The organism is Streptomyces sp. XY431, assembly GCF_001279805.1.
Lineage (GTDB): Bacteria > Actinomycetota > Actinomycetes > Streptomycetales > Streptomycetaceae > Kitasatospora > Kitasatospora purpeofusca.
The window spans coordinates 1-57671 of the sequence record NZ_LGDO01000151.1 but is presented as its reverse complement, the minus strand read 5'-3'; the positions used below and the strand labels follow the sequence as shown (position 1 = coordinate 57671).

General features: G+C 74.6%; 41 protein-coding genes, 4 pseudogenes and 3 riboswitches (1 of these 48 running past the window's edge). Of the genes and pseudogenes, 22 read left to right on the top strand and 23 right to left on the bottom strand.

Annotated elements, in window-relative coordinates; translation table 11 throughout:
* On the bottom strand, nt 1–2056 hold the 5' portion of the coding sequence (locus tag ADK60_RS17870) for a prolyl oligopeptidase family serine peptidase (protein ID WP_053647189.1). The gene continues 110 nt to the left of window position 1, outside the view; only the first 2056 of its 2166 coding nucleotides appear in the window; its start codon is at nt 2054–2056; its stop codon lies off the left edge, out of view.
* Nucleotides 2057–2467: 411 nt separating this feature from the next.
* Here ADK60_RS17870 and ADK60_RS17865 point away from each other — a divergent pair, with 411 nt between their 5' ends.
* Entirely contained in the window at nt 2468–3163 is a 696-nt protein-coding gene (locus ADK60_RS17865; protein ID WP_053647187.1) for a VC0807 family protein, read from the top strand.
* Between the two features lie 93 nt (nt 3164–3256).
* Here the strand turns inward: ADK60_RS17865 and ADK60_RS17860 are convergent, their stop codons facing one another.
* Together ADK60_RS17860 and ADK60_RS17855 are read right to left on the bottom strand one after the other, a co-directional pair.
* On the bottom strand, nt 3257–4108 hold the full coding sequence (locus ADK60_RS17860; protein ID WP_053647214.1) for a CbtA family protein: 852 nt from the start codon (nt 4106–4108) through the stop codon (nt 3257–3259).
* Nucleotides 4109–4145: 37 nt separating this feature from the next.
* Nucleotides 4146–4370, bottom strand: a complete 225-nt coding sequence (locus ADK60_RS17855; protein ID WP_030394041.1) for a CbtB domain-containing protein — start codon at nt 4368–4370, stop codon at nt 4146–4148.
* Nucleotides 4371–4694: 324 nt separating this feature from the next.
* Between ADK60_RS17855 and ADK60_RS17850 the strand changes: the two genes are divergently transcribed.
* The gene (locus tag ADK60_RS17850) at nt 4695–5309 is read left to right on the top strand and encodes a histidine phosphatase family protein (RefSeq protein ID WP_053647185.1); all 615 of its coding nucleotides are present in this window, start codon (nt 4695–4697) and stop codon (nt 5307–5309) included.
* A gap of 47 nt (nt 5310–5356) precedes the next feature.
* On the opposite strand, the gene ADK60_RS17845 is transcribed toward ADK60_RS17850, so the two are convergent.
* Together ADK60_RS17845 and ADK60_RS17840 are read right to left on the bottom strand one after the other, a co-directional pair.
* Entirely contained in the window at nt 5357–5893 is a 537-nt protein-coding gene (locus ADK60_RS17845; RefSeq protein WP_053647183.1) for a GNAT family N-acetyltransferase, read from the bottom strand.
* 60 nt (nt 5894–5953) lie between these two features.
* The gene (locus ADK60_RS17840) at nt 5954–7192 is read right to left on the bottom strand and encodes a cytochrome P450 family protein (protein WP_053647182.1); all 1239 of its coding nucleotides are present in this window, start codon (nt 7190–7192) and stop codon (nt 5954–5956) included.
* 407 nt (nt 7193–7599) lie between these two features.
* Between ADK60_RS17840 and ADK60_RS17835 the strand changes: the two genes are divergently transcribed.
* From ADK60_RS17835 to ADK60_RS48130, 12 genes and pseudogenes are all read left to right on the top strand, one after another.
* A complete protein-coding gene (locus tag ADK60_RS17835) occupies nt 7600–9036 on the top strand; it encodes an APC family permease (protein ID WP_234326327.1) in 1437 nt (478 codons plus the stop codon).
* 194 nt (nt 9037–9230) lie between these two features.
* Nucleotides 9231–10868, top strand: a complete 1638-nt coding sequence (locus ADK60_RS17830; RefSeq protein WP_053647180.1) for an amidohydrolase — start codon at nt 9231–9233, stop codon at nt 10866–10868.
* A gap of 106 nt (nt 10869–10974) precedes the next feature.
* A riboswitch (cobalamin riboswitch) is annotated at nt 10975–11165 on the top strand.
* Between the two features lie 204 nt (nt 11166–11369).
* Nucleotides 11370–12914 (top strand): CoA-acylating methylmalonate-semialdehyde dehydrogenase, encoded by a 1545-nt coding sequence (locus ADK60_RS17825; RefSeq protein ID WP_053647178.1) that lies wholly within the window; start codon nt 11370–11372, stop codon nt 12912–12914.
* Nucleotides 12911–14059 carry an acyl-CoA dehydrogenase family protein gene (locus ADK60_RS17820; protein ID WP_053647176.1) on the top strand — a complete coding sequence of 383 codons (1149 nt, stop codon included), beginning with the start codon at nt 12911–12913 and terminating at the stop codon, nt 14057–14059. The genes ADK60_RS17825 and ADK60_RS17820 overlap by 4 nt, the downstream gene beginning before the upstream one ends.
* Complete coding sequence (locus ADK60_RS17815; protein WP_079008465.1) at nt 14059–15168, top strand: enoyl-CoA hydratase/isomerase family protein; 1110 nt, start codon at nt 14059–14061, stop codon at nt 15166–15168. The genes ADK60_RS17820 and ADK60_RS17815 overlap by 1 nt, the downstream gene beginning before the upstream one ends.
* Complete coding sequence (gene mmsB, locus ADK60_RS17810; RefSeq protein ID WP_053647175.1) at nt 15165–16049, top strand: 3-hydroxyisobutyrate dehydrogenase; 885 nt, start codon at nt 15165–15167, stop codon at nt 16047–16049. Before ADK60_RS17815 ends, mmsB begins: the two co-directional genes overlap by 4 nt.
* Nucleotides 16046–16819: an enoyl-CoA hydratase gene (locus ADK60_RS17805; RefSeq protein WP_053647173.1), complete on the top strand. Its 774-nt coding sequence runs from the start codon at nt 16046–16048 to the stop codon at nt 16817–16819. The genes mmsB and ADK60_RS17805 overlap by 4 nt, the downstream gene beginning before the upstream one ends.
* A 152-nt stretch (nt 16820–16971) precedes the next feature.
* Nucleotides 16972–17090, top strand: a riboswitch (cobalamin riboswitch).
* Between the two features lie 183 nt (nt 17091–17273).
* Nucleotides 17274–19010, top strand: coding sequence for a prenyltransferase/squalene oxidase repeat-containing protein (locus ADK60_RS48425; RefSeq protein WP_502687429.1), 1737 nt, complete (start codon nt 17274–17276; stop codon nt 19008–19010).
* A gap of 17 nt (nt 19011–19027) precedes the next feature.
* A pseudogene (locus ADK60_RS17795) lies at nt 19028–19579 on the top strand (hypothetical protein); the annotation flags it as partial.
* 718 nt (nt 19580–20297) lie between these two features.
* The gene (locus ADK60_RS17790; RefSeq protein ID WP_199839691.1) at nt 20298–21608 is read left to right on the top strand and encodes an energy-coupling factor transporter transmembrane component T; all 1311 of its coding nucleotides are present in this window, start codon (nt 20298–20300) and stop codon (nt 21606–21608) included.
* Nucleotides 21605–23260, top strand: coding sequence for an ABC transporter ATP-binding protein (locus tag ADK60_RS17785; protein ID WP_053647168.1), 1656 nt, complete (start codon nt 21605–21607; stop codon nt 23258–23260). The genes ADK60_RS17790 and ADK60_RS17785 overlap by 4 nt, the downstream gene beginning before the upstream one ends.
* Nucleotides 23239–24045 (top strand): annotated as a pseudogene (locus tag ADK60_RS48130) (ECF transporter S component); the annotation flags it as partial. The gene ADK60_RS17785 and the pseudogene ADK60_RS48130, both read left to right, overlap by 22 nt.
* Before the next feature lie 33 nt (nt 24046–24078).
* Here ADK60_RS48130 and ADK60_RS17775 read toward each other — a convergent pair.
* The gene (locus tag ADK60_RS17775) at nt 24079–24759 is read right to left on the bottom strand and encodes a TetR/AcrR family transcriptional regulator (RefSeq protein ID WP_199839690.1); all 681 of its coding nucleotides are present in this window, start codon (nt 24757–24759) and stop codon (nt 24079–24081) included.
* 93 nt (nt 24760–24852) lie between these two features.
* Between ADK60_RS17775 and ADK60_RS17770 the strand changes: the two genes are divergently transcribed.
* Together ADK60_RS17770 and metE are read left to right on the top strand one after the other, a co-directional pair.
* Nucleotides 24853–25962, top strand: a complete 1110-nt coding sequence (locus ADK60_RS17770; protein WP_053647164.1) for an FAD-dependent oxidoreductase — start codon at nt 24853–24855, stop codon at nt 25960–25962.
* 130 nt (nt 25963–26092) lie between these two features.
* Nucleotides 26093–26330: riboswitch (cobalamin riboswitch) on the top strand.
* Between the two features lie 165 nt (nt 26331–26495).
* On the top strand, nt 26496–28811 hold the full coding sequence (gene metE / locus ADK60_RS17765) for a 5-methyltetrahydropteroyltriglutamate--homocysteine S-methyltransferase (RefSeq protein ID WP_053647162.1): 2316 nt from the start codon (nt 26496–26498) through the stop codon (nt 28809–28811).
* A 59-nt stretch (nt 28812–28870) separates the two neighbouring features.
* On the opposite strand, the gene cobF is transcribed toward metE, so the two are convergent.
* Nucleotides 28871–29632, bottom strand: coding sequence for a precorrin-6A synthase (deacetylating) (cobF, locus tag ADK60_RS17760; RefSeq protein WP_045943199.1), 762 nt, complete (start codon nt 29630–29632; stop codon nt 28871–28873).
* Here cobF and ADK60_RS44865 point away from each other — a divergent pair.
* On the top strand, nt 29631–29774 hold the full coding sequence (locus ADK60_RS44865) for a hypothetical protein (RefSeq protein WP_159400477.1): 144 nt from the start codon (nt 29631–29633) through the stop codon (nt 29772–29774). The genes cobF and ADK60_RS44865 overlap by 2 nt on opposite strands.
* Nucleotides 29775–29843: 69 nt before the next feature.
* Nucleotides 29844–30101, top strand: a complete 258-nt coding sequence (locus ADK60_RS17755) for a hypothetical protein (RefSeq protein WP_053647160.1) — start codon at nt 29844–29846, stop codon at nt 30099–30101.
* Nucleotides 30102–30305: 204 nt separating this feature from the next.
* Here the strand turns inward: ADK60_RS17755 and ADK60_RS17750 are convergent, their stop codons facing one another.
* The 3 genes from ADK60_RS17750 to aceA form a co-directional block, all read right to left on the bottom strand.
* A complete protein-coding gene (locus ADK60_RS17750) occupies nt 30306–31172 on the bottom strand; it encodes a 3-hydroxybutyryl-CoA dehydrogenase (RefSeq protein WP_053647158.1) in 867 nt (288 codons plus the stop codon).
* Nucleotides 31173–31195: 23 nt separating this feature from the next.
* Nucleotides 31196–32821: a malate synthase A gene (aceB, locus tag ADK60_RS17745; protein ID WP_053647157.1), complete on the bottom strand. Its 1626-nt coding sequence runs from the start codon at nt 32819–32821 to the stop codon at nt 31196–31198.
* 108 nt (nt 32822–32929) lie between these two features.
* Complete coding sequence (aceA, locus tag ADK60_RS17740) at nt 32930–34225, bottom strand: isocitrate lyase (RefSeq protein WP_053647155.1); 1296 nt, start codon at nt 34223–34225, stop codon at nt 32930–32932.
* Between the two features lie 374 nt (nt 34226–34599).
* On the opposite strand from aceA, the gene ADK60_RS17735 reads away from it, so the two are divergent.
* A complete protein-coding gene (locus ADK60_RS17735) occupies nt 34600–36024 on the top strand; it encodes a short-chain fatty acyl-CoA regulator family protein (protein ID WP_053647153.1) in 1425 nt (474 codons plus the stop codon).
* 100 nt (nt 36025–36124) lie between these two features.
* Nucleotides 36125–36679 (top strand): hypothetical protein, encoded by a 555-nt coding sequence (locus tag ADK60_RS17730; protein WP_234371130.1) that lies wholly within the window; start codon nt 36125–36127, stop codon nt 36677–36679.
* Nucleotides 36680–36685: 6 nt separating this feature from the next.
* On the opposite strand, the gene ADK60_RS17725 is transcribed toward ADK60_RS17730, so the two are convergent.
* From ADK60_RS17725 to ADK60_RS17685, 10 genes and pseudogenes are all read right to left on the bottom strand, one after another.
* Nucleotides 36686–38314 carry an amidohydrolase gene (locus tag ADK60_RS17725; protein WP_053647149.1) on the bottom strand — a complete coding sequence of 543 codons (1629 nt, stop codon included), beginning with the start codon at nt 38312–38314 and terminating at the stop codon, nt 36686–36688.
* Nucleotide 38315: 1 nt separating this feature from the next.
* Nucleotides 38316–39224 carry a PaaX family transcriptional regulator gene (locus ADK60_RS17720; protein ID WP_053647147.1) on the bottom strand — a complete coding sequence of 303 codons (909 nt, stop codon included), beginning with the start codon at nt 39222–39224 and terminating at the stop codon, nt 38316–38318.
* A gap of 106 nt (nt 39225–39330) precedes the next feature.
* A complete protein-coding gene (locus ADK60_RS17715; RefSeq protein WP_053647145.1) occupies nt 39331–40092 on the bottom strand; it encodes a maleate cis-trans isomerase family protein in 762 nt (253 codons plus the stop codon).
* A gap of 34 nt (nt 40093–40126) precedes the next feature.
* The gene (locus tag ADK60_RS17710) at nt 40127–41032 is read right to left on the bottom strand and encodes a fumarylacetoacetate hydrolase family protein (protein ID WP_053647143.1); all 906 of its coding nucleotides are present in this window, start codon (nt 41030–41032) and stop codon (nt 40127–40129) included.
* Between the two features lie 16 nt (nt 41033–41048).
* The gene (locus ADK60_RS17705; RefSeq protein WP_045943208.1) at nt 41049–42164 is read right to left on the bottom strand and encodes a cupin domain-containing protein; all 1116 of its coding nucleotides are present in this window, start codon (nt 42162–42164) and stop codon (nt 41049–41051) included.
* Nucleotides 42161–43165: a carbon-nitrogen hydrolase family protein gene (locus ADK60_RS17700; RefSeq protein WP_053647141.1), complete on the bottom strand. Its 1005-nt coding sequence runs from the start codon at nt 43163–43165 to the stop codon at nt 42161–42163. The genes ADK60_RS17705 and ADK60_RS17700 overlap by 4 nt, the downstream gene beginning before the upstream one ends.
* Nucleotides 43162–45600, bottom strand: a complete 2439-nt coding sequence (locus ADK60_RS17695) for an oxidoreductase (RefSeq protein WP_053647139.1) — start codon at nt 45598–45600, stop codon at nt 43162–43164. The genes ADK60_RS17700 and ADK60_RS17695 overlap by 4 nt, the downstream gene beginning before the upstream one ends.
* 26 nt (nt 45601–45626) lie before the next feature.
* Nucleotides 45627–45971, bottom strand: a pseudogene (locus tag ADK60_RS46645) (acyl-CoA thioesterase); the annotation flags it as partial.
* Between the two features lie 93 nt (nt 45972–46064).
* A pseudogene (locus ADK60_RS17690) lies at nt 46065–47687 on the bottom strand (AMP-binding protein); the annotation flags it as partial.
* Between the two features lie 178 nt (nt 47688–47865).
* Complete coding sequence (locus tag ADK60_RS17685) at nt 47866–48534, bottom strand: MBL fold metallo-hydrolase (RefSeq protein WP_079008462.1); 669 nt, start codon at nt 48532–48534, stop codon at nt 47866–47868.
* 104 nt (nt 48535–48638) lie between these two features.
* Here ADK60_RS17685 and ADK60_RS17680 point away from each other — a divergent pair, with 104 nt between their 5' ends.
* The gene (locus ADK60_RS17680; RefSeq protein WP_053647137.1) at nt 48639–49619 is read left to right on the top strand and encodes a GlxA family transcriptional regulator; all 981 of its coding nucleotides are present in this window, start codon (nt 48639–48641) and stop codon (nt 49617–49619) included.
* Between the two features lie 55 nt (nt 49620–49674).
* On the opposite strand, the gene ADK60_RS17675 is transcribed toward ADK60_RS17680, so the two are convergent.
* Together ADK60_RS17675 and ADK60_RS17670 are read right to left on the bottom strand one after the other, a co-directional pair.
* Nucleotides 49675–51126, bottom strand: a complete 1452-nt coding sequence (locus tag ADK60_RS17675; RefSeq protein WP_053647135.1) for a phytoene desaturase family protein — start codon at nt 51124–51126, stop codon at nt 49675–49677.
* Between the two features lie 27 nt (nt 51127–51153).
* Complete coding sequence (locus ADK60_RS17670) at nt 51154–51921, bottom strand: DsbA family oxidoreductase (protein ID WP_053647134.1); 768 nt, start codon at nt 51919–51921, stop codon at nt 51154–51156.
* 353 nt (nt 51922–52274) lie between these two features.
* Here ADK60_RS17670 and ADK60_RS17665 point away from each other — a divergent pair, with 353 nt between their 5' ends.
* Complete coding sequence (locus tag ADK60_RS17665; RefSeq protein ID WP_053647132.1) at nt 52275–52988, top strand: TNT domain-containing protein; 714 nt, start codon at nt 52275–52277, stop codon at nt 52986–52988.
* 55 nt (nt 52989–53043) lie between these two features.
* Here the strand turns inward: ADK60_RS17665 and ADK60_RS17660 are convergent, their stop codons facing one another.
* On the bottom strand, nt 53044–57537 hold the full coding sequence (locus ADK60_RS17660) for an ATP-binding protein (protein WP_053647130.1): 4494 nt from the start codon (nt 57535–57537) through the stop codon (nt 53044–53046).
* Nucleotides 57538–57671 lie beyond the last annotated feature (134 nt).

The window sequence follows — 57671 nt, the reverse complement described above, 5'->3', positions numbered from 1 at the left end:
TGCGGGCGCGGGCCCCGTGCCCGACGCCGGCCTCCTGACGGAGCAGCACCGGGCGGCCCGAGGAGGTGGCCCGCTGCAGCGCGGCGCACATCTTCCGGGCGTGCAGCGGGTCGACCCTGGCGTCGTCCTCGAACGCGGTCAGCAGTACGGCCGGGTAGGCGGTGCCGGCCTTCACGTGGTGGTACGGCGAGTAGCCGAGCAGCCAGCCGAGCTCCTCCGGGTCCTCCCGGGTGCCGAACTCGTCGGTCCAGTAGGGGCCGTAGCCGGTCAGCTCGTAGCGGGCCATGTCGAGCGGGGCGGCGGTGGCCGCCACCGCGGCGAACAGCTCGGGGCACTGGGTCGTCGCCGCGCCGACCAGGAGGCCGCCGGCGCTCTGGCCGAACGCGCCGAGCCCGCCGGGCGGACACAGCCCCCGGTCGTGCAGCGCACGGGCGGCGGCCAGGAAGTCGTCGATGCCGTTCTGCTTGTGCTCGCGCATCCCGGCGCGGTGCCAGCCCTCGCCGTGCTCGCCGCCGCCGCGCACCCGGGCCACCGCGAACTGGCCGCCCAGACCGGCCCAGGCGAGCGCCGCCGCGTAGTAGTCGGCGACCTGGGGTTCGCCGAAGGCGCCGTAGCCCTGGAGAACGGTCGGCAGCGGGCCGGTCGGGCGGTCGGCGGGCCGGGTGAGCAGCACCGTCACCTCGGTGCCGTCCGCGGCGGCGCAGCGCAGTTCGGAGACCAGCACGGCGGGGACGTCCGGGGTGCCCGGTGCCCGCCACACCCCGGTCGTGCCGCGACGGGCGTCGTAGTGGTGGACGGTCTCCGGGGTGGTGGGGTCGGAGTAGCTGAACCAGGCCTCGTGGCCGCCCTGACGGAAGGTGAGATCGGTGACGACGCCGGTGCCGGGCAGTGGGAGCGTGCCGAGCGGTTCGCCGGTGCGCAGGTCGTGCCGGGTGATCCGGCCGTGCCCGCCGGCCGAGCGGAGCACCAGCAGCAGCGGGACCGGCAGCGCGGGGTCGTCGAGTACGGCGAAGGACTCCAGCACCTCGTGCTCGTGCTGCGGGACGAGGGTGCGCGGCCGCTCCGGCGCCGCCGGGTCCAGGACCAGGATCCGGCCCCGGTCCGCGTCGAGGTCGGTGAGCACGTACAGCAGGCCGTCGGCGGCGGGCCAGGGGGAGCTCCAGCCGCCGTGCAGGGCGGTCAGCGGGCGCCAGTCGGGCTTCTCCGGGGTGCCGAGGGCCAGGTCGGCGATCCGGATGCGGTTGCCGCTGGAGAGCCCGTCGGCGGTGGCGGTCACCAGCAGCCGGCCGTCCGCGCCGAGCAGGACGTCCAGCTCGGGGGCGGCTCCGTCGCCGTCGCCGTCGCCGTCGCCGTCGTCGGTGTCGTGGTCGGGTTCGTCGGCGGGCGCTGCGGCGCCGGGGACTTCGGTGTCGTCCGCCGGGTGCTCGCCGATCCGGTGCAGGTACAGCCGGGCGCCACCGCTGCCGGCCACGCCGCCGCGTACGTGGTAGAAGGCGTCCGGCCCGCCCGACCAGGCGACGTTGCCGTACGGGCAGCCGGTGATCGGCCCGTCCACCGTGCGGCCGGTGGACACCTCCAGCACCCGCAGGGTGTACTCCTCGGCGCCGCCCTCGGCGGTCTGCACGGCGACCAGCGCGCCGGTCGGGTCGGGTGTCCAACCGCCCAGCACGGTACGGCCGGTGGGGTCGTGGCGCTGCGGGTCGAACAGGATCCTGCGGGCGCCGGAGGAGTCGGTGACCGCCAGCGCGGGGTGCTCGTCCGCGGGCCCGCGGACCGTGAAGAAGGCCAGGCTGCCCGCGAGTTGGGGCGAGGTCAGATGCTCGAAGGCGGTCAGCCGGGTCATCGCGGACCGGAACGCGTCCACCGCCGGCCAATCGTCGCGCAGCCGGTCGAACAGCCGCCGCTGGCCGGCCGACCACTCCCGGGTCACGGGGGCGTCGGCGTCCTCCAGGGCTCGGTACGGGTCCGGGACGTCGCGCCCGCCCAGCCGGTCGACGGTGTCGCCGGGTGCGACGTGCGGGTATTCCGGCCGCCCGGCCGGGTCGATCGGCAGCATGGCCCCCTCCAACCGGCGTGCGGACGGAACGGAGATCGCCACTCGGGGGCGGTCCGCGGGCCGGCCGCCGTCGAGAGCGCCGACATCCTAGCGACGGTTTCCGCGTACTCGTCAATGGCCTTGTCGTGAACGGTGTTCCGGCCGAACGGCAGGCCGGGACGGGCCCCGTCGAGCGGTGCACACGCACCAACGGTGCGGGCCTGGGAGTTCGGCCGGCGGGCGGTGGCGGAGCCCGGGCCGTCGGGAGCCGGACGAGAATTCGCGACGAACGCGTGTCCGTGTTCCCGCCGCCGGCGGGGGCCGGTGACAGGTCGTCGACGACCTGTCGGGCGGGGCGTCCGCGCCGTAGCGGGCCTGACGGGGGATCCGCTAGAGTCCCCCCGCCCATCATCAAGATCATCGGGGGATACCTTGCCGTCCGAGGCAACGAAGGGGCGCGGCGGTGCGAACGCACTCGGCTGGGCGCTCACCATCGGCCTGAACGTCGTCGCGCCGATCATCACCTACAACCAGCTCACCGGCCACGGCTACGGCGAGTTCACCGCGCTGGTGATCTCGGCCGTCTGGCCCGCCGTCGATCTGGGGATCCACCTGGCGTGGAAGCGGCAGGTGGACGAGTTCGCGGCGGTGTCCCTGCTGTTCCTCGGGCTGACCGTCGTGGTCACCCTGGCCGGGCCCGCCGACGCGCACTTCCTGCTGGTCAAGGACTCGGTGATCACGGGCCTGTTCGGAGTGATCTGCCTGGCCAGTCTGGCCGCGCCCCGGCCGCTGATGTTCTACTTCGGCCGCAAGTTCGCCACCGACGGCTCGGCCGGGTCGCTGGAGCGCTGGGAGGGGCTCTGGGCGCTGCCCGGGTTCCGCCGGGTCCAGCGCAACCTGACCATCGGCTGGGGAGTGGCCTACGTGCTGGAGGCCGGGCTGCGGGTCGGGCTCTCGTACGTGCTCGACACCGACGCGATGCAGGCGCTGAACACGGTGCTGTCGCTGGGGGTGACCGCGCTGCTGATCACCTGGACGATCGCCTACGCCAAGCGGGCCCGGGCCCGGGGCGCGGCCGCCGGGGCGGAGCGGGAAGCGGCGGAGCGGGCCGAGGGGGCGACCGTCTGACCCGGCGGCCGGACGACGCCGTCGCAGCACCACTCGACCCCGCCGGCGCGCCTTCGGCGGGGTCGAGTCGTGGTGCGGTGCGGTGCGGGCGGGTCAGACCGCCGGGGCGGCGACCGGCGCGCGCTCGGCGGCCGGTGCCGCCGGGGCGAGGGCCCGGTCGGCCAGGGTGCCGAAGAGCAGGGCGAACCCCGTCCACAGCACCACCTGGAGGCCGATCGAGGCGAGCCGGAAGTCCCACAGCAGGGCGGCCGGGAAGCCGTCCGGAATCGCGTCGTCGTTGGGCGGCAGGACGAAGGCCAGTACGGCCATCACCACGGCGTAGCCGAGGCCGGCCGCGACGGTGGCGTTCCAGGTGCCCAGGCGCGGGGCCAGGCGCTTGCCGAGGATCACCGCGGCGACGCCGATCAGCACGCTGAGCGCGATCATCAGGAAGAACAGCGCGGTGCGCTTCCCGATGGTGTCCGGATTGCCGACCGCCGGCGGGTTCGCCGGGTACTTGAGGAACGGCACGAAGTAGACGGTGACGAAGGCCGCGCCCGCGACCAGCGCGGCGGTGGCCCGGGGGCCGAACCGGCCGACCCGGCCGAGGGCGAAGCAGAACGCCAGCGCGGCGATCCCGCCGACCGCGACGCCGTACACCAGCACACCGGTGGCGAGACCGGCGGTGGACTGGACGTCCCGGCTGACCAGTTCCTCCTCCTCGCCCCCGGCGTCGGCGGTCCCGTGCTCGTGCGCGGTCGCGTCCTCGGTGCCCCCGGCCGCGGCCGCGGAGCCGCCGCCGTGGTCGTGGTGCCCGGCCGGGGCGGAGTGGGCCTGCTCCTGGGCGATGGAGTCCGAGACGGGGCCCTCGCCGACGGTGTAGGCGAAGACGAAGGCCACCAGCCCGGCTATCAGGCCGGCCAGCAGGCCGCGCAGCAGGAGTCTGCCCACGGTGCCGGACGGCATGGTTGCGGAGTTGCTCATCGGTGCGTGTTCTCCGGGATCAGTGGCAGGGGAAGCCGAGCAGGTGCCGACCGTCGTGCACCCATTCGTGCACCGTCGCACCGGAGAAGACCGAGGTGGCGCCCTGCTCGGCGCCGACGAAGTAGAGCAGGACCAGCATCAGGGTGCCGAGGAACAGCGCCCACGGCAGGATCGCGCGGATCGGCAGCGATGCGGGGGCGGAGCCGGCCGAGGGCAGGCTGGGGGACAAGACGGACTGGGCCATGGCAGGACCTCCTGGGGGAAACACGCGTCCCGTTCGGTGGAGCTCGGACGACGGCCATCGGGTCTGACTTGCCGGGCCCCGCCGTTGCGTGAGGTGGCCTGGTCCGGCATACAGTGGCGCGACCGTGCCGGATTCACACCGGACTTCCGTCTCGCCGTCGTCTTCTGTTGTCGGGGGAGACCGTAGCGCCCGGTGCCGACGGCGCCAAGGGCGCGCACGGAATCGTTGTCGTGGCGCGACCTGCGGATTCGCGCGCCGGGAGGGCACGGAGCACGGTGCTCCGAGGGCCCCCAAGGGTGACAGGTGTACGAAGGGGGAAAACACGTGACGGTACGGGTGATCTTCGTCTCCCCGGCGATCGGACCCGAGCTGCGGCAGGCACGGTTCGCCGACGAAGCCTCCGCGTACGGGGGTGACGCGGCGGGCGGCCTCGACGTCGCGGACGGCGGGGACGCGCTGGACGAGGCCGGGGTGCGTGCGGCCCGCGCCCTCCGGGCGGACCTCCCGGTGGCGTCCCACCGCTTCCGCTCGCCCTCGGCCCGCTGCCGCCGCACGGCCGAGGAGCTCGGGCTCGCGGACGCGGTCGCCGAGCCCGCGCTGCGCGGCTGCGCGACCGGGCGCTGGCGCGGGCGGACCCTCGACGCGGTGGCCGCCGAGGAGCCGGAGGCGGTGATGGCCTGGCTCGCCGACCCGGCCGCCGCCCCGCACGGGGGCGAGTCGGTGCGGCAGCTGTGCGCCCGGGCCGCCGGGTGGCTGGACGGCACGGCGGCCGGGCTCACCGGCCGGGTCCTGGTGGTCGCCGAGCCGGACGCCGTCCGGGCCGCGGCCGTGCACGCGCTCGGCGTCCCCGACCTGGCCTTCCGGCGCCTGGACGTGCCCCCGCTGGCGGTGGTCGAACTGACCGGCCGGGCGGGCCGCTGGAACCTCCGGCTCGGTTAGGGGTTGTCTGACGATTCGCGCGCGCGGCGGGAATTGTCAGACAACCCCTACGGCTTGCCCAGGTCGAGCCGCCAGTCGTTGCAGCGGATCGGGTGGCCCGGCGGGTACTCGAAGTCCTGCGGCCCCAGGAGTTCGAAGCCCGCCCCCCGGCAGACCGCGTTCGACGCCGGATGGTCCACCGAGGGGAAGGCGTGCAGGTGGCGGTGCAGGCCCTCGGCCCGGGCCTGCTCCGCCACCGCGCGGGCCGCGGCCGTGGCCACACCCCGGCCCTGGAAGGCCGGCAGCACGGCCCAGCCCGTCTCGTACACCTGCTCGCCGGCCCACTCGCGGTCCCAGAAGCCGATGGCCCCGGCCGTCGCCTCCGCCGCCCCCGTCTGCGGCAGCACGATCCGGAACATCCTCCCCGCGCGGGTGCGGTCGGCGGTCAGGTCGACGTACCGGCGGTGGCGGCGGGCGAGGGCCTCCTCGGATTCCGGGCCGCCGAGATGGGTCATCAGCTCCGGCGCATTGAGGGCGCGCAGCAGCTCGGCGTCGCCCTCGGACCAGGGCTCCAGGCGTACGGCGGGGGTGCGGTCGTCGTCCATGGCCGTACGGTAGCGGCCGCCTCTGACAAACGGCCCCCGGTACCGGTGGTGGCCGCCCGGTCAGGAGGCGGGGGAGAGGCGTACCGGGAGGGCGCGCAGGGCGTTCACGATGAAGGACTCCTGGTGCCGCAGCTCCTCCGCCGCCACCGCCAGCTCGACCTCGGGGTAGGCCCCGAACAGCGCGGTCAGGGCCTCCTCCGCCTCCAGCACGCCGAGCGCGGCGCCCAGGCAGTAGTGGCGTCCGTACCCGAAGGCCAGGCTGGCCTTGTCGGGCCGGGTGAGGTCGAAGACGTCCGGCCGGTCGGGGTGCAGCTCCGGGTCCCGACCGCTCGCCCCGTAGGCGATCAGGACCGGTTCGCCGGTGCGGATCAGCACGCCCTCGCCGAGGTCGATGTCCTCGGCGGCGAAGTGCAGCGGCAGGTGCATCACCGGCGCTTCGAGGCGCAGCGCCTCCTCGATGGCGTCCCGCCAGGTCGCCGAGCCGTCCCGGACCAGCGCGAGCTGCTCGGGGTGGGTGAGCAGCAGGGCCGCGGTGTGGTCGATCAGGTTGACGGTGGTCTCGGAGCCGGCGCCGATCATCAGGATCAGGGTGGACACCAGCTCCTGCTCGCTCAGCCGGGTGCCGGCGGCGTCCCGGGTCGCGATCAGCTCGCTGGTCATGTCGTCGCCGGGCGTCTCCCGCTTGGTGGCCACCAGGCGCGCCATCGCGGCGAACAGGTCGTCGAGCACGGCCTTGGCCCGTTCGGGGGAGGCGCCGGTCTCCAGGACGCCGTCGACCACCCGCCGCACCTCGGGGCGCTGCTCCTCGGGGACGCCGAAGAGGTCGCAGATCAGGGTGGTCGGCAGCGGGTAGGAGAGCCGGGCGTGCAGGTCGACCGGCTCGCCGGGCGCGGTGGCGCGCAGCCCGTCGAGCAGCGCGGCGACGATCGCGCGCACCCGGGGCCGCAGGGCCTCCACCCGGCGGGGGCCGAAGGCGGGGGCGGTCAGGGTGCGCAGCCGGTGGTGGTCCTCGCCGTCGCTGGTGAACATGCTCTCCACCGCGACCCAGCTGGCCAGCGGCCAGTCCGGGCCGACCCGGCCGTCGATCCACTCGGGCCAGTGGCGGCGGGCGTTCTTGACGATGCGGCTGTCGGAGAGGAGCTGCCGGGCGACCTCGGCGCGGGTCACCGACCAGGCGAGGACCTTGCCGGGGAGTTCGACCCGGACGGCCGGGCCGTGGGTGCGCAGGTGGGCGGCTTCGGCGTGCAGGTCGGCGGCGTGGGGGTCGAGGACGTGGGTGAACGGGCAGCGGGGTTCCACGGGCCCTCCTTGGTCGGGGAGCGGCGGGCCGGACGATCGGCCGGTTGTGACCGTACGGCGGGTGCGGTGGCGGGGAAAGGGCGCCCGGCGGCGTTCCGGGTGCCCCGGCGGCGCGCCCGCGCACGGTGCGGAGCGCGCGGAGCGGCGCACGGCGGCGGACCCGCGGGCGTCACCGGGGCCGGGGCCGCGGGCGTCACCGGGGCCGGGCCCGCGGGCGTCACCGGGGCCGGGCCCGCGGGCATCCTTATGACAACAGCATTGACGTGTCTCGAAGCCGCCGGTTTCATGGCTCGCACTTCACCCCCACCCCCACACCCCCCCACCAGCAAGGCGGTGATCCCTTGGCATCGACGGCGAAGGTCATGGGCAGCGGTCCGAGAGCGGACAGCAGCGGCCCCCAGGACTCCATGCCCCGCTCCCTCGGCCTTCTCGACGGGGCGGCGATCGCCGCCTCCAGTACCGCCGCGACCAGCAGTATCGGCATCGGCCTCGGCCTGATGGCCGGCGTCGTCGGGCTCCACCTCCCCGCGATCATGCTGCTGGCGTTCCTCCCCGTGCTGGCCATCGCCGGCGGCTACGGGCGGCTGAACCGCTCGGAGCCGGACGCCGGCAGCAGTTACAGCTGGGTGGGCCGCACGCTCAACCCCTGGCTCGGCTTCCTCACCGGCTGGGTGAACACCGTCGGCACCGTGGTGTTCATGGCCTACACCACGACCGTGACCGGCTCCTCGATCGTCCAGCTGCTCGACGAGGCGCACGTGCGCAGCGTCGCCGGGCTGCGGCTGGACGCCGACTCGACCGTGCAGTGCACCCTGATCGGCCTGGTCGTCCTGGTCGCCGCCGCGCTGGTCGCGGTGCGCGGGCTCGGCCTGGCGGCGCGGCTGCAGAAGGCGCTGCTGGTGTTCGAGTACGCCGTCCTGCTCGGCTTCTGCGGCTACGGGCTGTTCGCGGGCGACCAGCCGTTCTCGCTCGACTGGTTCAACCCGCTCGCGATCCCCTCCTTCGACGCGGTGGCCCAGGGCATGGTGCTCGCGGTGTTCTGCTACTGGGGCTTCGAGTCGGTGTTCAGCGTCGGCGAGGAGGTGCACGACCCCCGGGACGCCTCCCGCGCCGGCACCCTCGCCCTGGTCGTGATGCTGCTGCTGTTCCTGCTCGCCGGCACGGCCTTCCAGCGGGTGCTGCCGCTGGACGAGCTGGCGGACAACGGCGCGCACGGCCTCACCTACTTCGGTGCGCGGCTCGCCGACCAGCCACTGGCCGCGCTGCCGCTGATCGCGCTGATGTTCTCCGCGGTGGCCTCGCTGCAGTCCTCGGTGATCCCCACCGCCCGCGGGCTGTTCGCGATGGGCCGGGACGGCGTGCTCGGCCCGGTCTGGACCAAGCTGCACCCCAAGCACCGCACGCCCGCGGTCGGCACCCTGCTGATCACCGCGGTCGCGGTGGTGCTGGCGCTGTGCTCGATCGTCATCCCGACCGTCAACGACCTCATCTCGGCGGCCGTCAACGCGATCGGCATCATCGTCGCCCTCTACTACGCGCTCACCGCGGTCGCGGCCGCCGTCCGGTTCCGCCACCTGCTGCGCACCGACCTGGTGGAGGGGCTGCGCGCGGTGGTCGGCCCGCTGCTCGGCGCGGCGGTCCTGCTGGTCGTCGGCGGCTACCTCACCTGGACCTTCTACGACTCCACCGACCACTTCGAACTCTCCGCCGACAACGGCTGGTTCGAGCTCACCGTCGTGGTACTGATGATCGTCACCGGTCTGCCGGCGGCGGCCTGGGCGCGCTGGCGGCGCCGCTCGGCGTACTTCCTCGGCGAGGCCGCGGGTACGCCCGAGAAGGCCTGAGGACGACCGAGGGCGCGGGCCCGGTGCACCCCCACGCACCCGGCCCGCGCCCGACCCGCCGCACGGGGGCACACCGCACGGGGTACACGGCACTCAGCAGTCAGCACCTCGCGCTCAGCACCTCGCGCTCAGCACCTCGCACTCGGCACCCAGCACCTCGTACACCCGCACCACCCGAGAACGGAGCACCACCCATGACCAAGGCCGATCTGGTCTTCAGCCGCGGCCCCGTGCACACCGGCGACGCCGCCCGCACCCGGGCGACCGGTCTGGCCGTCACCGGCGGACGGATTACCGCCGTCGGCCACGACGAGGTCCGGGACCTGATCGGCCCGGACACCGAGGTCGTCGACCTCACCGGCAAGCTGCTCCTGCCGGGCTTCCAGGACGCGCACATCCACGCCGTCTTCGGCGGCACCGAGCTGGCCGTCTGCGACCTCACCGGCACCGTCGGCGTGGCCGACTACCTGGAGCGGATCCGCGCCTACGCCGACGCCAACCCCGACCAGGAGTGGATCACCGGCAGCGGCTGGTCGATGGAGAGCTTCGAGGGCGGCCTGCCGACCCGGCAACTGCTCGACTCCGTCGTCCCGGACCGTCCGGTCTACCTCACCAACCGCGACCACCACGGCGCCTGGGCCAACACCCGGGCGCTGGAGCTCGCCGGCGTCGACCGCGACACTCCCGACCCGGCGGACGGCCGGATCGAGCGCGAGGCCGACGGCACCCCGAGCGGCGTGCTCCAGGAGGGCGCCACCGGCCTGGTGGCCCGGCTGGTGCCGCCGATCACCGCCGCCGACCGGCTGGAGGGGCTGCTGCGGGCGCAGCGGCTGCTGCACTCGCTCGGCATCACCGGCTGGCAGGACGCGCTGCTCGGCGAGTTCAACGGCCAGCCGGACCCGTCCGACGCCTACCTGACCGCCGCGCGCTCCGGCGCGCTGACCGCCCGGGTGAACGGCGCGCTCTGGTGGGAGCGCGAGCGGGGCGCCGAGCAGATCGCCGAACTCGTCGAGCGCCGCGCCGACTCGGCCCAGGGCAGGTTCCGGGCCGGCTCGGTGAAGATCATGCAGGACGGCATCGCGGAGAACTTCACCGCCGCGATGACCAGCCCCTACCTGGACGGCTGCGGCTGCGCCACCGCCAACTCCGGCCTCAGCTTCGTCGATCCGCTCGCCCTGCGCGAGTACGTCACCGAACTCGACGCGCTGGACTTCCAGGTGCACTTCCACGCGCTCGGCGACCGGGCGGTGCGCGAGGCACTGGACGCGGTCGAGGCCGCCCGCGCCGCCAACGGCCGGCGCGACACCCGGCACCACCTCGCCCACCTCCAGGTGGTCCACCCGGACGACCTGCCCCGGTTCGCCCGGCTCGGCGCCATCGCCAACATCCAGCCGCTGTGGGCGGCGCACGAGCCGCAGATGGACGAGCTGACCATCCCCTTCCTCGGCCCGGAGCGCGCCTCCTGGCAGTACCCGTTCGGCGCGCTGCTGCGGGCCGGGGCCACCCTGGCGGCGGGCAGCGACTGGCCGGTGAGCAGCCCGGACCCGCTGGCCGGTCTGCACGTCGCGGTCAACCGGCGGGAGCCGGAGGCCGAGGACGACCGGGTGTTCCTGCCCGAGCAGCGGCTCGACCTGGCCTCCGCGATCGCCGCCTACACGGCGGGCACCGCCCATGTGAACGGGCACGACGACGCCGGGGTGCTCGCGCCCGGCCTGCTGGCCGACCTGGTCGTCCTGGACCGCGACATCCTCACCGGCCCGCCCGAGGAGATCGCGTCGGCCCGGGTGCTGCGCACCTACGTCGGGGGCGAGCTGGTCCACGCCGCCGACTGACGCCGCGTCAACTGCCCTCCGGGCCCCGGGGTGCTCCCCGGGGCCCGGCGCGTTCCCGGCGGTGCGTGCTCCGACGCGCCCGAACGGTGAGGGGCCCTGGACTTACTAGGACGTCCAACTATATGGTCGGAACAGGTCCGCGGTGTCAGGGAAGCCGGTGTGAGTCCGGCACGGTCCCGCCACTGTGACCGGGGAGTTCGTCCCCGCAGGAGTTCGGCCACTGGCAGCCAGCCGGGAAGGCCCGGGGGCGCGCGTCGATCCGGGAGTCAGGATACCGGCCGCGGACGGTCCGTGTTTTCCACGAGGATGGAGACGACACGCATGATTCCGGGCTGCTCCCGTTCCACCGCCCCCGGCTGTGCCGTGCCGACGAGCCCCGGGGCGCACCAGCGCTGACGGTTCGTCAGCCGCCGCCGTCCTGCCGCCGGGCGCACCACCGTGCGCCCGCGCACCGGCGCGGCCTCCACTCCTCCTCTCCCATCCTGACGAGAGAAGGAACCAATGGTCACCGACCCGACCACCCCTGACCCGATCGTCCCCGAGCTCACTGTTCCCGAGCTGACCCACTTCGTCGGCGGCAAGCGCACCGCCGGGACCTCCGGCCGCTTCGGCGACGTCCACGACCCCAACACCGGGCGCGTCCAGGCCCGGGTGCCGCTGGCGAGCCGCGCCGAGGTCGAGGCCGTGATCGCCGACGCGGCGCAGGCCCAGCCCGCGTGGGCGGCCTGGAACCCGCAGCGCCGGGCCCGGGTGCTGCTGCGCTTCCTCCAACTCGTCGAGCAGGAGCGGGACTCGCTCGCCCGGCTGCTCTCCGCCGAGCACGGCAAGACCGTCGCCGACGCCCACGGCGACCTGCAGCGCGGCCTGGAGGTGGTCGAGTTCGCGGCCGGGATCCCGCACCTGCTCAAGGGCGAGTTCACCGACAACGCCGGCACCGGCATCGACGTGTACTCGATGCGCCAGCCGCTCGGCGTGGTCGCCGGCATCACCCCGTTCAACTTCCCGGCGATGATCCCGCTCTGGAAGGCCGCGCCCGCGCTGGCCTGCGGCAACGCCTTCGTCCTCAAGCCCTCCGAACGCGACCCCTCGGTGCCGCTGCGGCTCGCCGAACTGTTCCTGGAGGCCGGACTGCCGCCCGGCGTGCTGAACGTGGTCAACGGCGGCAAGGAGGCCGTCGACACCCTGCTGGAGGACCCCCGGGTGCAGGCGGTCGGCTTCGTCGGCTCCACCCCGATCGCCCAGTACGTCTACGCGACCGCGGCCGCCCACGGCAAGCGCGCCCAGTGCTTCGGCGGTGCCAAGAACCACATGATCGTGATGCCCGACGCCGACCTCGACCAGGCGGCGGACGCGCTGGTCGGCGCCGGCTACGGCTCGGCGGGCGAGCGCTGCATGGCGATCTCGGTGGCCGTCCCGGTCGGCGAGGAGACCGCCGACGCCCTGGTGGCCAAGCTGGTCGAGCGGATCGGCGCGCTCAAGGTCGGCCGCTCGGACGACCCGGCGGCGGACTTCGGTCCGCTGGTCGGCCGGGACGCGCTGGAGCGGGTCCGCGGCTACCTGGATCTCGGGGTCGAGGAGGGCGCCGAACTCGTCGTCGACGGGCGCGACTTCCGGCTGGAGGGCCACGAGGAGGGTTTCTTCCTCGGCCCCTCGCTGTTCGACCGGGTGACGCCGGGGATGCGGATCCACCGCGAGGAGATCTTCGGCCCGGTGCTGAGCGTGGTCCGCGCCGCCGACTACGAGGAGGCCCTGCGCCTGCCCAGCGAGCACGAGTTCGGCAACGGCGTGGCCATCTACACCCGCGACGGCGACACCGCCCGCGACTTCACCCGCCGGGTCAACACCGGCATGGTCGGCGTCAACGTGCCGATCCCGGTGCCGATCGCCTACCACACCTTCGGCGGCTGGAAGCGCTCCGGCTTCGGCGACCTCAACCAGCACGGACCGGACTCGATCCGCTTCTACACCCGCACCCGCACGGTGACCTCGCGCTGGCCCTCCGGGGTCAAGGAGGGCGCCAGCTTCACCATGCCGACGATGGGATGAGCGCCGTGCACGATCTCACCGACGACCAGCGCGCGATCGCGGAGACCACCAGGGCCTTCGCCGACGAGCACCTCGCCCCGAACGCCGTGGAGTGGGACCTCGCCAAGCACTTCCCGGTCGACGTGCTGCGCAAGGCCGGCGAGCTCGGCCTGGCCGGTGTCTACGTCCGGGAGGAGTCCGGCGGTTCCGGCCTCACCCGCCGCGACGGGGCGGTGGCCTTCGAGGCCCTCGCCACCGGCTGCCCGTCCATCGCCGCCTACCTCTCCATCCACAACATGGTCGCCTGGATGGTCGACCGCCACGGCGACGACGCCCAGCGCGCCCGCTGGCTGCCCCGGCTCTGCACCGCCGAGCACCTGGGCGGCTACTGCCTGACCGAACCCGGCGCCGGCTCCGACGCCGCCGCCCTCACCACCCGGGCCGTGCGCGACGGCGACCACTGGGTGCTCGACGGCGTCAAGCAGTTCATCTCCGGCGCCGGCAGCGCCCAGGTCTACCTGGTCATGGCGCGCACCGGCGGCCCCGGGCCGCAGGGCGTCTCGGCCTTCCTGGTCGACCGGGACGACCCGGGGGTGTCCTTCGGCGCCAACGAGCGCAAGATGGGCTGGAACGCCCAGCCGACCCGGCAGGTGCTCCTGGACGGCGTGCGGCTGCCCGCCGACCGGCTGCTCGGCACCGAGGGGGAGGGCTTCCGGATCGCCATGCGCGGCCTCGACGGCGGCCGCCTCGGCATCGCCGCCTGCTCGCTCGGCGGCGCCCAGAGCGCGCTGGAGCGCACCGTCGCCTACCTGGCCGAACGCGAGGCCTTCGGCGCCCGGCTGCTGCACGCCCAGGCACTGCAGTTCCGCCTCGCCGACATGGCCACCGAACTGGAGGCCGCCCGGGCCCTGTTGTGGCGGGCCGCCGACGCCCTGGACCGGGGTGACGCCCGCGCCCCGCAGTTGTGCGCGATGGCCAAGCGGCACGCCACCGACACCGGCTTCGAGGTGGCCAACCAGGCGCTCCAACTGCACGGCGGCTACGGCTACCTGGCCGAGTACGGCATCGAGAAGATCGTCCGCGACCTGCGGGTGCACCAGATCCTGGAAGGGACCAACGAGATCATGCGCGTCATCGTCGCCCGCGGCCTGACCGGGGCCGCCTGATGACCGGGAATGCTTCCGCGAACGGGAGCGGGGGCGGGAACGCGAACGGGACCGAGGAGGTCCTGGTCCAGCGCGAGGGCCGGACCGGGCTGATCGTGCTCAACCGCCCCGCCGCCCTCAATGCCCTCACCCACGGGATGGTGCGGCGGATCGCGGCCGCCCTGGACGACTGGGAGCAGGACCCGCGGGTCGCGACCGTCGTCGTCACCGGGGCCGGCGACCGGGCCTTCTGCGCCGGCGGCGACATCGTCGCCATCCACCGCGCCGCGACCGGCGGCGACCCGCGCGAGGTCGAGGAGTTCTGGCGCGACGAGTACCGCCTCAACGCCAGGATCGCCCGCTACCCCAAGCCCTATGTCGCGGTGATGGACGGCATCGTGATGGGCGGCGGGGTCGGGATCTCCGCCCACGGCAGCGTCCGGATCGTCACCGAGCGCACCAGGATCGCCATGCCCGAGGCGGGCATCGGCTTCGTCCCCGACGTCGGCGGCACCTATCTGCTCGCGCTGGCGCCCGGCGAACTGGGCACCCACCTCGCCCTGACCGCCGGCTCGGCCGGCTCGGCGGACGCGCTGCTCTGCGGCCTCGCCGACCACTTCGTGCCGTCCGGACGACTGCCCGCCCTGCTCGACGACCTCGCCGAGTCGAGCGTCCACGACGCGCTCGCCCGGCACGTCGAACAACCGCCGCCCGGCCGGCTGGAGCGGCAGCGGGAGTGGATCGACACCTGCTACGCGGCCGACACCGTCGAGGAGATCCTCGAACGGCTCGGCGCCACCGGCGAACCGGAGGCGAAGGAGGCGGCCGAGCGGATCGCCGCCAACGCGCCGACGGCGGTCAAGGCGACGCTGGCCGCGCTCCGCCGGGCCCGGGCCCTGGGCCCGCTGGAGGCGGTGCTCGACCAGGAGTACCGGAGCTCCTGCGCGGCCCTGGCCACCCCGGACCTCGCCGAGGGCATCCGGGCCCAGGTCATCGACAAGGACCGCACCCCGCACTGGAGTCCGGCCACGCTGGACGCCGTCGACCCCGCCGCCGTGGCCCGCTGGTTCGCCCCGCTGGGCGAGCGGGAACTCGGCCTCGCCGACCTCACCCCCCTGGAGCGCTGGTGACCCACCGGATCGGATTCGTCGGACTCGGCAACATGGGCGGCCCGATGGCCGCCAACCTGGTCAAGGCCGGTCACACCGTCACCGGCCACGACCCGGTGCCGGAGGCCCGGGAGCGGGCGGCCGGCCAGGGCGTACGGATCGCCGCCTCGGCCGCCGAGGCGGTCGCGGACGCCGAGCTGGTGCTCACCATGCTGCCGACCGGACGCCATGTGCTGGAGGTCTACCGGGAGTTGACCGCCGCTGCGGTGGACGCGCTGTTCGTCGACTGCTCCACCATCGCGGTCGGCGACGCCCGGACCGCCCGGGACCTCGCCCGGACGTCCGGCCACCGGGCCCTGGACGCCCCGGTCTCCGGCGGGGTCCCGGGCGCCGAGGCGGCGAGCCTGACCTTCATGGTCGGCGGCGCGGCGGAGGACTTCGCCGCGGTCGAACCGGTGCTGGCGGCGATGGGCCGCAAGGTGGTGCACTGCGGCGACTCCGGCACCGGGCAGGCCGCGAAGATCTGCAACAACATGATCCTCGGCGTCTCGATGATCGCGGTCGCCGAGGCCTTCGTCCTCGGCGAGAGTCTCGGCCTGAGCCACCAGGCGCTCTTCGACGTCGCCTCCACCGCCTCCGGCCAGTGCTGGGCGCTCACCAGCAACTGTCCCGTGCCCGGCCCCGTCCCGGCCAGTCCCGCCAACCGGGGCTACCCGGCGGGCTTCGCGGCCGCCCTGATGGCCAAGGACCTCGGCCTGGCCGCCGACGCGGCCGACGCCTCCGCCGTGCCCGCCGAACTCGGCCGCCGTGCCGCCGAGTTGTTCACCGCCTTCGCCCAGGGCGACGGCGCCGGGCGGGACTTCTCGGCCATCATCACCACCCTTCGGGAGAACACCGCATGAGCTACGAGACGATCCGGGTCGAACGCCACGACCGGGTGGGCCTGATCACCCTGGACCGGCCGAAGGCCCTGAACGCCCTCAACACCCGGCTGATGAACGAAGTCGTCGAGGCAGCCCAGGAGTTCGACCGGGACCGGGCGGTGGGCGCGGTGGTCGTCACCGGGTCCGACCGGGCCTTCGCCGCCGGGGCCGACATCAAGGAGATGCAGTCCCTGGACTTCGTCGACGCCTACCTCGGCGACTGGTTCGCCGCCTGGGACCGCTTCGGCGCCCTGCGCAAGCCCGTCGTCGCCGCCGTGGCCGGCTACGCGCTCGGCGGGGGCTGCGAGTTGGCGATGCTGTGCGATGTCCTGATCGCCGCCGACACCGCGAAGTTCGGCCAGCCGGAGATCAAGCTCGGCGTGATCCCGGGCATCGGCGGCTCGCAGCGGCTGACCAGGGCGATCGGCAAGGCCAAGGCCATGGAACTGTGCCTGACCGGCCGGACCCTGGACGCCGAGGAGGCCGAGCGGGCCGGCCTGGTCTCCCGGATCGTCCCCGCCGACCGGCTCCTCGCCGAGGCCCTCGCCACCGCCGCGACGATCGCCGCGATGTCCGCCCCGGCCGCGATCATGATGAAGGAGAGCGTCAACCGCGCCTTCGAAACCACCCTCGCCGAGGGCGTCCGCTTCGAACGCCGCCTCTTCCACGCCACCTTCGCCACCGCCGACCAGAAGGAGGGCATGACCGCCTTCACCGAGAAGCGCCCCCCGGAGTTCAAGCACCACTGACCCCCACGTACGCCGGTGCCCGGGCCCCCGCCGACGGGGGCCCGGGCACCGGCGTCGGCGCGTTCAGGGGCGGCGGGACACCCGGCGCCGATGCGGGAAGAAGCACGGGGCGGGCGCCTACGAGGGCCTGTGATCCAGGTGACGTGCCGTTGACTCCCGCTTCGGCAGCGTGGTCTGATGAACCGGTTTTTCACCCTCGGCACCCAGGGGAAGCCGGTCCGAATCCGGCGCTGACCCGCAACCGTAGATCCGCCCCCGGGCGGATGAGCCGGAATGCCTGGACCGGGGGTCTGTTCTCGAAGTACTTGCGTCGTCGCGGACTACGACGTGGTCATGGCGGTCCCCATGCCTGTCGGGGGGGTCGCCGGCTGCGCCGTTGCACCCGCGTCGATCGACCAGGGAGTAGCCGGTGAGGGTCAGCAGCAGTCGTACGCGGCACAGAGGCAGGGGAGTCGTGTCCCTGTTGGCCACCGGGGCGGTGGCGGTCGCGGCGGGCGGTACGGTGCTGCTCGGCAACCCCCGGGCCGCGGTCGCGGACCCGATCGAGGACTGTACGGCGACGACCGGCGCGATCGTCGCCGTCGACTTCGGTCACTGGGGCGGCGGTGTCCCCCGCGGCTGCGATGCCGACCCCAGCACCGATATGAACCTGCTGCACAAGGCGGGATTCACCACCGCCGCCACCGAGCAGGCCGTCCTGGCCCCGACCGGCACTGTCCGCCACAACCCGGACGGCGCCACCATCCCGCCCTCCGGGAGGAGCCCGGACCCGGCCAGGGGCACCGCCTACCTGACCGACCGGGCGCGCCTGATCGACGGTCACTACTACGAGGCGTTCCCGGCCTTCGCCGACTTCGGCCTCACCATCGACGGCGCCTTCGCCCTCGCCGCCACCGGCACCGACGACACCGCGCTGCGCGGGATCGTCGACTTCCTGGATCGGCAGGGCAAGGACGCCAACGAGCGGACCGTCAACGACTGGACCGGGATCGGCACCGAGTACGCCGGCGGCGGCTCCATCGGCAAGGAGGCGCTGCTCGCGGAGGTCGTCGGCCGCGACCCGCGCGCCTTCGGCGGCCACGACCTGATCGCCGCCCTCGCGGCGGTCACCTGCGCCAAGGCCGACGACAGCACCGGCTGTGCGGGCGCCGGCAACTACACCTGGGCCACCTCGGTGTTCTCCCAGGCGCTCGGCATCATGGCCCAGCTGCGGGCCGGTGACACGGCGAACGCCGCCGCCCCGATCGCCTACCTGAAGAGCCTCCAGCACGCCGACGGCTCCTGGCCCAGTCTGATCCCCGCCACCGGCGACTCCGACGTGGACAGCACCGCGATGGCCGTCATGGCCCTCGCCCTCGTCCCCGGTGACGAGGCCGCCCGGGCGGTCGACAAGGGCGTGGCGTGGATCGCGGGCCGACAGCTCGCCGACGGCGGCTTCCCCGGCGCGGCCGGCGACTCGACCAACTCGGCCGCGCTCGCGGTCCAGGGCATGACGCTCCGCCGGTCCGCCCACGGCGCGGGGATCGCCAAGGCGCTGGACTTCCTCGCCGGTCAGCAGAACGACGACGGCGGGTTCAACGTCGCCTCCGAGGGGCAGCGAGGTTCGGACGTGCGTGCGTCCACGCAGGTGCTGGGCGGTGCCACCGGGGTCTCGTTCGGGACGCTGCGGCGGGACCTGGGCGGGACGCCTACGCCTACGCCGACTGCTACGGCGACCACCACCGCTACGGCGACTGCTACGCCGACGGCTACGGCTACCGCTACGGCGACGCCGACCGTGACCGGGACGCCGACGGCTACCGCGACTGCGACGCCGACCGCAACGCCGACGCCGACCATGACGGGTACACCGAGCCCGACCGCGACACTGACGGGTACCGCGACGCCGACCACCACCGGTTCCCCGACGGTGACCGGTGCTCCCGTCCTCCCCGGCACGTCCGTCCGTCCGGCCGACGCCGCTCCCGTGGCCGGCGGTCTCGACGAGCCCGTCCGTGGCGGCGTCGGCGCACCGGTGGCGGCCGTCCCGGTGCAGGTCGGCAGCGGTGCCGTCAGCGGTGGCGGCCTCGCCAGTACCGGCACCGAGACCCTGGTGCTCACCGGAGCCGCCGGGCTGCTGACCGCGCTCGGTGCGGCGGCCGTGCTCGTCGCCCGGCGCCGTACCGGAACCGCCCCGGGGCGTCACCGGTGAGCCGGCGGTTCGGCCGGCTGACCGGGGCCGCCGCACTGACCTTCGCCGTCGCGTTCGGCGGTGTCGGTGCGGCCGCCGGTCCGGCCGCCGCCTCGCCCCTGCCGATCGAGGAGTGCACGACCACGTCCGGTGTGGTGCTGGCGGTGGACTTCAGCAAGTGGGGCGGTCCGCTCCTGCGTTCCTGCGGCACCACCCCCACCACCGGGTACACCCTGCTCAACCAGGGCGGTTGGAAGACCACCGGCACCGGGCACGACGGTCCGGCGTTCATCTGCCGCATCGGTTACAGCGGCTTCCAGGGCGGCAAGCAGTTCCCGGCGCCGGACCAGGAGAAGTGCGTCCTGACGCCGCCGGCCACGGCGTACTGGTCGTACTGGCACGCCGATCCCGGCCAGAACGACTGGTCGTACAGCCAGTTGGGCGCGATGAGCTATCAGCCGAAGCCCGGCAGTGTCGATCTGTGGATCTTCGGCGGTACCAACATCGAGGGCACCGAGGGCCGTCCCTCCGTCTCGCCCGACACCCTGCGGGCGCACAACACGGCCCCGGGCGGCGGGACGACGCCGGTGACTCCCGAACCGCCCCAGCCGCCCGCAGGTTCGGGCAGCGGTGGCGGCGGAACCAGCGGCAGTACCGGCAGTACCGGCGGCGCGAACGGCGGCTCATCCGGGACGAGTTCGGCAGGTTCGTCGGGCGCGTCAGCTGCGTCGGGTTCCTCGGGCTCCTCGGGTTCGTCGAGCGGGAGCGCGAGTGGCTCCTCGGGCGGCACCGGCGGTGCTGCGTCCTCCGGCTCGGGTTCGGCGAGCTCCTCGGGCGGCAGCGCCGTCGGTGCCACGGGCAGCGGCAGTGCGGGTTCGGGCGGCGCGCCCGTCACGAAGCGCCCGCCCGCGACCGGCAGCACGACCGGCGGCACGTCCGGAGCCCCCGTCGGCACCCGGGCCGCCACCACCCCGGCGAGCCCGCCGGCCGGGGCGCCCGCGCCCACCGCCCCCGAGCCCGAGGCCCCGGCGGCGCCCACCGAGGACCCCTCGGCGGAGCCGGCCCCCGCCGACACCCCGCCCGCCACCGACACCGAGACCGAGACCGCCGCGCCGACCCCCGAGGCCAGTACGTCGCAGTCCGCGCACGCCGCCGGTCCGGTGGTGGTGGACGCGGCTCCGGCCGCCGACGCCCCGCACGACTCCGGCTCGATGGTCCCGGCCGTGGTCGGCGCCGTGCTGGTCGTGGCGCTCGGCGTGGCCACCGTGCTCACCGCGCGGCGCCGCCGCCGACAGGCCGAGTGATCGGGTGACCACGCTCGACCAGCGTTCCGCCGGCTCTCCGCCCCCCGCCCCCGGGCGGCTCGCGGGGGGCCGGCGCAGCCCGCGGAACCTGCACCCGCTCGCCTGGTGGACCTGGGCGCTCGCCCTGGCGACAGCGGCCAGCCGCACCACCAACCCGCTGCTGCTCCTGCTCGTCCTCGCCGTGCTCGGGTATGTGGTCACCGCCCGTCGCACCGACGCCCCGTGGGCGCGCGGCTTCGGGTACTACCTGGGGCTGGCCCTCACCGTGGTGGCGATCCGGGTGGTCTTCCGCTGCGTCTTCGCGACCGGCATCACCCCGCACGACCACCTGCTGTTCTCGCTCCCGCACATCCCCACCCCCTCCTGGTACGCGGGCATCGAGATCGGCGGCCCGGTCTCCCTGGAGGCCACCCTCTCGGCGGCCTTCGACGGACTGCGGCTGGCCTGTCTGATCTGCTGCATCGGCGCCGCCAACACCCTCGCCAACCCCAAGCGCGCCCTGCGCGTCCTGCCCGGCGCCCTCTACGAGCTCGGTGTCGCCGTGACGGTGTCGCTCAGCGTCGCCCCGCAGCTGGTGCAGAGCGTCCAACGGGTCACGCGGGCAAGGAGGTTGCGGGCGGGCCGGACCAAGGGGGTCCGCGCGCTGCGCAGCATCGTCGTCCCGGTGCTGGAGGACGCCCTGGAGCGTTCGCTGCACCTGGCCGCCGCGATGGACTCGCGCGGCTACGGACGGGCGGGGACGGCCACCCGCCGGTCCCGCCGCACCACGGGCGCCCTGATGCTGCTCGGCATGTGCGGGCTCTGCGCCGGGGTCTACGGCCTGCTGGACGGAACCGCCCCCGCCGCCCTGGGACTTCCCGCGCTGGTGGCCGGCGCCCTCCTGTGCGCGGCGGGTCTGGCGCTCGGCGGGCGCCGGGTTCGGCGCACCAGCTACCGGCCGGACCGCTGGCGGGCCGCCGAGTTCGGGGTGGCCGGCTGCGGTGTGGCCGCCGCCGTGCTGCTCTTCGCGACCGTCGGGTACGAGGCCACCGACCTCAATCCTTCGCTGTATCCGCTGACTTGGCCGAGCCTTCCGATCGTCCCGGTGCTGGCCCTGCTGCTGGCCGGCGCCGCCGGGGCGATCGCACCGCCGCCCGGCCGCCGTCCCGAGCCGGCCACCCCGCCCGGGCCGCGCCCGGCGGACGGAACGCGCCACCAGCGCACCGAGCCCGACCGCACCGAGCCCGACCGCACCGAGCCCGACCGCACCGAGCCCGACCGCACCACGTCCGACCGCACCACGTCCGACCGCACGACCACCGAGGTGAGCAAGTGATCCGATTCGACCGGGTCGGCGTGGTGTACGAGGGCCGCGGCGCCCCCGTCCTGCGCGAGGTCGACCTGCATGTCCCGGAGGGCGAACTCTGCCTGGTGGTCGGTCGGACGGGCGTCGGCAAGTCGACCCTGCTCGGTGCCGTGAACGGTCTGGTGCCGCACTTCACCGGCGGCACCCTGCGCGGCCGGGTCACCGTCGACGGCCGGGACACCGCGCACCACCCGCCGCGTGAACTGGCCGACGTGGTCGGGGTGGTGGGTCAGGACCCGCCGGCCGGCTTCGTCACCGACACCGTGGAGGAGGAACTCGCCTACGCGATGGAGCAGTTGGCCGTCCCGCCGGAGGTGATGCGCAAGCGCGTCGAGGAGACCCTCGACCTGCTCGGACTCGCCGACCTGCGCCACCGCGCGCTCCACGAGCTGTCCGGCGGCCAGCAGCAGCGGGTCGCCATCGGCTCGGTGCTCACCGCCCACCCCCGGGTGCTGGTCCTGGACGAACCGACCTCCGCGCTCGACCCGACGGCCGCCGAGGAGGTGCTCGCCGCGATCACCCGGCTGGTGCACGACCTCGGAGTGACCGTGCTGCTCGCCGAACACCGCCTGGAGCGCGTGGTGCAGTACGCCGACCGGGTCGCCTACCTGCCCGGTGACGGCACCGTCGTGCACGGGCCGCCCGCCGAGGTCTTCCGGGACACCGCGATCGCGCCGCCCGTCGTCGAGCTCGGCCGACTGGCCGGCTGGCGCCCACTGCCGCTCTCCGTCCGGGACGCCCGCCGGGCCGCCGCCCCGCTGCGGGAGACGCTGGCCGCGCGGCCGGCACCGGCGGCGCGCCGTGGCGGCGCCGAGGGCGACACCGTGCTGTCCGCCGAGCGGATCGTGGTCCGGTACGGACCGGTGACCGCCGTCCGAGAGGTCGGCCTGGAGCTCCGGGCCGGCCAGGTCACGGCCCTGATGGGGCGCAACGGCTCGGGCAAGTCCTCGCTGCTGTGGGCCCTCCAGGGCTCCGGGCCCCGGCAGGGCGGCAGTGTGCGGGTGGTCCGGGCGGACGGCAGGCCGCCCAAGGACCCCAAGCGGGTCACGGCGGCGGAGGCCCGGCGGCTGGTGGGGCTCGTCCCGCAGACCCCGACGGACCTGCTGTACCTGGAGTCGGTGGCCCAGGAGCTGGCCCAGGGCGATCTGGAGTCGGGCCGCGAGCCGGGAGGGGAGGCCGGGCCGACCGCGCGCCGGATCCTCGACCGGCTGGCCCCCGGCATCCCGGACGACACCCACCCCCGCGACCTCTCCGAGGGTCAGAAGCTGGCCCTGGTGCTGGCGATCCAACTGGCCGCCGCGCCACGGGTGGTGCTGCTGGACGAGCCCACCCGCGGCCTCGACTACCACGCGAAGGCGGCGCTCACCGGCATCGTGGCGGCGCTCGCCGCCGAGGGCCGTACCGTCGTGGTCTCCACCCACGACGTCGAGTTCGTCGCCTCCGCCGCCGACCGGGTGGTGGTGATGGCCGAGGGCGAGATCGTCGCGGACGGCCGCACGGAGGAGGTCATCGTCGCCTCGCCGACCTTCGCCCCGCAGGTCGCCAAGATCCTCGCCCCACTGCACTATCTGACGGTCCATCAGGTCGCGGAGGCGCTCGAATCCGCAGGGGTCGCCCGGTGACCGCCGTCCGGATCCCCGGCCGGGCCCGGGTGGTCGTGGCGCTCGCCGCGTTCATCGGGCTCGTCGCCTTCACCTGGCCGTTCGTCGTCGCCCCGGGGAAGTTCGGCTCCTCCTACGCCCCGCCGCTGATCTTCGGCGCGCTGATGCTCCTGGTGCTCGCCGTGGTCGTCGCGGAGATCTCGGCGGGCGGCATCGACGCCAAGGCCCTCGCCATGCTCGGCGTGCTCTCCGCCGTCAACGCGGGGCTGCGCCCCCTCGGTGCGGGGACGGCGGGGGTCGAGACGGTCTTCTTCGTGCTCGTCCTCGCCGGCCGGGTCTTCGGCCCGGGCTTCGGCTTCACCCTCGGCTGCACCTCGCTGTTCGCCTCCGCCCTGCTGACCGGCGGGGTCGGCCCCTGGATGCCGTACCAGATGTTCGGCTGCGCGTTCGTCGGCCTGCTCGCCGGGCTGCTGCCGCGCCTGCGGCGGCGCTGGGAGGTGCCGATGCTGGCCGTCTACGGGGCCTTCTCCGGCTACCTGTTCGGCTTCCTGCTGAACCTCTCCTTCTGGCCGTTCTCGACCGACCCCAACAGCTCGATCGCCTACCTGCCGGGGCTGCCGTTCACCGAGCAGTGGCACCGCTACCTGCTCTTCGACGTGGCGACCTCGCTCGGCTGGGACACCGGCCGCGCCGTCACCACCTTCGTGGCCGTCCTCGTGGTCGGCCCCGCCGTCCTGACCGTCTTCCGGCGCGCCGCCCGGCGGGCCAACTTCGAGCCGACCGTGCGCTTCGAGGCCCCGGCGGGGGAGTCGCTCCGCCCGGCGCTGCAGGGCGTCACCTCACCGCGAGAGGTGGGCCTCGATGCCGTCGAGCACGAAGTCCAGGCCCATCCGGAAGGTGCGGTCGGCATCGAGGTGGTCGGCATCGCGCACCACCGTGGCCAGCGCGGGGAACCTGCCGGTGGCGAAGGTGCGTTCCAGGTAGGGCCCGAGTGAGCGCTGCCACTGCTTCTCGTCCATCCCGGTGGCCCGCTCGGCCCGCCGCTCGGCGATCTCCCGCCGCACCGCGCCGATCACGTACGCCTTGACCGCGGCGACCACCGGCATGACGGCGTCCACATGGAGGTCGCCCAGCGCGGCCACCAGGGTCTCCCCGCCGGCCAGTGCCTCCGGCCCGAGCTGGGGTCGGCCGCCCAGCAGATCGGCGAGCCATTCGTGCTCGTGGGCGGCGCTCCGGGTGGCCTCGGCATGGGACCGGAGCACCTCCCGCCAGTGGTCGCCGGTCGGCCGGATCCCGGCGTGGACGGCGTCGACCATCAGGTCGAGCAGTTCCTCCTTGCTCGCGATGTAGCCGTACAGCCGCATCGGACGGACGTCCAGCTCGGTGGCGACCTTGCGCAGCGACACCGCGTCCAGGCCGTCCGCGTCGGCCAGCCGGATCGCTGTTCGCACGATCCGGTCCCGGCTCAACGGGGCGGGCACGGGTCGATTCGGCGGCTCCGGCCTCTCCCACACCAACATGCCGCTCACCATACAGCGCATCGGGCGATACAGTGTATCGACCAGTACGGTGTATCGAGATGCGCCGGGGTTGTATCGAAGGGGGAGGCAATCATGACCATCGCCATCGTCGGAGCCGGCCTCGGCGGCCTGGCGCTCGCCCGGGTGCTGCACGTGAACGGCATCGACTGCGTCGTCCACGAACGCGAGTCGTCACGCCACGCGCGCGGCCAGGGCGGCATGCTCGACATCCACTCCGGCCAGCGGGCGCTGCGCGAGGCCGGTCTGCTCGACGAGTTCTTCGCGATCGCCCGCGGCGAGGGCCAGGACATGCGCCTGCTGGAGCCGGACGGCACCCTGCTGCTCCAGGAGGACACGCCCGACGACGCCCCGCTCGCGCGGCCCGAGGTCGACCGCGCCGACCTGCGCGACCTGCTGCTGGACTCCCTCCCCGAGGGAGTGGTGCGCTGGGGGCACGCCTTCGAGTCCGCCGAGAGCGGCCTGCTGCGCTTCGCCGACGGCAGCAGCGCGACGTACGAGCTGCTGGTCGGCGCGGACGGCGCGAACTCCCGGGTCCGTGCGCTGCTCACCGACGCCCGCCCGGCGCACACCGGCCACAACGTGGTCGAGGTCGGCATCCCCGACATCGACCGCACCCACCCCGAGCTCGCGGCGATGGTCGGACGCGGCACCTACTGGGTGCTCGGCGACGGACTGTCCCTGGCCGCGCAGCGCAACGGTGACGGCCGGGTCCGCATCGGCCTCGGCTTCTACGACACCGCCGAGGACTGGTTCGCCACCAGTGGGATCCCGTTCGACGACCCGGCCGCCGCCCGGGCGCGGCTGATCGACCTGCTCCCCGGCTGGGACCCGCGCTTCACCGCGCTGATCGCGGCCTGCGACGACACCATCGTGCCGCGGTCGATCACCACGCTCCCGGTCGGCCTGACCTGGCCGTCGACGCCGGATGTCACGCTGGTCGGCGACGCCGCGCACCTGATGCCGCCGATCGGACAGGGCGCCAACATGGCGCTGCTCGACGGCGCCCTGCTCGGCCTCGCGCTCGCCGCGCACCCGGACGACCTTCCGGCCGCCGTACAGGAGTACGAACGCGAGATGTTCGAACGCACCGCCGCTGCCGCCCGGATGTCCACGGACATGCAGGCGATGCTGCGGGCGCCGGACGCCGCCCGGAAGATGCTCGCGTTCTTCCAGCCCGACTGACGGCGGCCGCCCGAGTGACGGCGGCCGAGTGCGGCCGGGCGTGCCCGGCCAGCGCGGCGTCGAGGTGCCCGCCGGTCCCGACCCGTGGACACCACGGTGGAATCCACTGCCCCGACCGGTGGTTTGCCTCTAGGCTGGCCCCGTAGCTGGTTCGCCCTGCCCGCCAGGCACGGCGTCGTAAGAGGGAACCCGGTGACGCCTTTCGACTGGCCAGTCCGGGACTGCCCCGCAGCGGTGAGCGGGAACGACCGCCGTCATACGCACTGGGTCCGAGTCGGGCCCGGGAAGCGACGGCCAGTAGGTGTCCGCCCTCGACGAGGGCGAGCGTGCCCGCGAGTCCGAAGACCTGCCCGCTGCCCGTCCGCGGAGGATCCGCGGACGGCTGTCCGATGACCTCGAGGGCGGGTCGGCGACCACAGCAGGCGGTTGAGGCACGCCCGTTCACGGCGGCCACCCGTCCGGCTCGTCGTCCCTTCGCGCCCTCGTCCCGTCAGCGGGCACCTTGAGGAGCAAGACTCGCGAAGGAGAGTCCCTTGACAGCGAAGTCCGCAGCCGCGGCCACCCGGGCGACCGTGCACGGCTACCCCCGCCAGGGCCGGAACCGGGAGCTCAAGAAGGCGATCGAGGGCTACTGGAAGGGCACCGTCACCGCCGACGCCCTCCGCGCCGCCGCCACCGAGCTGCGCCGGGAGAACTGGCGGCAGCTCGCCGAGGCCGGTGTGCGCGAAGTCCCCACCGGTGACTTCTCGTTGTACGACCACGTGCTGGACACCACCGTCGCCGTCGGCGCGATCCCGGCCCGCCACCGGGCCGCCGTCGACGCCGACCCGCTCGATGGGTACTTCGCCATGGCGCGGGGCACCCAGGACGTCGCGCCGCTGGAGATGACCAAGTGGTTCGACACCAACTACCACTACCTGGTCCCCGAGTTGGGGCCCGACACGGTCTTCGTCGCGAACCCCGCCAAGGCGGTCGGCGAACTCGCCGAGGCGCTCGCGCTCGGCCACGGGGCCCGGCCGGTGCTGGTCGGCCCGGTCACCTACCTGCTGCTCGCCAAGCCCGCCCCCGGAGTGGCGGCGGACTTCGAGCCGGTCACCCTGCTCGACCGGCTGCTGCCGGTCTACGCGGAACTGCTCGCCGCGCTGAAGGCGGCCGGCGCGCAGTGGGTGCAGCTGGACGAGCCCGCCCTCGTCCAGGACCGCACCCCGGCCGAACTGAACACCGCCGCCCGCGCCTACCGCGAGCTCGGCGCGCTCACCGACCGGCCGAAGCTGCTGGTCGCCAGCTACTTCGACCGCCTCGGCGAGGCCCTTCCGGTGCTCGCCAAGGCGCCGGTCGAGGGCCTGGCACTGGACTTCACCGGCCCCGCCGCCGCCAATCTGGACGACCTCGCCGCCGTGGGCGGTCTGCCGGGCAAGCGGCTGGTCGCGGGCGTCGTCGACGGGCGCAACATCTGGATCAACGACCTGGAGAAGTCGCTCGCCACCCTGGCGACCCTGCTCGGCCTCGCCGACCGCGTCGACGTCGCGCCGTCCTGCTCCCTGCTGCACGTGCCGATCGACGCCGCCCTGGAGCGCGACGTCGATCCGCAGATCTCCCGCTGGCTCGCCTTCGCCCGGCAGAAGGCCGCCGAGGTCGCCCTGCTCGCCCGCGGACTGCACGAGGGCACCGGCGCGATCACCGCCGACCTCGCCGCCAACCGCGCCGACCTGGCCTCCCGGGCCGGCTCGCCGATCACCCGCGACCCGGCCGTGCGCGCCCGCACCGCGGCCGTCACCGCGGACGACGCCCGCCGCCCGCAGGCCTACCCGCAGCGCGCCGAGGCCCAGCGCACCCGGCTCGGCCTGCCGCTGCTGCCGACCACCACCATCGGCTCCTTCCCGCAGACCACCGAACTGCGCGTCGCCCGCGCCGATCTGACGGCCGGTCGGATCGACGCCGCCGCGTACCGGGAGCGGATGGAGGCCGAGGTCCGGGAGGTGATCGCCTACCAGGAGAAGGCCGGCCTGGACGTCCTGGTGCACGGCGAGCCCGAACGCAACGACATGGTCCAGTACTTCGCCGAGCAGCTCACCGGCTACCTCGCCACCCGGCACGGCTGGGTGCAGTCCTACGGCACCCGCTACGTGCGTCCGCCGGTGCTCGCCGGGGACATCTCCCGCCCGCACCCGATGACCGTCGACTGGTTCCGGTTCGCCCAGGACCTCACCGACCGCCCGGTGAAGGGCATGCTCACCGGCCCGGTCACCATGCTCGCCTGGTCCTTCGTCCGCGACGACCAGCCGCTCGGCGACACCGCCCGCCAGGTCGCCCTCGCCCTGCGCGACGAGGTCACCGACCTGGAGGCCGCCGGCGCCGCCGTCGTCCAGGTCGACGAACCGGCCCTGCGGGAGACCCTGCCGCTGCGTGCGGCGGACCGCCCGGCGTACCTGGACTGGGCCACCGAGTCCTTCCGGCTGGCCACCTCCGGAGTCCGCGCCGACACCCAGGTGCACACCCACATGTGCTACGCCGAGTTCGGCGCGATCATGACCGCGATCGAGGAGCTCGACGCGGACGTCATCTCCCTGGAGGCCACCCGCTCCCACATGCAGGTCGCCGGTGAACTGGCCGCCGCCGGTTACCCGCGCGAGGTCGGACCGGGAGTCTGGGACATCCACTCCCCGCGCGTGCCCAGCACCGAGGAGGCGCTCTCCCTGCTGCGGGCGGGCCTGGCCGCGATCCCGGCCGAGCGGCTCTGGGTCAACCCCGACTGCGGCCTGAAGACCCGCGGCTGGGCGGAGACCCGAGCCTCCCTGGACAGCCTGGTCGGCGCCGCCCGCCGCCTGCGGGAGGAACTCGCGGGCTGACCCGACTCCGTCCGCCCCGCCCCGGCCGTCACGGACCGGGGCGGGGCGGCGGCGCGGGGTCAGTCCTCGGTGCGGCGCAGCAGATAGGTATCCATGATCCACCCCTTGCGTTCGCGGGCCTCCGCACGCAGCCGGGCGATCTCCGGCGCCGCCTCGCCGAGCGGACCGGAGACCAGGATCTCGTCCTCCCCGCCCAGGTAGGCGCCGTAGTGGATGTGCACGCCGGCGGGGTCGATCCGGCCGAAGGCGGCCTGCCCGTCGAGCATCACCACCGTGTCCTCGGCGCCCGGCGGGAAGCCCTCGGCGGCCAGCCGGCGCGCGGTGGTGATCCGCACCGGGCGGCCGACCCGGGTGAGGGTGGTGCGGTGCCGGGCGGCGAGCACCGAGACGCTGCTGATGCCCGGCACCACCTCGTAGGTGAACGCGCCGGGGTCCGCCGCCAGCACCTCGTCCAGTACGGCGGTCACACTGTCGTACAGGCTGGGGTCGCCCCACACCAGCAGTGCGCCGATACCGTCCGGCCCCAGCTCCTCGCCGACCAGCCGACCGACCAGCTCGGCCCGGCGGCGGCGCCAGTCCTGGACGGCCTCGGTGTAGGCCGGAGTGCTCCGGTCGCGCTCGGCGTCCGGCACCTCGACCACCCGGTGACCGGGCCGGGCGTGCTCCTCGATCATCCGCCGGCGCAGCCGCATGAGGTCCTGGCGCTGCTCGTTCTTGTCGAGGAGGAGGAACACGTCGGTGCGGGCGATGGCCTTGACCGCCTGCAGGGTGAGGTGGTCCGGGTCGCCCGCACCGATGCCGATGACGTTGATGTGCCGCATGCCCACGATTCTGCCCGGTCGGGAGGACACGGACCCGACCGGCCCCACCGACCGGGGGCCGGGCGGGATCCTGGACGGTCCCTCGCACGCGGCACTCTCCTACTACCTCGGCCCGCACCGCCTCGCCGGTGCGGGCCGCTGACCGGCAGCGTCAGGAGCCCCGCGGTCGCGTTTGCGGATCGGTGAGCGTCTGCCGGACCATAGAGGGCCGGTGGGGCTGCACCCGGCGCGGCTCCATGTGGTCCTGGCCATGGAGGATCGGATGACGGACTGTGCGAACTGCCATGCCGCACCCGCGGTGATCGAGGACATCGAGGTGGAGCCGCCAAGGCCGTGGTGCCTCGGGTGTGCCACCGCCCTGGTGCGAGCCGGTGATCCGGTTCTGCGCTACCGCTCGCTCGGTGACGGTCAGGACGAGTACGCGCGGGTGCTTTCGCGCGGCAGTACCGCAGCGGTGCAATTCGGCTGACGTCTCATGACGCGCTCGGCCGGTCCCGCAGCGAGATCGACGACCGGAACTGGAAGGTCTGCACTCAGACTCCGGGGCCGGGAGAGCAGGCCACCAGTGCGGCGCCCGGTGCCGCCCTGAGCGGGCAGCCGGTGACGGTCAAGGCCGTCAAGTTCGGCGAGTCCTGCCCCTGACGCGGCACCGGGTCGCTCGGTGTGCCCTCGCTCAGGCCGGTCGGTGGGAGTGGAAGCCCCGGCCGGATTTGCGGCCCAGGAGGCCGGCTTCGACCATGCGGGTGAGGAGGGGCGGGGGTGCGTAGAGGGGCTCCTTGTACTCCTCGTACATCGACTTCGCGATGGCCTGGACGGTGTCGAGGCCGATGAGGTCGGCGAGTTGGAGCGGGCCCATGGGGTGGGCGCAGCCGTGGACCATGCCGGCGTCGATGTCCTGGGCGGTGGCGTGGCCGGCTTCGGCGAGGCGGATGGCGGAGAGGAGGTAGGGGATCAGCAGGGCGTTGACGACGAAGCCGGCGCGGTCGCGGGAGCGGACGACGTGCTTGCCGAGCACGTCCTCGGCGAAGGTGTGCACGCGGTTGAGGACGGTCGGGTCGGTGTGCAGGGAGGAGACCAGTTCGACCAGGGGCATGACCGGGGCGGGGTTGAAGAAGTGCAGGCCGAGGACGTTGGCCGCCCGGCCGGTGGCGATGCCGAGGCGGGTGACCGGGATGGCGGAGGTGTTGGTGGCGAGGACGGCGTCGTCGGCGGCGAGCACCTTGTCCAGGGCGCCGAGCACGTCGGTCTTGACGCGTTCGTCCTCGACGACGGCCTCGACCACGAGTTGGCGGTCGGCCAGGGCTTCGAGGTCGTCGGCGAACAGCAGGTGCGCCCAGGCGTCGGTGCGCTGCTGCTCGCTGAGGCGGCCGCGGTCGACGGCGCGGTGCAGGGAGCGGTCGATCCGGGTGCGGGCGGCGCGCAGGGCGGCGGAGCCGTGTTCGCAGACGATGGTGTCCAGGCCGACGCGGGCGAAGACCTCGGCGATGCCGGCGCCCATCTGTCCGGCGCCGACGACGGCGACCCGTCGGATGTCGTTCATGGCGTGCCTTTCCGGGAGCGGCGTCAGACGGCGGCGGTGGCCGTGCTGGCGGTGGTGCGGACGAGGTGGCGGGCGTACGCCTCGGTGGTGAGGAAGGCGGGCAGTTCGGCGCCGAGGGCGGTGTCGACGAGGATCCGGGTCGCGTCGTCCAGCAGCGCCGGGTCGGCGCCTTCGGCGAGCAGGGTGGCCCGTTCCCGGTCGATCAGCCGTCGCACGAGGTCCGGGGTGGCGAGCGAGCCGCCGGTGAGCCGGGTGCAGTGGTGCTGCCACTGCCAGAGCTGGCAGCGGGCGATCTCGGCGGTGGCGACGTCCTCCATCAGGCCGAACACGGCGACCGCGCCGGTGCCGCCGAGCCAGGCGGTGAGGTAGCGCAGGGCGACGGCGACGTTGGCGCGCAGCCCCTGTTCGGTGGGCAGGCCGACGGAGAGCCGGTGGACGCCGAGCAGGTCCGCGGCGGTGACCTCGACGTCCTCGCGGCCTCGGTCGAGCTGGTGCGGCCGGTCGCCGAGCACGGCGTCGAAGGCGGTGCGGCAGGTGCCGACCAGGCCCGGGTGCGCCACCCAGGAGCCGTCGAAGCCGTCCCCGGCCTCGCGTTCCTTGTCGGCGCGGACCCGGGTGAGGGCCGCTTCGTTGGCGTCCGGGTCGCGCTGCGGGACCGCCGCGGCCATGCCGCCGATGGCGTGGGCGCCGCGCCGGTGGCAGGTGCGTACCAGCAGGTCGGTGTAGGCGCGCATGAACGGCTGGGTCATGGTGAGGGAGGAGCGGTCGGGCAGGACGAACCTCGGCCCGTGCTGGGCGAAGTTCTTGATCAGGCTGAACAGGTAGTCCCAGCGGCCCGCGTTGAGGCCGGCGGCGTGCTCGCGCAGTTCGTGGAGGATCTCGTCCATCTCGAAGGCGGCGGTGACGGTCTCGATCAGCACGGTGGCGCGGACGGTGCCGTGCGGGATGCCCAACTCGGCCTGGGCGACGGTGAAGACGTCGTTCCAGAGCCGGGCCTCCAGGTGGTTCTCCAGCTTGGGGAGGTAGAAGTAGGGGCCGGAACCGGCCGCGATCTGCGGCCGTCCGCAGTGGAACAGGTAGAGGCCGAAGTCGACCAGGGCGCCGATCGCCGGACGGCCGTCGATCAGCAGGTGGTGCTCGTCGAGGTGCCAGCCGCGGGGGCGGACGACGATGGTGGCCGGGTCGTTCCCGACGTAGTACCGCTTGCCCCCGGCCGTGGTGTCGTCGATCCGGCGCTCGATCGCGTCGATCAGGTTGAGCTGGCCGGTGACGAGGTTGTGCCAGGTGGGGGAGGTGGCGTCCTCGAAGTCGGCGAGCCACACCTTGGCACCGGAGTTGAGCGCGTTGACGGCCATCCGGCGCTCCGGGGGGCCGGTGATCTCCACCCGGCGGTCGTGCAGGCCCGGTCCGGCACCGGCCACCCGCCAGCTGTCGTCCTCCCGGACGGCGCGGGTCTCCGGCAGGAAGTCCAGGGTGCCGCCGGCGGCGAGGGCCTCGGCCCGGCGCCGCCGCTCGGCGAGCAGCGCGGTGCGGCGGGCCGCGAAGGGGAGGTGCAGGCGGGCGACGAAGGCGAGGGCCTCGGGGGTGAGGACCTCCTCGAAGCGGTCCTCGGTGGCGCCGAGGACCTCGATACGGGTGGGCAGGCTCATCCGGTTCTCCTGGAGGCGGAGGGAGGTGCCCGGGGCCCCGTCCCTCAACGGGGGCCCCGGGCGGTGGGGTGGACGGCGGCTCGTCCCCGACGAGCCCGCCGGGGTGGCTCAGTGGAACTGCTCGGCCTCGGTGGAGCCGGTCAGAGCGAGCGTCTCGGCGTTGGGGTTGAGCGCCGTGCTCACCTGGTCGAAGTAGCCGGTGCCGACCTCGCGTTGGTGCTTGACGGCGGTGTAGCCGTCCGGCACGGCGGCGAACTCGGCCTCCTGGAGGTCGACGTAGGCGGTCATGCCGTGCTCGGCGTAGCCGCGCGCCAGCTGGAACATCGAGTGGTTGAGCGCGTGGAAGCCGGCCAGGGTGATGAACTGGAACCGGTAGCCCATCGCGCCCAACTCCCGCTGGAACTTGGCGATCTGGTCGTCGTCCAGCGCGGCCTTCCAGTTGAAGGAGGGCGAGCAGTTGTAGGCGAGCATCTGGTCCGGGTGCTCGGCCTTGATCGCCTCGGCGAACTCCCGGGCCTGGGCGAGGTCCGGGGTGCCGGTCTCCACCCAGATCAGGTCCGCGTACGGGGCGAAGGCGAGGCCGCGGGAGATCACCGGAGCCATGCCCGGCTCGACCCGGTAGAAGCCCTCGGCGGTGCGCTCGCCGGTGCAGAAGCGGGCGTCGCGCTCGTCCACGTCGGTGGTGAGCAGATTGGCCGCGAGCGCGTCGGTGCGGGCGACGATCAGGGTCGGCACGTCGGCGATGTCGGCCGCGAGCCGGGCGGAGTTGAGGGTGCGGATGTGCTGCGCGGTCGGGACGAGCACCTTGCCGCCCAGGTGGCCGCACTTCTTCTCGGAGGCCAGCTGGTCCTCGTAGTGGATGCCCGCCGCCCCGGCCGCGATCATGCCCTTGGTCAGCTCGAAGGCGTTGAGCGGGCCGCCGAAGCCCGCCTCCGCGTCGGCGACGATCGGCACCAGCCAGTCCGGGCCGCCGTCGGTGCCCTCGGCGGCGTCGATCTGGTCGGCGCGCAGCAGCGCGTTGTTGATCCGGCGCACCACCTGCGGGACCGAGTTGGCGGGGTAGAGGCTCTGGTCGGGGTAGGTCTGCCCGGCCTGGTTGGCGTCGGCCGCGACCTGCCAGCCGGACAGGTAGATCGCCCGCAGTCCGGCCTTCACCATCTGGACGGCCTGGCCGCCGGTGAGCGCGCCGAGGGCGTGGATGTAGTCCTGCTCGTGCAGCTGCTGCCACAGACGCTCGGCGCCGCGCCGGGCGAGGGTGTGCTCCTCACGGACCGACCCGGCCAGGCGGACCACGTCCGCCGCCGTGTAGCTGCGCTCGATGCCCGCCCAGCGCGGGTCGGACGCCCACCGGGCGGCCAGTTCCGCCGCGCGCCGCTCCTGCTGCTGCCGTACCGACTCGGTCATGGTGATCCGCTCCCGGGCTCGTTGCCGTGTGTTGCGAAGAATGTGGTGCTGCAAAGGGTGTGGCGCTGCGAAGGATGTGACGCCCGCCACCAGGAGGGCGGGCGCGGCCGGGGTACCGGGCGGGCGGTGCTGCACCGCGGGACGTGGATCCGCCGGGGACGGACGCCAACACCCGGTGTCCGGCCGATGGTTGGCGCCGTCCGGGTTCGGGACCCGGCCGTGGCACGACTCTGGCAGGCCGACGGGGGTGCCGTCACCGCTGGACGGGTGCCAAGTTCTGCGAAGCCGGAACGGTGAATCGGCGAAGTCTGCGAAGACCGGGGCGGGCCCGAACGGCTAGGGTGGGCGCCCGTCGACCAGGGAGGCCGGGACACATGGGCAGGACCTTCGCCGGGGCGCGGCTGCGCCGGCTGCGCGAGGAGCGCGGCCTCAGCCAGGCCGCCCTCGCCCGGCTCCTCGACCTCTCACCCAGCTACCTCAACCAACTGGAGCACGACGCCCGCCCGCTGACCGTCCCGGTCCTGCTGCGGCTCACCGAGGCGTTCGGCGTGGAGGCCGGCTACTTCGCCCCGCCCGACACCGCCCGGCTCACCGCCGAACTGCGCGACTCCCTGGGCGAGGAGGTCGCCGCCGGGCGGATCACCGCCGGGGACCTCGCCGAACTGGCCCAGCGGCTGCCCGCGGTGGCCGCCCTGCTGCTCGACGTGGACCGCCGCCGCCGCACCGCCGCCGAGCAGCTCGCCGTCCTGGCCGAGGACCGCGGCCCGGCCGCGGGCCTGACCGAGGCCCGCACTCCGCACGAGCAGGTCCGTGAATTCTTCTACCGGCGGGCCAACTACGTCGACGAACTCGACCGGGCGGCGGAGGAGTTGGCGAAGCGCATCGGGGTCCGCCGGGGCCGGGTGCGGACCGCGCTGACCGACCGGCTGGCCGAGGCGCACTCCGTCCGGGTGAGCACCGGGTCGGGCGGGAAGGACGACCGGCTGCACCACTTCGACCCGGTCGGCCGCACCCTCCACCTGTCGCCCCGGCTGCGGCCCGGCCAGCAGGCCTTCCGGCTCGCCACCCAGCTCGGCTACCTCGAACACGACGCGCTGCTCACCGAACTCGCCGCGCAGGACGGCCCGGAGGCCGCCCCGGCGCACGCGCTGACCCGGATCGGGCTGGCGAACTACTTCGCCGCCGCGCTGGTGCTGCCCTACCGGGTGTTCCACGACGAGGCGGAGACGTCCCGCTACGACCTGGAGCACCTCGCCGACCACTTCTCGGTCGGCCACGAGACGGTGTGCCACCGGCTCAGCACCCTGCAGCGGCCCGGTCTGCGCGGGGTGCCGTTCTCCTTCGTCCGGGTCGACCGGGCGGGCAATGTCTCCAAGCGGCAGTCCGCCACCGACTTCCACTTCTCCCGCACCGGCGGCACCTGCCCGTTGTGGAACGTCTACGAGACCTTCGCCGCCCCGGGCCGGGTGCACGTCCAGGTCGCCGCGATGCCGGACGGCCGCCGCTACCTGTGGACCGCCCGCGCCGTCACCCGTTCGCCCGGCGGCTGGGGGCGTCCCGGCAAGACCTTCGCCCTCGGCCTGGGCTGCGAACTGCGGCACGCCTCGCGCCTGGTGTACTCGGTCGGCCTCGATCTCACCGACGGGGCCGCGGCCACGCCGATCGGTCTCGGCTGCAAGGTCTGCGAGCGGGCGGCCTGCCCGCAGCGCTCCGCCCCGCCGATCGGCCGCCCGCTCGCCGTGGACGAGCACAGCAGCACCTTCGCGCCGTACCCGACCCGACCCGGCGGCCTCGGCTGACCGACGGTCGTGTCCGGCCGGTCACGGGCGGCCCGCCCGGTAGCCTGCCGGGGTGCACGGGTTCGGGGTGACGGAGTTCCAGTTGGTCCTGCTGCGGCGGATGGCGGACTTCCGGCCGGAGTCGGTCGAGGACGCGGTCCGCCGGCTGGGGGAGACCCGGGCGGGGATGCGGGAGGCGAACAAGCGCTGGCAGGCGATGCTCAGGGCGCCGGGGTTCCCGGGTGGTGGGCGCCGTTGGACCGCCGTACTCGGGCCGCCGGAGGCGGTGGTGGCACGGCGGATCGGTGACCTCGCGTGCTCCGCCCGGCAGTGGGCGCTGCCGCTCTGGCCCGGGTTGCGGTTCGAGGTCCTGACCGGTCCCGCCGAGGTGGGCGCGCCGGTGCTGAACGCCTGGCTGGTGCGGGCGGCGGACACCCCGCCGCCGGTGCTCCGCACGCTCGACGACCTGCGGCCGTGGAGCTGCGTGGTGGCCGATCTGGGCGTGGCGTTCCCGCCCGCCGTGCCGCGCGAGGGCAGTGCGCCGAACCGGTTCCGGCTGGACTTCACCGCCCCGGACGCCGAGGGCCGGCCGCAGGCCCGCACGGCGGACTTCACCTGGGGCCTGCTCCAGGAGGTGCGGCCGCTCGACAACCCCGCGCCTACGACCCCGGACTGAGGCGCCTCAGCGCCGGTGCACCGTGCGCCCGCCGACCACCGTGCGGTCGGGTTGCAGCCCCCGCAGCTCCTCGACCGGACAGGTCAGCGGGTCGGTCGGCCACAGGGTCAGATCCGCGAACGCGCCGGTCCGCAGGGCGCCCCGGTCCGCGCTCTCCCCGGTCAGCCGGGCCGCCGCCGAGGTGTGCAGGGCGATCGCCTCGGACCGCTCGATCGCGTGTTCCGCCCCGACCACCCCGGCCACCGTGCCGCGGGTGGTCATGCCCCAGACGGACAGCATCGCGCCGTACGGGCCGACCGGGAAGTCCGAGCCGGCGGCCAGCATCGCGCCCTCGTCGAGCCATTCGCGCAGCGGGAACAGCGCGCGGGTGCGCTCCTCGCCCCAGGCCCGCTGCTGGGTGGGGGCGCCGTCGTGCAGCAGCGGGTGCTGCACGGTCACCGGGATGCGGAGGGCGACGGCCCGGGCCCGCTGGTCGGCGCGGGCGAGGCCGCCGTGCTCCACGACCAGGGTGCCGGCGGGCAGTCCGGGGCGGCGCGCGAGCACCTCCTCGAAGACGTCGAGCAGGGTGCGCAGACCGCGGTCCCCCCAGGCGTGCACGCCGACCCGCAGTCCGCGCCCGACCACCCGGTCCACGGCCTCGGCCAGCTCCTTCGGCTCCCACAGCAGCCGGCCGTGGTAGCACGGCTGCCCCTGGTACGGCTCCTCCAGGGCGCCCGCCTCGAAGCCGCCGTCGATGCCGAACTTGACCCCCCAGACCGAGAGCAGGGCGTCCTCGTGGCCGGCGGCCCGCCAGGCGTCGACGCGGTCGAGCAGGGCGTCCACCTCCTCGGGGGTGCGGACGGCGAAGCCGGAGACCAGCGCCCGGACCCGGACGGCGAGGGCGCCCTCGGCACGGGCTGCGCGCAGCACGTCGAGGTCCTCGACCGGGACCAGGCAGTCGCGGACGGTGCCGATCCCGGTGGCGGCGTAGGCGGCGGAGGCGGCGCGCAGGCCGTCGATCCGCTCGGCGAGGCCGGCCCGGGGCAGGACGCGTTCGGCGAGCTCGATCGCCTTGTTGATCAGGCGGCCGGTGAGGCGGCCCTCGGCGTCGCGCTCGATCACGCCGCCGGGCGGGTCGGGGGTGGCGGCGGTGATGCCGGCGAGCCGCAGCGCGGCCGAGTTGAGCACCATGTTGTAGGCGCCGCGGCGGACCAGGACCGGGTGGCGGTCGGTGGCGGTGTCCAACTCCCCGGTGGTGGGCATCCGTTGCTCGGCGAGATTGACCTCCTGCCAGTTGACGGTGGTGGTGATCCACTCCCCGGCGGGGGTGGTGGCGGCGCGTTCGCGGACCAGGGCGAGGAACCCGGCCAGGTCGGCGGCGCGGTGGACGGGCACGCCGTGCACGCTGTGTCCGGCGAGGATCAGATGGGTGTGGGTGTCGTCGAAGGCGGGCAGCACGGTCGCCCCGGGTGCGTCGACGACCTCGGTGGCGGGGCCGATCAGTCCGTCCAGGCCGTGCGGGTCGGCGGCCAGGGCGGTGATCCGGTCGCCGGTGACGGCGACGGCGTGTCGCGGCGGCTCGCCGGGGACCAGGGTGTGCACGGCGGCCGCGCGCACCAGCAGGTCGGCGGGGGGCTGGTGGGGCTGCGGGGTCATCTCACGGCTCCTGGCGGTGGTGGGCGGCGGTCACCAGCCCGGTGACCTGTTCGACGTGGCGCAGGCTCGGCCCGGCGAGCAGCGTGTGGAGCCCGGTGAAGACGGCCCGGGCCGCGACGGCGTTCCAGTCGGGCGGCAGCAGCTGGGCGGGCAGTCCGGGGTCCAGGTAGGGCAGCCGCCGCCACTGGGTGAGCATCGGGACGTAGTCGCGGAACGCCTCGGCCGGGGCGAGGCCGGGGTGGTCGGCGCCGGCTCCGGCGCCGGAGTCGCGGTCGCGGCCGGGTCCGGGGGCGCCGCTGCGGCCGGCGAGGACGGGCCGCCAGGTGTCGGTGAAGGCGGCGTACTGGCCCTCGATGGCGGGGAAGTCCCACCAGGCGGCGACGGCGGTGCGCAGATCGGTGAATCCGGCGTACTCGGCGGAGAGGAAGAGGTGGACGTACGCGTCCAGGCCGAGGCGTTCGAGCAGGCGCCGGGCGTCGGGCAGGACCCTGGCGGGCGCCAGCCAGACGCCGGGGGCGGCGTTGCCGAAGCCGAGCCAGCTGAGCCGGGAGCGCAGGGTGTGGCGGTGGGCGCGTTCGGACTCGGGGACGGAGAAGACCGCCACCACCCAGCCGTCGGCGAGTTCGGCGGGCTCCAGGCTGCGGAAGATCCGGCGGTCCCCCTCCTCGAACACCGGGCCCATCGCGGGGGAGAGGCGGTAGCCGGTGCCGGACCCGCCGCCGCGCTCCTGGAGCAGGGTGCCGGCCTTCTTGAGACGGGAGATGGCCGAGCGGACGGCGGGTGCGTCGACGTCCAGCTCGGCCATCAGGGCGATCAGGTCGGCGATGGATATCCAGCCGCCGAGACGGCGGACGAACTCGCCGTAGACGGTGTGGATCAGCGAGCTCGGCCGGGGCGTGCTCTCGGTCATCCGGACCTCCTCCCGACGGCTCGTGGTGATCATAGCGGTGGCACCCGGCGGGGTGCTCGGGCTGCGGCGACGCCCGGTCCGGGGGCGGTTCGGGTCCGGCGGCGGTTCAGACCTCCGCGAACGCGCCGGAGAGCAGGTGGCCGGCGCCGGGGGCGAAGGCCGGCAGGCCGAGGGCGCGCAGCATCTGGTGGGTGGTGCAGACGGCGGCCGAGACGACCGGTTTGCCGAGCCGCTGCTCGGCCTCCTCGATCGCCGACAGCGAGGGCATCTGCACACAGGCGGACAGCACCACCGCGTCGGCCCGGCTGTGCGCGAGGCCGGCCGCGATGTCCGGCAGCCGCGCCGGGTCGTGGGCGGCGACATCGAGGTTGTCGGCGATCTCCAGGGCCGCGAAGTCCACCACCTCGATGCCCTCGTGGCCGAGGTAGTCGACCACGGTGCGGGCCAGCGGGCGCAGGTAGGGGGTGACGACGGCGACCTTCCGGGCGCCGAGCGTGTGCAGCCCGGTCACCAGCGCGCCGGCGCTGGTGACCACGGGCGCGGCGGCGCCGTTCTCGACGGTGCGCCGGTGCAGCCGCTGCTCGGCCTCCCGGTGGTAGCCGGGGCCGGTGGCCATCACCGCGACCAGGCAGGCGTAGCCGAGCACATCGACCCGGGCGTCCGCGAGTTCGGCGGCGCACCGGTCGGACTCGGCGTCCATGGCGCGCAGTTGCTCGGGGGTGACCCGGGTCATCCGCATCCGGCTGGAGTGGAAGGTGAAGCGCTCGGGCGCGACCCGCTCGCGGGCCCGCAGCAGGGCGGGGACCTCGGTCTCCATGGTGACGTTGGAGCTCGGGACGATCTGGCCTATCCGGTAGCTGGTGGTCATCGGGGCGGGCTCCTCTGCGGGGGTGGGCGGCCGGTCAGCGGGCGTCGACCACGGGGTTGGCGAGGGTGCCGATCCCCTCGATGGTGGCCTCGACCAGGTCGCCGGGCCGGAGGAACTGCGGGGGCACCATCCCGGCGCCGACGCCGGAGGGCGAGCCGGTGGCGATGACGTCGCCGGGTTCCAGGGTGACGCCGGAGGAGATGTCGGCGATCAGCCGGGCGATGCCGAACAGCATGTGGCGGGTGTTGGAGTCCTGCCGCAGTTCGCCGTTGACCCGCAGGGACAGGTCGAGCCGCTGCGGGTCGGGGATCTCGTCGGCGGTCACCACGACCGGGCCGAACGGCGCGTAGGTGTCCTGGCCCTTGGAGAAGAACCACTGGCCGGAGCGGCGCTGGTCGCGGGCGCTGATGTCGTTGACGATGCTGTAGCCGAAGACGTGCCGCAGGGCGTCGGCCTCGGCCACCCGGAAGGCGGGCGTGCCGATGACGACGGCGAGTTCGCACTCCCAGTCGAGCTGCTTGGTGAGCTCGGCGTTGTGCAGGATCGGCTGGCCGGGGCCGGTGACGGCGGTCGAGGGCTTGCTGAACAGCACCGGCCGGTCGGGCAGTTCGCGCTCGGTGTCGAGGGTGCGGTGCGACTCGGCGACGTGCTCGACGTAGTTGAGCCCGACCCCGACGATCTTGCCGGGCCGCAGCGGGGCGCGCAGCGTCACCTCGGCGAGCGGGCGCACCGGGGAACCCCCGGCCGTCGCGTCGGTGAGCAGTTCGCGGACGGCCGCGAGGACCGGTTCGCCGCCCGCGACCAGGCCCAGCAGGTCGGGGGGCAGCCGGACGCCGGCGGCGGAGGCGAGGGCGGACAGGTCGGCGACCCGGTCCCCGGCGAGCAGGGCGCCGGGGCGGGGGGTGTCGTCGCCGGGGATGCAGTAGGTCAACAGCCGCATGGGTGTGCGCTCCTGGTCACGGGGTGGTGGTGGGCTGGTGCCCGTCGTGCTCCGGGTAGGGCTCCTCGCGGTACAGGCCGAGCGAGTGCATCACCGGGAAGTCGTTGAAGGAGAACAGGCAGGCGTCCTCGCCGGGGTCGAGGTTCGCGTGCTCGTGCCAGGCCCAGGACGGCACCACGAAGATGTCGCCCTGCTGCCAGCTGAACCGGTGGCCGGCGACCACCGAGACGCCCCGCCCCTTGGCGGCGGTGTAGACCACCGAACCGGTGTGCCGGTGGGCCCGGGTGGCCTGGCCGGGGCGCAGCAACTGGAGGTGGGCGCCCATGGTGGGCATCACCGAGCCGCCGGTGACGGGGTTGGTGTACTCCATGATCACCCCGTCCCAGGGCGAGCCCTCGGTGGCGCGGGCGAGCCGGGTGAGCGCGTGGTAGCTGGGCTCCCAGGGCCAGCCGAGCAGCGGCGAGTACGGCCGGGTCCACTTCTCCATGCCGTACGGCAGCAGGTTGCCGCCGTAGCTGAGCAGGGAGGAGTTGGCCACCGGTCCGGGCCGCTGGTACAGCTCGGGGTGCACCTCGTAGAAGTTGGCGTCGAGCATGTTGACCAGCGGGATGTCCAGGCCGTCCTGCCAGATCACCGGGGCGTCCTCGGACTCGTTGCCGTGCTCGTGCCAGGCGCCGTTGGGCGTGATCGCGAAGTCCCGCGGGCCGACCTTGAGCTTCTGGCCGTCGACGATCGTCCAGGCGCCGGTGCCCTCGTGCACGAAGCGCAGCGCGGAGGCCTGGTGGCGGTGCGCGGTCATCGCCTCGCCGGGGCCCATGATCTGCAGGCCGGTGTACAGCAGGCCGACGGCGGCGCTGAGTTCGCGGCGGCCCGGATTGACCAGCATGACCACCCGGCGGCCGGCGTCGTCGGCCCTGACCAGGGGCAGCGCCTTGCGGACCAGCGGGCGCAGGTCGGCGTAGCGCCAGAGCACCGGCACCGACTTCGGCTGCGGGTACCAGGGCTCGATCTCGTTCGCCACGGTCCACAGCGCGCCCGCGTCGACCTTGGCCAGCTCGTCGTAGTAGGCGGCGAGTTCGGGGTTGTCGGTGACCCGGGCGCGGCCGATCCGGTCGTCGTCGTAGTCGGTCATTCCTCCTCCTTCGGGGGCGGTTCGGGAAGGGTCAGCGGCCGCAGCGGGCGGTTGTCCACGTGCAGCCGGAAGACGTCGAAGCGGTTGTAGTGGCCGACGATGTCGTGCATCTGCTTGGGGCGGACGCAGTCGCCGAGGTCGATCTCGGCGTACACGATCCCCTCCTCGTCCACCAGCGGCTCGGTCACCGCGCGGCCGTCGGGCCCGAAGATTCCGGACAACGCGCTGCGCGGGCGGGAGAGTTGCTTGCGGAGCTGCTGGTCCTCGCCGGCGATGGCGTCGACGATCTCCGGGGAGATGGTGGAGCAGGAGACCACGGTGAAGACCTTGCCCTCGAAGCAGTGGGCGGCGGCGCGCAGCGCGATCGCCTCCGCCATGTCGTAGTCCTCGGGGGCGACCGGCAGTGCGATGTAGCAGGCCGCGTGGACGAGTTCGCCCTGGGCGAGCAGGGTGAACCGGGCCAGCGGGTTGGTATTCTCGCCGCAGGCCAGCGCGCCGAGCGGGCCGACGGCGGTGTCGTGGACCCGCAGGGTGCTGCCGTCGCCCGGGGTCCAGGTCAGCTTCTCGGCCCAGGTGGGGACCAGCTTGCGGTGCGCGCTCAGTAGTTCGCCGTCGGCGTCGATGACCAGCACGGTGTTGTACAGCACGCCGAGGCTGTGCCGGCCGCGCTCGTTGACGCCGATCACCAGCACCACGCCGGCCCGGCGGGCGGCGGCGCGCAGGGCGTCGACGTACGGGCCGGGGACGTCCACCGAGGCGCGGTAGAGGCGCTCGTACCAGGGGGAGCCCTGGACCGGGTTCATGGTCCAGTTCCAGTACGGGTAGCCGGGGACGAACACCTCGGGGAAGACCACCAGGGTGGCGCCGTGCTCGGCCGCCTCGTGGATCAGGGCGACCGCCTTGGCCACGGTGGCGGCGGGGTCCAGGAAGACGGGCGAGGCCTGGACGGCGGCCGCGGTGAAGCGCGGGCGCCGCAGTGCGGCGGCGATCGGCTCGGTCATCGGTCCTCCTCGGTGCGGTCGGTGCGGTGGGCGCGGTCGGTGTACCGGGTGCGGTCGGTGAGTCCGGCGGCGCCCGGCCGCCAGCGCCGGTGCACCGGCGGCTCGGGCTCGCGCACCAGCCGCAGCCTCGGCGCCACCCGGTCGGAGCCCGGTCCGGGCGGGCGCCGGCTGCCCGCCGCCCACGGCCCGGGCCAGCGGGCGCCGGGACCGGTGTACCCCTGCTCGGCGGCGGCATGCAGGGTCCACAGCGGGTCGTGCAGCTGGGCCCGGCCGACCGCGACCAGGTCGGCCCGCCCGGCCAGCAGTACCGAGTTGGCGTCGTCGTACCCGGAGATCGCGCCGACCGCGACGGTGGGCAGGCCGGTGGCCGCGCGCACCAGCTCGGCGAACGGCGTCTGGTAGCCGCGCCCGTACGGCGGCCGCTGGTGGGCGACGACCTCGCCGGTGGAGACGTCCACCGCGTCCGCCCCGCCGTCCCCGAGGGCCCGGCAGATGGCGACGGCCTCCACCTCGCTGGTGCCACCCGGTGCCCAGTCGCTCGCCGAGATCCGCACCAGCAGCGGCCGCCCGGCCGGCCAGACCGCGCGGACCGCCGCCAGCACCTCCAGCGGCAACCGCAACCGTTGGGCGAGCGGGCCGCCGTAGCGGTCGGTGCGCCGGTTGGTGAGCGGGGACAGGAAGCCCGAGAGCAGGTGGCCGTGGCCGAACTGGAGCTCCAGCACCTCGAAGCCGATCCGCGCCGCGCGCTCGGCGGCGGCCGCGAAGTCGGCGACCACGGCGGCGAGTTCGACCTGATTGGCCTCGTGGGGCCGCGGGCTGTCGGCGTTCCAGGGCAGCGGCGAGGCGGCCAGCAGCGGCCAGCCGTCCGCGCCCAGGGACCGGCCGATCCCGTCCGGTCCGGGCACCGAGGTGGCGGCCCGCCGCCCGGCGTGGGTGAGCTGGATCCCGAGCGGGGTGTCGCTCACCGCCCTGACCGAGGCGACGAGTTCGCGCCAGGCCGCCTCCTGCCGGTCGTTCCACAGGCCCGGACAGTGGTCGGTGGCCCGGCCCTCCGGCGTGACCGCCGTCATCCCGGCGACCACCAGCCCGGCGCCGCCGAGCGCATGGACGGTCAGCTGGGCCCGGTCGAAGGCACTGGGCAGCGCGTCGGGCGAGGTGAAGGTGGCCAGCGGCGGCACCACCACCCGGTTGCGCAGCTCCAGCGCGGCCAGCTTGAGCGGCCGGAACATCGGCGGCACCGCCGCCGCCCCGGCCGGATCGGCGCCGCCCGCGAACGCCGCCTCCACCGCCGCGACGAACCCGGGGTCGCGGGCCCGGAGGTTCTCGTGGGTGACCCGGCGGCTGCGGGTGAGCAGGTTGAACGCGAACCGGTCGGCGTCCTGACCGGTCCGCCGGTCGATCGTCTCGAACCACTCCAGGCTGGCCTGCGCCGCCCGCTGGGTGGACTCCACCACCGGCCGCCGCTCCGCCTCGTACGCCGCCAGCGCCTGCTCCACGGTGGGCTGTTCGCTGAGGCTCGCGGCCAGGGCGAGGGCGTCCTCCAGGGCGAGCTTGGTACCCGATCCGATCGAGAAGTGCGCCGAGTGCGCGGCGTCGCCGAGCAGCACCACGTTCCGGTGCCGCCAGGTGGCGTTGCGCACCGTGGTGAAGCGGATCCAGCGGGAGGCGTTCGGGATCAGCCGGTGTCCCTCCAGGTGCGGGGCGAGCAGCTCCGCGCAGCGCCGCACGCTCTCGTCGTCGCTCTCGCCGCGCGCGAACTCCCGGTCGGCGAGGGCCTCGAAGCCGGCCCGGCGCCAGGCGTCCTCGGCGATCTCGACGATGAACGTCGACCGTTCCGCGCTGTACGGGTAGGCGTGCACCTGGAGCACCCCGAAGTCGAAGCGCTCGACGAGGAAGGTGAAGGCGTCGAAGACCTTGTCGGTGGCGAGCCACATGTAGCGGGCGTGCCGCTCGTCCAGCTCCGGCCGGAAGGTGCCGGCGTACGCGGCCCGGGTCGCCGAGTGGATGCCGTCGGCGGCGACCACCAGGTCGTACTCCTCGGCGAGTTGCTCGACGGGGGGTGCGGGGGTGCGGTAGCGGACGTCCACCGCCAGTTCGTCGCAGCGCCGTTGCAGGATCGCGCGCAGCCGGTTGCGGTCCAGCGCCGCGAACCCGTGGCCGCCGCTGGTGCGCACCTGACCGGCGTACCGGACGTCGATGTCGCTCCAGCGCGCGAACTCGGCGCTCAGCGCGGCGAACACGGCCGGGTCGGCCTGCGCGATGCCGTCCAGGGTCTCGTCGGAGAACACCACCCCGAAGCCGAACTCGTCGTCCCGGCCGTCCCGTTCGAACACGGTGATCTCCCGCTCCGGCGCCAGCTGCCGGGCCAGGGCGGCGAAGTAGAGCCCGCCCGGCCCGCCGCCGATCACCGCCACCCGGCGGGCGGCCCCGGTCACGGGGGCACCCCCTGCCCCTGCCCCGGTCACCGGAGCACCTCCGGGTCCTGCCGTCCGGCCCCGGTCAGCGCCCGGCGCACCGGCTCCGGCCAGGGCTCGGTGCCCTTGGCGTGCGGCGCGGCGTGCACCACCGACATCCGCCCGCCGGCGGCCGGGCCGTTCGGGCCGTACACCTCGAAGGCGTAGTGCAGCGAGGAGCCGCCGATCCGTTCGACCCGCAGTTCGACCCGGACCAGGTCGCCGAACCACAGCCGTTCGCGGTAGTCGGCCTCGAAGTGCACCCGGGGGATCCGGCCGAACAGCCCGTCCAGGCCCAGCCGGCGCAGCAGCGTCGCCTCGGCCGCCTCGGCCCAGCGCTGGACGGCCGAGAAGTGGTAGTGCCCGGCGGCGTCGGTGTCCGACCACTCGACCCGCCGCTCGACGGTCACGCTGGCGGGTTGCGGACCGGCCGCCGCCGTGACCGTCGGCGTCTCGGGCGCGGCCCGGCGGCGCAGCTCGGCCCGGGCCAGCTTCCCGGTCGCGGTGCGCGGCAGCGCGTCGACGAACTCGACCGCGCGCGGGTACTTGTAGGGCGCGATGGCCCGTTTGACGTGCTCCTGGAGCGCCCGGACGGTGTCCGGCCCGGCGGCGACCCCGGCGCGCAGCACCACATAGGCCTTGACCACGGTGCCGCGCCGCTCGTCCGGCGCCCCGACCACCGCGCAGTCGGCGACGTCGGGGTGGTCGGCGAGCACCTGCTCCACCTCGGGCCCGGCGATGTTGTAACCGGAGGAGACGATCATGTCGTCATTGCGCGCCCGGTACCAGAAGTACCCGTCCGGGTCGCGCACATAGGTGTCCCCGGTGAGGTTCCAGCCGTCGCGCACGTACTCGTGCTGGCGGTCGTCGCGCAGATAGCGGCAGCCGGTGGGGCCCTTGATCGCGAGCCGCCCGGGCTGTCCGTCCGGCACCGGCCGGCCCTGCTCGTCCAGGATCGCCGCCCGGTAGCCTGGGACCGGCCGGCCGGTCGAGCCGGGGCGGATGTCGCCGTCGGCGGCGGAGATGAACACGTGCAGCAGCTCGGTGGCCCCGATGCCGTCGATCAGCCGCTGCCCGGTGGCCTCGCGGAACGCCTCCCAGACGGCGGCCGGCAGGTGTTCGCCGGCCGAGACGCACCGCCGCACCCCGGCGAGCCGGTCGGCCAGCCCGGCGGCGAGGATCGCCCGGTAGGCGGTCGGCGCGGTGAACAGCACGTCGACCCCGTGCCGGTGGACGTGCTCGGCCAGTTGCTCGGGTGTGGCCTGCTCCAGCAGCAGGGTGGCCGCGCCGGCCCGCAGCGGGAAGACCACCAGGCCGCCGAGGCCGAAGGTGAAGGCGAGCGGCGGGGTGCCGGCGAACAGGTCCTCGGCGGTGGGCCGCAGCAGGTGCCGCGAGAAGGTGTCGGCGTTGGCGAGCACGTCGCGGTGGAAGTGCAGGGTGGCCTTGGGCCGTCCGGTGGTGCCGGAGGTGAAGGCGATCAGCGCGACGTCGTCGGCGGCGGTCGGTACGGCGGTGAACGGGCCGGCCGTCGCGGCGCAGCGTGCGGTGAGGTCCTCGGGCCCGGGGCCGCTGTACGGCACCACGGTCAGCCCGGGTGTGGTGGCCTGCTCCAGTTCGGTGAGGAAGCGGTGGTCGCAGAGGGCCAGGACGGGCGCCGCGACCTCGTGCAGGGCGGTCAGCTCGGCCGCCCGCAGCAGCGGCATGGTGGTCACCACCACCCCGCCGGCTTTCAGGACACCGAGCCAACAGGCAACCAGCCAGGGCGCGTTGGGTCCCCGTAACAGGACCCTGTTGCCGGGCACCAGGCCCAGCGGCCCGGTCAGCAGCCGGGCCACCGCGTCGGCGTGCCCGCGCAGTTCGCCGTACGACCAGACGCCGTCCGGCGTGACCAGGCAGCGCCGGTCCGGGCCGAACCGCTCGATCGTCGCATCGAGCAGCTCGTGTGCGCAGTTCAATCGGTCCGGATAGGCCAACTCCGGTAGGTCGAACAGGAATTCGGGCCACTCCTCGAAGGGTGGCAGGTTGTCTCGACAGAACGTGTCCACGTGCGCAGAGGGCGAGAGCTCCATGGGTGGGCCACCTCATCGGGCGAGCGGGAGTGAGGCAAGTATCGCGCTTCGGTGACGCCAGTCAAGAGAGCGATACATACATTCGGCCCAGCCCAGCCCAGCCCAGCCCAGCCCGCCGTCCGGCCCAGGCCCGCCCGCCGCCCGGTGAGGTCGGAAGGCGCGCCCCGAGGGGCCCGCCCTACCGCGGGGTGGACTCGTCGCCCCGGAAGGGAGCGCCGTGACCGGGCACGATGAGGTCCGCGGTGGCCAGCACCCGGAGCCGGGAGGCCCGCAGGAGCTCACGGTCCGGAGCCACCGGGTCCTCCGCCGGTCCGGCCGCGTGCCACCACAGGTCGCCGGCGAACGCGACCACGCCCTCCGCCGTCCCGGCCAGCAGCGTGATGTCCTCGGCGCTGTGCCCGGGCGTGCGGATCAGCCGCAGGGACGGGGTCAGCTCGTACCCCTCGGCGTCCCGGTTGGTCCACTGGTGGCCCCGGTACTCGACCCGGTGGTCGTGCACCCGGGCGCTGCCGAAGAGGCCCACGTTCATGGTGTTGTCGGGGTGGTGGTGGCTGAGCACCACATCGGTGATGTCCTCGGGGCCGAGCCCCAGCGCGGCCAGCGGGCCCAGGATGTCGTCCTGGCTCGCGACCATGCCCGGGTCGAAGATCACATGCCGTCCGGCGTCCGTGACGTAGGAGACCGTGGCGGCGACCCCGGGGCCGGTGGAGCCCACGTAGCCGGTGGTGAGGACCTGGAAAGTGGCGCTGCGGCCGAGCGGTGCATCGGTGACCGGTGCATCGGCGAGCGGTGCGTCGGTGAGCGGTGCGTCGGTCTTGGGGGCGTCTGCGAGCGGTGCGTTCGTCATGCGTCGATCCTGTCGAACGCCCGCGCCCCCGACGAGTGGCACAGATGCCAGCGATCGCAGGAAAGGTGCCAGCCTCCCGCCGCCCGCTGTGCCACACTCCGCGGATGGCCCCCTTCACCACCGTCGCCGCCTACGTCCCGCCCGGTGCCGGCATGCTCGCCGTCGGCATCGTTGCCGAGGTCTTCGGCCCGCACGGGGCGGAACTGCCGGGCTTCGACTTCGCCCTCTGCGCCGACCGCCCCGGCAGCGTCGACACCGACCTCGGCGTGCCGCTGGCGATCGCGCACGGCCTGGACCGGCTCGCCGCCGCCGACCTCGTGCTCGCCCTCCCCGGCGCCGGCTTCCGCCCCCCGCCCCCGCCCGCCGTCCTGGACGCCCTGGCGGCCGCCCACGACCGCGGCGCCCTGGTCGCCGCCCACTGCGTCGGCACCTTCGCGCTCGCCGCCGCCGGACTGCTCGACGGCCGCCGCGCCACCACCCACTGGCGCTTCGCCGGACTGCTGGCCCGCAGCCACCCGGAGGTCACCGTCGAACCCGAGGCCCTGTACCTGGACGACGGCCGGATCACCACCGGTGCCGGCGCCGCCGCGGGCTTCGACCTCTGCCTGCACCTGATCCGGCGCGAACACGGCGCCGCCGTCGCCAACCACATCGCCCGGGACATGGTGCTGCCCTCCCACCGCGACGGCGGCCAGGCCCAGTACCTCGCCGCGCCGGTGCCCGAGGACGGCGAGGACGAGCGACTGGCCGAACTGCTCGGCTGGGCCCGCGCCAACCTCCACCGGCCGCTGCCGGTCGACGAACTGGCCCGCCGCGCCGTGATGAGCAAGCGCTCCTTCCTCCGCCGCTTCACCGCCGCCACCGGCACCACCCCGCACGCCTGGCTCGGCGAGCTGCGGCTGACCGCCGCCGAGGAACTCCTGGAGACCACCGACCTGCCGGTGGAGGAGATCGCCCGCCGGGTCGGCTACAGCGGCGCGGCGGTCCTGCGGGAGCGCTTCGTCCGCCGCCGCGGCGTCCCGCCCCGGGTCTACCGTCGCTCCTTCTCCCGGGTGACCGGGGCCGGGGCGGGGGCCCCGGTCTGATCGTCGGTCGGTCGGTCGGTCGGGCCGTCAGCCGTCAGCCGTCAGCCGTCAACCGTCAGCCGCGTGCCGCGCCCCGCCCACCCGTAGGCCGCCCGCGCAGCCACCGCAGGGCCGCCTCCGCGGCATTGGCCCCGCACATGCCGTGGACACCGGGCCCGGGCGGGGTCGCCGCGGAGCAGAGGTAGTGGCCGGGCAGCCCGGTGGCGTAGGGGTGGAGCGTGGCCCGGGGGCCGAGGACCAGCTGACGGACGTCCTTGGCGCCGGTCATGATGTCGCCGCCGACGAAGTTGGGGTTGTCGGCGGCGAAGTCGGCCGGGCGGCGGACCGCCAGGCCGAGGACGCGCTCCCGGAAGCCGGGCGCGAAGCCCTCGATCCGGGCGATCACCGCCTCGGTGGCGTCCCCGGTCCAGCCGTGCGGCACATGGGCGTACGTCCACAGCGGGTGGACGTCGCCCGCCGAGCGGCCGGGGTCGGCCAGGTACTGCTGGCCGACCAGCACGAACGGCCGCTCCGGCATCCGCCCGGCCGTGACGGCGCGCTCGGCGGCGGCCAGCTCGGCGAAGCTGCCGCCGAGGTGGACGGTCCCGGCGCGGCGGGCCGGCTCGGCCGTCCACGGCACCCCGCCCGCCACCGCGAAGTCCACCTTGAACGCGCCCGGCCCGTGCCGGAACCGGCGGTAGGCGCGGGCGGTCCGGGCCGGCAGCCGGTCGCCGAGGAGGGCGGCGACGGCGCCGGGCGCGAGGTCGTACAGGACGAGGTCGGCGGGCGGCAGCCGGTCCGCCGAGCGGACCGGGACACCGGTCTCCACCACCCCGCCCAGTTCGGTGAGCAGCGCGGCCAGCGCCCGGGTGATCGCCCCGGAGCCGCCGACGGCGACGGCCCAGCCGTGCCGGTGTCCGGCGGTCAGCAGCCCGAGGCCCACGGCGGCGCTCAGCGGCCGGTCCAGCGGTTGGAAGGCGTGCGCCGCGGCCCCGCCGAACAGCGCCCGGGTCCGCTCCCCGGTGAAGGCCCGGGCGACGGCGGCGGCCGGGAGCAGGGCGGGCGCGCCGAAGCGGGCGAGCCGCAACGGGTGGCGGGGAAGCCGCAGCAGCGGGCCCATGAGGTCGTCGGCGAGCCGGTCGTACCCCGCGACCGGCCCCTCGAACAGCTGCCGCCAGCGCCGGCCGTCGGCACCCCCGAGCCCGGCGGCCGTCGCGGCGACCGAGCGGTGCAGGACCCCGGCCGTGCCGTCCGCCAGCGGGTGCGCGCAGTCGATCTCCGGCAGCCGGAACTCCAGCCCGAAGCGCTCCAGGCCGAGGCCGCGCAGGAAGGGCGAGCCGATGGTCATCGGGTGGACGGCGGAGCAGTGGTCGTGCAGCAGCCCGGGCACGATCGCCTCCCCGCTGCGCGCCCCGCCGCCGATCTCCCCGGCGGCCTCCAGCACGGTCACCCGCACGCCCGCCCGGGCCAGCCGGACGGCGGCGGCGAGCCCGTTGGGCCCGCCGCCCACCACTACCGCGGTACTCATGCGGCCAGCATCCCGCATCCGCCGCCGTCAGCGCTGCGGCACCGCGCAGCCCTCCGGCCCGCAGACCTCGCCGGTGGCCGAACCGCTGTCCGCGCCGCTGTCCGCGCCGCCGTCCGCGCCGCCGTTCTCGCCGGTGCCGACAGCGACGAGCGGCACGACCGGCCGGCTGTCCCAGGCCTGCTCCAGCGCTGCGGTGAAGGTCTCGACCGGCTGCGCGCCCGAGACCCCGAGCCGCCGGTCGAGGACGAAGAACGGCACCCCGGTGGCACCCATCGCGCTCGCCGTCGCCTCGTCCTCGCGCACCGCCTCCGCGTAGGCGTCCGGATCGGCCAGCACCCGGGCCGCCTCGGCCCCGTCCAGACCGGCCTCGACCGCCAGCTCGGCGAGCCGCCCGGGCGCGAACGCGGACCGCTCCTCGGCGAAGTTGGCCCGGTAGAGGGCGTCCAGCAGCTCCGCCTGCCGCCCGTGCTCGGCGGCGAAGTGGAGCAGCCGGTGCATGTCGAAGGAGTTCGCGGCGTCACGCCCCGAGCGCAGGTACGCCAGCCCCTCCGCCTCGGCGTTGTCGGCGATCCGCTGCTCCGCCGCCTCGGCCTGCTCCAGCCCGATCCCGTACTTGGCGGCGATCAGCGGCACCACCGGCCGGGCCTCGTGCGGCGCCCGGGGGTCGAGCTCGAACGACCGGTGCACTACCTCCACGGCCTCCCGGTGCGGGAAGCGCTCCAGCGCCCGCTCGAACCGCGCCTTGCCGATGTAGCACCATGGGCAGTTGATGTCGCTCCAGATCTCGACGCGCACGGGTCGCTCCTGTCCTCGCCTGGTGGCGGGGCCTTCCCGCGCACACTCCGGGGAGAACATCCGTGAGGAAGTAAATATTTCTCCCATGAAACATTTGCTCGGGGGCGGGACCGGCACCGTCCCCGGCCTGGGTCAAAGCCCCTTCCCGCCCGTCGAATTGGTGCCGGTCGCACCGGACTCCCGCCGATCGGGTGAATGGGGCCGGGGTGGGCGTTTCGCCCACGAATCAATGCCGTGGCGGCGTGTAGCTTCCGGTGCCGATCGACCCGTTGTCGATCAATCCCTTCCGTGCCACCGGGCGCCCCCCTGCGCGCCCGGCCCGGACCCCTGCCACCCCCGGAGGACCCGACCCCATGCGTTCCCGCCGTCTCGCCGCCCTGTCCCTGGCGGCCGCCCTGCTGGTGACCGGCACCGCCGCCACCCAGAGCGCCGCCGCCACCACGCTCCCGGTCACCGAGGCCCAGGCGGACCCGACCGACTGCCCCAGCGAGCAGTACCGGCCGACCCCCGAGGACAAGAAGAACTTCTACTGCGGCTTCAAGGAGCTCGGCCCCAGGAACCTGCCCACCGGGGTCGCCAAGCTGCTGAAGAACTACGACCGCTTCGGCGGCCTGACGCCGCAGCAGTTCCTCTCCTGGTACCGCGACGGCCTCGACTGGAAGTACCCGGCCGAGGACGGCTTCCGCGACGTCAACGGCACCATCGACCGGACCACCGTCGAGATCCCGACCGGCACCAAGCTCGACCGCTTCGGGCTCTACTACGGCCGCTACCTCTCCAGGATCGGGACGTCCTTCCCCGAGCGCGCGCTCCCGCCGGACAGCCTCAACCCGGTGGTCGAGGAGGGCAAGGAGGTCGACAGCTACCACTGCTACGCCGTGAAGCTGCCCTTCAAGGTCGAACAGGGCGGCATCGCCTCCGGCTTCGCCCAGCCCGGCAGGGGCATCCAGCAGTACCTGAACGAGAAGCTGAAGCCCGCCGAGTTCGGCAGCGACTCCTACAACGTCAAGACCCTGCTGGACCGGAAGTACCTGGAGGCGCTGCCCGACGCCGCCTGCCTCGCCTGACGCCCGCGCAACCACAGGCCCGCCCGCCCCACCGCCACCGGTGGGGCGGGCGGGCTCACGACTCGATGATCCGCCCCGCCGTCGGATGGGAAAGGATCAGGCCGAGCAGCTGGGGGTCCCCGCTGTACAGGTAGGTGGCCTCCTCGGCCGGTGGCCTCGCACCCCCGACCAGCAACAGGTCGAAGCGCATGGTGATGTCCGTGCCGAACTGCTCGGTGAGCATGTCGAACACCGGCCCGGAGACGGCGACGGCCGTGACGAGCCGGTTGCGGTCGTAGCGGTCCCCGATGGTCCTGAGTCTCAACTGTTCGGCTCCGGGCAGGTGTTCGGGGTGGTGGCCGTGCAGGACGGACACGGCGATCGGGGATCGCGGCCGGTCGGCGGGGTCGAGCCGTTTGATCCGGTCCCAGAGGTCCAGGAAGGCGCGCCCGGCCGTGGCCAGGGGATCGCCCGGTCCGAAGAACGTGAGCAGCAGCTCGGCCCCGAACCCGGGCGACGGTCGGGTGAGCCCGCTCTCGATGGTCGAGGCGCGCTGGACCTCGCCGAGGATCCGCTCCAGGACGAGGACCGTTGCCTCGTCGGCGTCCGGGAGCTGAACGGCCAGGTAGAGCTGGTTGGTCCGGACCTCCTCCCCGGACAAGACCCGGAACAGCCGATCGAGCGCTGCTCGATCCTCGGCGGGCCGGTCCACGGGCCGGACCCGGGAGTCGTCCAGGGCCTGGACGAGGGCGCGCAGGAACCACTCGGCAACCGTCCTGTCGCCCAGGCGGTGGTCGATCGCCCGCATGCTCTCGGCGATGGCGGTCAGGTCGCCGAACCGCCGGTCGTCGAGGAGGATCCGCAGCAGGGAACGGGTGAACGCGGAGGCCGTGTCGGTGCGACCGTGCTCGGCCCCGTACCCGGCCAGCGCGACAAGGATCGGCCGCTCGGCCTCCAGCCAGGCCCGGGCCTGATCGGGATGGCTGAAACGGACGGTGAACCGGCGGTCCCCGGACGCGGCGGCCTCCGTCTCCAGCCGGTAGTGCTCCAGCAGCCGGTCGAGTGCGGCCGCCCGGTGGTCGACGTCTGCGTTGGCCTCGCCCCGGCTGAGGGAGTACAGCCGGAGCAGCGGGGGGAGCCGCCAGTGGTCCGGGGTCGGGCCCGGCTCCACCAGGTGGGCCCGGGCCAGCTCCGCCATGAGCTGCTCCGCCAACAGGATGTCGAGGCTCGCCAGTCCGGCGGCGACGTCGGTGGACAGTTCGGAGTACGGGTACACGGAGAGCAGCCGGAACAACCGGCTCTCGCTGCTCGACAGGTCCAGGTACGACTCGGTGAAGGCGACCCGCAGGCTCCGCTCGCGGTGGCTGAGCCCGTCGATCCGGTAGCGCGGGTCGCTCAGCTCCTGGATCAGGGCGGCCACGGGGAGGGCCGGCTGATCGGCCAGGCGGTCGGCGCAGATCGTCAGCGCCAGCGGCAGGCCGTCGCACAGCTCGGCCAGCGCCAGCGCCTGGCGGGGGGCATCGGGCACACGCGTGTCGTCGAGCCAGACCGACTCGAGGTAGTTCTGGAGAAGCCGGACGGAATCCTCCGGGGTCATCGCCTGCAGGTCGAACCGGGTGGCGTCGATCGCCAGCGAATGGCGGGAGGTGACGAGGACGGTGGCCGCACCGTCGAGCGGGAGGTACCGCGCGAGGTCGACGCGCGGTGGCGCGTTGTCGAGTACGAGCAGGAGCGGTCCGGCCTCCGTGCTGAGCTGCGCGAGAACGTCCCGGAGGAGGGCGAGCCGGGCAGGGGCGTCCGGTGGCACGATGTCGGCCGGAATGCCCAGGGCGTGCAGCAGTGCGGCCAGGCCCGGGGTACCGGACGGTACGGGGGTGTCCGGGTGCTCGCGCAGGTCGAGGTAGAGCGCCCCGCCGGGGTACCAGCCGCGCACCAGGACCGTGGCGGCGGCCTGGAGGACGAGTTCGGACTTCCCCACACCGGGGCGACCGGTGAGTACGGCGGTACGAGTCAGGAGCTGCTTGGGTTCGACGGGTGTCAGGAACGACAGCAGCGCGGCGAGAGCCTCGGCCCGGCCGGTGAACGCGGGGGACCGCGCGGGGATCCCGGACCGCGCCGCGGAGCCCGGGACCGGCAGGCGCAGCGTCACCGGCAGGCCCTGGACCGTGGCGTGGACGACCACCCGGTTGCTGCTCGTCCGGCTCGTCCGGCTCGGCGGCGGCGCGGTGGTCGCGGCGGGAAGGGCGCGCGCCAGTTCCGCGTCGAGGTCCGTCTCGGCGAGGATGTCCGGCATGTGCGGCAGGCGCTGCGCCAACCGTCGCAGGGCCGTGGCCTGGCCGGAGTCGTCGGGGTCGTACGCGGGGCCCAGCCGTGCCGCCAGCTCGTCCAGCACCTCGTCGGTGTCGAGGTTTTCGAGTTCGACGGCCGTGGCGCCCGCCGCCCAGTTGCTGGGGCTGTCGGTCGTGACGAGTACGCAACCCCGCCCGTGAATCTCGTGGGAGAACCGGTACTCGGGATCGGCGGACCAGCCGTCCGGGGGGAGGCAGTCGAGGACGACGAGCCAGTCCCGGTGCCGTGCCAGCCGTTCCCACAGGGCGGCCGGGGAGGACGCGTCGTAGGGCTCGTCGGCGGGGGACAGGGCGGGGGAGAGGGCGTACCAGAGCCGGCCGAGCCCGCGCTCCAGGGAGCCGGGCGAGGTCGCGTCGATCCAGTGGGTGAAGCTGTGGCGCTCGCCGTACGCCGCGACGTACTCCTGGACCAATCGTCGGCGCCCCATGCCGGTCGCGCCGACGACGACCGCTACGGCAGGCTGCTCGGGCGGTCCGGACACCGCCCGGTCGGGGTCGAAGGCGGCGGCCAGGGCAGCGAGTTCGCGTTTCCGTCCGATCATCCTCGGCGGTTCCGGCGGGCTCAGCACCGGTCGGACCGGGGACAGCCGATCGAGCCGCAGCGGTGGCGGGTCCGGCTGCGGCGTCCGCGTCGCCTGCGCCCCGCGCGCCGTCCGCGTCACCGCCTCGGCCAGCCGCGCGGCCAGCGCGGCGTGCTGGCCGCCGGCGCTCGCCAGGACCGTCACCGCGACCTCGGCGAACGGCAGGCTCCGCGCCGACAGCCGCACCTCACCGCCGTCCTCCTCGCCGTCCCCGTCCGCTCCGACCAGCCTGGCGACGGCGCGGAAGTCGCGGGTGCCGCCGAAGGTCGCCGCGACCCGGCCGGACACCTTGGTGAGCACGTGCTCCAGCACATGGACGGCCTCGGTGCGGGTCAGTTCGGCGAGCAGTTCCTCCCGCACGCCGTACCGGAAGTCGTAGACCTGCTCGTCCGGGTCGGCGGCCGTTGCGCCCCGGGGTGCGATCAGTCCGGAGAGGAACAGCTCGGCGAGATCGGTCTGCCCGGACTCCGGCACGGTGGCCCGCTGGACCAGCCGCATCACCGGCAGGCTGAGCGGCGCCGCCGCCAGGTGGCAGGCCAGCCGGTACGCGGCGGGCGAGCTGCCCGCCCGGAACCGGGCGACGCGTTCGGCGGGCGTCGCCGGGTCGTTGGCGGGGCCGGTCGGGCGCTGCGGGCGCGGCAGGCCGGCGATCGGTGCGGCGAGCATCGGCGTCCACCCGGAGGTGCGGCCCGAGGTCAGGTCGGCCCAGGGGGTGACCCAGTCGGCGTCGACCTCCAGTACCGGCAGCCAGCGGATGTCCGCCCGGAGTTCGGCGCCCCGGTTGCCAGGCGGGATGCCGGGCAGGGCGGCGTCCGAGCGGAAGGCCGGGACGGGCCGGCCCGCCACGGAGGCGCGTGCGGCCACGAGGGCGCTGCGCAGCGCCGTCCGGTGCCAGAGCCGCCGGGGCAGCACCTGGAGCGCCGCCGCCGGCCGGGCGGCGGCGACACCGGCGAGGAACTCCGGCAGCGCCTCCCCGTACCAGGCCGGGCCGACGCCGTCGGTGAGGACGAGCAGGATCCGCCGGTCGGTCGGGTCGTTGAGCGGCCGGGACCAGTCGGCCCTGGCGGCGGCGGGCGCGCCCGGGCGGCGCCGGTGGAACGGCGCGAGGGTGGGGACCGGCCGGTCGGTGTCGAGCGCCCAGCACCGCACGTCGGCGAAGGCGCCGTGCCGCTCCAGCAGGGTGCTCAGCTCGCCGGCCAGCCGGTGCCAGACGGCCATTGTGGCGCCGGTGTCCACCAGCAGGTCGACCGAGAAGCGCGGCTGCTGGGCGGGCCGCCAGACCGGGAGCAGGATGCCGGTCTCGGCGGTGGCCTCGGCCGTCGCCTCCTCGTCGAGGGTGGCCCGGCCGGGGGCGTCGACCGCGTGGCGCAGTGGGCGCAGGGCCCGGGCCAGGGCGAGGCCGCCGTCCAGGGCGGCGGGCTGGGTGACCTGGACGGCGTGGCCGCCGGACCGGTCCGCGCCGCCGGCCTCGGGGGGCCCGGAGCGATGGTGCAGCGCGGCGTTCGGTCCGGCGTTCGGTCCGGCGGGCGGTCGTACGGGCGGCGGGTGCGGCAGCGGCAGCGGTGGTGGTACGGCGACGGCGGGTGCCGGATCGGCCGGGGCCCGCCCGGCGGGCCGGGGCGGCGGGGGCTGCCGCGGCACGGCGGTCGACTCCGGCCGGGCAGGGGCGGACCGAGGTTCCCCGGGCGGTCGCGGCACGAAGGACGCCGGCGGCGGGGTCGGCGGCGGCGGGGGCGGCGGCGGGGCCCACAGGCCCGCCCGCCCCGCGGTCCCCC

Coding starts and splice junctions, on each gene's coding strand:
- ADK60_RS17855 (WP_030394041.1), bottom strand. CDS start 4,370: ATGGCCCAGTCCGTCTTGTCCCCCAGCCTGCCCTCGGCCGGCTCCGCC.
- ADK60_RS17815 (WP_079008465.1), top strand. CDS start 14,059: ATGACCGGGAATGCTTCCGCGAACGGGAGCGGGGGCGGGAACGCGAAC.
- ADK60_RS17705 (WP_045943208.1), bottom strand. CDS start 42,164: ATGACCGACTACGACGACGACCGGATCGGCCGCGCCCGGGTCACCGAC.
- ADK60_RS17860 (WP_053647214.1), bottom strand. CDS start 4,108: ATGCCGTCCGGCACCGTGGGCAGACTCCTGCTGCGCGGCCTGCTGGCC.
- ADK60_RS17820 (WP_053647176.1), top strand. CDS start 12,911: ATGAGCGCCGTGCACGATCTCACCGACGACCAGCGCGCGATCGCGGAG.
- aceA (WP_053647155.1), bottom strand. CDS start 34,225: ATGACCGAGTCGGTACGGCAGCAGCAGGAGCGGCGCGCGGCGGAACTG.
- ADK60_RS17735 (WP_053647153.1), top strand. CDS start 34,600: ATGGGCAGGACCTTCGCCGGGGCGCGGCTGCGCCGGCTGCGCGAGGAG.
- ADK60_RS17700 (WP_053647141.1), bottom strand. CDS start 43,165: ATGACCGAGCCGATCGCCGCCGCACTGCGGCGCCCGCGCTTCACCGCG.
- ADK60_RS17720 (WP_053647147.1), bottom strand. CDS start 39,224: ATGACCGAGAGCACGCCCCGGCCGAGCTCGCTGATCCACACCGTCTAC.
- ADK60_RS17685 (WP_079008462.1), bottom strand. CDS start 48,534: ATGACGAACGCACCGCTCGCAGACGCCCCCAAGACCGACGCACCGCTC.
- cobF (WP_045943199.1), bottom strand. CDS start 29,632: ATGCGGCACATCAACGTCATCGGCATCGGTGCGGGCGACCCGGACCAC.
- ADK60_RS17775 (WP_199839690.1), bottom strand. CDS start 24,759: ATGTTGGTGTGGGAGAGGCCGGAGCCGCCGAATCGACCCGTGCCCGCC.
- ADK60_RS17675 (WP_053647135.1), bottom strand. CDS start 51,126: ATGAGTACCGCGGTAGTGGTGGGCGGCGGGCCCAACGGGCTCGCCGCC.
- ADK60_RS17750 (WP_053647158.1), bottom strand. CDS start 31,172: ATGAACGACATCCGACGGGTCGCCGTCGTCGGCGCCGGACAGATGGGC.
- ADK60_RS17710 (WP_053647143.1), bottom strand. CDS start 41,032: ATGCGGCTGTTGACCTACTGCATCCCCGGCGACGACACCCCCCGCCCC.
- ADK60_RS17725 (WP_053647149.1), bottom strand. CDS start 38,314: ATGACCCCGCAGCCCCACCAGCCCCCCGCCGACCTGCTGGTGCGCGCG.
- ADK60_RS17665 (WP_053647132.1), top strand. CDS start 52,275: ATGCGTTCCCGCCGTCTCGCCGCCCTGTCCCTGGCGGCCGCCCTGCTG.
- ADK60_RS17715 (WP_053647145.1), bottom strand. CDS start 40,092: ATGACCACCAGCTACCGGATAGGCCAGATCGTCCCGAGCTCCAACGTC.
- aceB (WP_053647157.1), bottom strand. CDS start 32,821: ATGAGCCTGCCCACCCGTATCGAGGTCCTCGGCGCCACCGAGGACCGC.
- ADK60_RS17730 (WP_234371130.1), top strand. CDS start 36,125: ATGGCGGACTTCCGGCCGGAGTCGGTCGAGGACGCGGTCCGCCGGCTG.
- ADK60_RS17770 (WP_053647164.1), top strand. CDS start 24,853: ATGACCATCGCCATCGTCGGAGCCGGCCTCGGCGGCCTGGCGCTCGCC.
- ADK60_RS17845 (WP_053647183.1), bottom strand. CDS start 5,893: ATGGACGACGACCGCACCCCCGCCGTACGCCTGGAGCCCTGGTCCGAG.
- ADK60_RS17830 (WP_053647180.1), top strand. CDS start 9,231: ATGACCAAGGCCGATCTGGTCTTCAGCCGCGGCCCCGTGCACACCGGC.
- ADK60_RS44865 (WP_159400477.1), top strand. CDS start 29,631: ATGCCCACGATTCTGCCCGGTCGGGAGGACACGGACCCGACCGGCCCC.
- ADK60_RS17835 (WP_234326327.1), top strand. CDS start 7,600: ATGCCCCGCTCCCTCGGCCTTCTCGACGGGGCGGCGATCGCCGCCTCC.
- ADK60_RS17680 (WP_053647137.1), top strand. CDS start 48,639: ATGGCCCCCTTCACCACCGTCGCCGCCTACGTCCCGCCCGGTGCCGGC.
- ADK60_RS17805 (WP_053647173.1), top strand. CDS start 16,046: ATGAGCTACGAGACGATCCGGGTCGAACGCCACGACCGGGTGGGCCTG.
- ADK60_RS17825 (WP_053647178.1), top strand. CDS start 11,370: ATGGTCACCGACCCGACCACCCCTGACCCGATCGTCCCCGAGCTCACT.